This is a genomic window from Cohnella panacarvi Gsoil 349 (assembly GCF_000515335.1).
In the GTDB taxonomy this organism is placed as follows: domain Bacteria; phylum Bacillota; class Bacilli; order Paenibacillales; family Paenibacillaceae; genus Cohnella; species Cohnella panacarvi.
Genome location: NZ_KI911563.1, coordinates 3491158 through 3546133, shown reverse-complemented (window position 1 = coordinate 3546133; position 54976 = coordinate 3491158). Strand labels below are relative to the sequence as shown.

Annotated in this window: 64 protein-coding genes and 1 other annotated feature (1 of these 65 cut by a window edge); of the genes, 3 read left to right on the top strand and 61 right to left on the bottom strand. The window is 54.0% G+C overall.

Annotated elements, in window-relative coordinates; genetic code table 11:
- The 24 genes from map to rpsJ form a co-directional block, all read right to left on the bottom strand.
- Window positions 1-24, bottom strand: the 5' portion of a protein-coding gene (gene map, locus COHPA_RS0117045; protein ID WP_027087374.1) for a type I methionyl aminopeptidase. Its footprint begins 723 nt before the window's first position; only the first 24 of its 747 coding nucleotides appear in the window; it begins with the start codon at window positions 22-24; the stop codon falls past the left edge of the window.
- A 6-nt stretch (window positions 25-30) separates the two neighbouring features.
- Window positions 31-675, bottom strand: a complete 645-nt coding sequence (locus COHPA_RS0117040) for an adenylate kinase (protein WP_027087373.1) — start codon at window positions 673-675, stop codon at window positions 31-33.
- A 26-nt stretch (window positions 676-701) separates the two neighbouring features.
- Entirely contained in the window at window positions 702-1994 is a 1293-nt protein-coding gene (gene secY / locus COHPA_RS0117035; protein ID WP_027087372.1) for a preprotein translocase subunit SecY, read from the bottom strand.
- Entirely contained in the window at window positions 1994-2437 is a 444-nt protein-coding gene (gene rplO / locus COHPA_RS23690) for a 50S ribosomal protein L15 (RefSeq protein WP_035119594.1), read from the bottom strand. Before rplO ends, secY begins: the two co-directional genes overlap by 1 nt.
- Window positions 2438-2476: 39 nt before the next feature.
- Window positions 2477-2656: a 50S ribosomal protein L30 gene (gene rpmD, locus COHPA_RS0117020; RefSeq protein WP_027087369.1), complete on the bottom strand. Its 180-nt coding sequence runs from the start codon at window positions 2654-2656 to the stop codon at window positions 2477-2479.
- A gap of 13 nt (window positions 2657-2669) precedes the next feature.
- Window positions 2670-3167: a 30S ribosomal protein S5 gene (rpsE, locus tag COHPA_RS0117015; protein ID WP_027087368.1), complete on the bottom strand. Its 498-nt coding sequence runs from the start codon at window positions 3165-3167 to the stop codon at window positions 2670-2672.
- 28 nt (window positions 3168-3195) lie between these two features.
- Window positions 3196-3561 (bottom strand): 50S ribosomal protein L18, encoded by a 366-nt coding sequence (rplR, locus tag COHPA_RS0117010; RefSeq protein WP_027087367.1) that lies wholly within the window; start codon window positions 3559-3561, stop codon window positions 3196-3198.
- 70 nt (window positions 3562-3631) lie between these two features.
- Window positions 3632-4174, bottom strand: coding sequence for a 50S ribosomal protein L6 (gene rplF / locus COHPA_RS0117005; protein WP_027087366.1), 543 nt, complete (start codon window positions 4172-4174; stop codon window positions 3632-3634).
- A 30-nt stretch (window positions 4175-4204) separates the two neighbouring features.
- Window positions 4205-4603 carry a 30S ribosomal protein S8 gene (gene rpsH, locus COHPA_RS0117000; protein WP_027087365.1) on the bottom strand — a complete coding sequence of 133 codons (399 nt, stop codon included), beginning with the start codon at window positions 4601-4603 and terminating at the stop codon, window positions 4205-4207.
- Window positions 4604-4633: 30 nt separating this feature from the next.
- On the bottom strand, window positions 4634-4819 hold the full coding sequence (locus COHPA_RS0116995; RefSeq protein ID WP_027087364.1) for a type Z 30S ribosomal protein S14: 186 nt from the start codon (window positions 4817-4819) through the stop codon (window positions 4634-4636).
- Window positions 4820-4869: 50 nt separating this feature from the next.
- Window positions 4870-5412, bottom strand: a complete 543-nt coding sequence (gene rplE, locus COHPA_RS0116990) for a 50S ribosomal protein L5 (protein WP_027087363.1) — start codon at window positions 5410-5412, stop codon at window positions 4870-4872.
- Between the two features lie 35 nt (window positions 5413-5447).
- Window positions 5448-5801 (bottom strand): 50S ribosomal protein L24, encoded by a 354-nt coding sequence (gene rplX, locus COHPA_RS0116985; protein ID WP_027087362.1) that lies wholly within the window; start codon window positions 5799-5801, stop codon window positions 5448-5450.
- Between the two features lie 43 nt (window positions 5802-5844).
- Complete coding sequence (gene rplN, locus COHPA_RS0116980) at window positions 5845-6213, bottom strand: 50S ribosomal protein L14 (protein ID WP_027087361.1); 369 nt, start codon at window positions 6211-6213, stop codon at window positions 5845-5847.
- 34 nt (window positions 6214-6247) lie between these two features.
- Window positions 6248-6514 (bottom strand): 30S ribosomal protein S17, encoded by a 267-nt coding sequence (gene rpsQ, locus COHPA_RS0116975; protein WP_027087360.1) that lies wholly within the window; start codon window positions 6512-6514, stop codon window positions 6248-6250.
- A 24-nt stretch (window positions 6515-6538) separates the two neighbouring features.
- Window positions 6539-6736 carry a 50S ribosomal protein L29 gene (gene rpmC / locus COHPA_RS0116970; RefSeq protein ID WP_027087359.1) on the bottom strand — a complete coding sequence of 66 codons (198 nt, stop codon included), beginning with the start codon at window positions 6734-6736 and terminating at the stop codon, window positions 6539-6541.
- Entirely contained in the window at window positions 6723-7160 is a 438-nt protein-coding gene (gene rplP / locus COHPA_RS0116965) for a 50S ribosomal protein L16 (protein ID WP_027087358.1), read from the bottom strand. The genes rpmC and rplP overlap by 14 nt, the downstream gene beginning before the upstream one ends.
- A gap of 2 nt (window positions 7161-7162) precedes the next feature.
- Window positions 7163-7825, bottom strand: a complete 663-nt coding sequence (gene rpsC, locus COHPA_RS0116960; protein WP_027087357.1) for a 30S ribosomal protein S3 — start codon at window positions 7823-7825, stop codon at window positions 7163-7165.
- A gap of 13 nt (window positions 7826-7838) precedes the next feature.
- Window positions 7839-8177 (bottom strand): 50S ribosomal protein L22, encoded by a 339-nt coding sequence (gene rplV, locus COHPA_RS0116955; RefSeq protein ID WP_027087356.1) that lies wholly within the window; start codon window positions 8175-8177, stop codon window positions 7839-7841.
- Window positions 8178-8215: 38 nt separating this feature from the next.
- Window positions 8216-8497 (bottom strand): 30S ribosomal protein S19, encoded by a 282-nt coding sequence (gene rpsS, locus COHPA_RS0116950; RefSeq protein WP_027087355.1) that lies wholly within the window; start codon window positions 8495-8497, stop codon window positions 8216-8218.
- Between the two features lie 46 nt (window positions 8498-8543).
- Window positions 8544-9374, bottom strand: a complete 831-nt coding sequence (gene rplB, locus COHPA_RS0116945; RefSeq protein ID WP_027087354.1) for a 50S ribosomal protein L2 — start codon at window positions 9372-9374, stop codon at window positions 8544-8546.
- Between the two features lie 29 nt (window positions 9375-9403).
- Entirely contained in the window at window positions 9404-9697 is a 294-nt protein-coding gene (gene rplW, locus COHPA_RS0116940; RefSeq protein ID WP_027087353.1) for a 50S ribosomal protein L23, read from the bottom strand.
- On the bottom strand, window positions 9697-10320 hold the full coding sequence (gene rplD, locus COHPA_RS0116935) for a 50S ribosomal protein L4 (protein ID WP_027087352.1): 624 nt from the start codon (window positions 10318-10320) through the stop codon (window positions 9697-9699). The genes rplW and rplD overlap by 1 nt, the downstream gene beginning before the upstream one ends.
- 30 nt (window positions 10321-10350) lie before the next feature.
- On the bottom strand, window positions 10351-10971 hold the full coding sequence (gene rplC, locus COHPA_RS0116930) for a 50S ribosomal protein L3 (RefSeq protein ID WP_027087351.1): 621 nt from the start codon (window positions 10969-10971) through the stop codon (window positions 10351-10353).
- A gap of 51 nt (window positions 10972-11022) precedes the next feature.
- A complete protein-coding gene (rpsJ, locus tag COHPA_RS0116925; protein ID WP_027087350.1) occupies window positions 11023-11331 on the bottom strand; it encodes a 30S ribosomal protein S10 in 309 nt (102 codons plus the stop codon).
- 332 nt (window positions 11332-11663) lie between these two features.
- Here rpsJ and COHPA_RS0116920 point away from each other — a divergent pair, with 332 nt between their 5' ends.
- Window positions 11664-12362 (top strand): DUF421 domain-containing protein, encoded by a 699-nt coding sequence (locus COHPA_RS0116920; protein ID WP_027087349.1) that lies wholly within the window; start codon window positions 11664-11666, stop codon window positions 12360-12362.
- Between the two features lie 88 nt (window positions 12363-12450).
- Window positions 12451-13050 (top strand): YitT family protein, encoded by a 600-nt coding sequence (locus COHPA_RS0116915; protein WP_027087348.1) that lies wholly within the window; start codon window positions 12451-12453, stop codon window positions 13048-13050.
- A gap of 52 nt (window positions 13051-13102) precedes the next feature.
- On the opposite strand, the gene tuf is transcribed toward COHPA_RS0116915, so the two are convergent.
- The 26 genes from tuf to COHPA_RS0116785 all read right to left on the bottom strand — a co-directional run bounded on the left by tuf (window position 13103) and on the right by COHPA_RS0116785 (window position 41097).
- Window positions 13103-14296 carry an elongation factor Tu gene (tuf, locus tag COHPA_RS0116910; protein WP_027087347.1) on the bottom strand — a complete coding sequence of 398 codons (1194 nt, stop codon included), beginning with the start codon at window positions 14294-14296 and terminating at the stop codon, window positions 13103-13105.
- A gap of 96 nt (window positions 14297-14392) precedes the next feature.
- Window positions 14393-16471, bottom strand: a complete 2079-nt coding sequence (fusA, locus tag COHPA_RS0116905; protein WP_027087346.1) for an elongation factor G — start codon at window positions 16469-16471, stop codon at window positions 14393-14395.
- A 39-nt stretch (window positions 16472-16510) separates the two neighbouring features.
- Window positions 16511-16981, bottom strand: coding sequence for a 30S ribosomal protein S7 (gene rpsG, locus COHPA_RS0116900; protein ID WP_027087345.1), 471 nt, complete (start codon window positions 16979-16981; stop codon window positions 16511-16513).
- A gap of 73 nt (window positions 16982-17054) precedes the next feature.
- Entirely contained in the window at window positions 17055-17477 is a 423-nt protein-coding gene (gene rpsL / locus COHPA_RS0116895; protein ID WP_027087344.1) for a 30S ribosomal protein S12, read from the bottom strand.
- A 334-nt stretch (window positions 17478-17811) separates the two neighbouring features.
- Window positions 17812-18516, bottom strand: a complete 705-nt coding sequence (locus tag COHPA_RS0116890; protein WP_027087343.1) for a hypothetical protein — start codon at window positions 18514-18516, stop codon at window positions 17812-17814.
- A complete protein-coding gene (locus tag COHPA_RS23685) occupies window positions 18513-19358 on the bottom strand; it encodes an ABC transporter ATP-binding protein (protein ID WP_027087342.1) in 846 nt (281 codons plus the stop codon). Before COHPA_RS23685 ends, COHPA_RS0116890 begins: the two co-directional genes overlap by 4 nt.
- A 77-nt stretch (window positions 19359-19435) precedes the next feature.
- A complete protein-coding gene (gene rpoC / locus COHPA_RS0116880) occupies window positions 19436-23059 on the bottom strand; it encodes a DNA-directed RNA polymerase subunit beta' (RefSeq protein ID WP_027087341.1) in 3624 nt (1207 codons plus the stop codon).
- A 91-nt stretch (window positions 23060-23150) separates the two neighbouring features.
- On the bottom strand, window positions 23151-26696 hold the full coding sequence (gene rpoB, locus COHPA_RS0116875) for a DNA-directed RNA polymerase subunit beta (RefSeq protein WP_027087340.1): 3546 nt from the start codon (window positions 26694-26696) through the stop codon (window positions 23151-23153).
- Window positions 26697-26941: 245 nt separating this feature from the next.
- Window positions 26942-27547, bottom strand: a complete 606-nt coding sequence (locus tag COHPA_RS0116870; RefSeq protein WP_027087339.1) for a class I SAM-dependent methyltransferase — start codon at window positions 27545-27547, stop codon at window positions 26942-26944.
- Window positions 27548-27636: 89 nt separating this feature from the next.
- Window positions 27637-28002 carry a 50S ribosomal protein L7/L12 gene (gene rplL, locus COHPA_RS0116865; protein WP_027087338.1) on the bottom strand — a complete coding sequence of 122 codons (366 nt, stop codon included), beginning with the start codon at window positions 28000-28002 and terminating at the stop codon, window positions 27637-27639.
- A gap of 59 nt (window positions 28003-28061) precedes the next feature.
- On the bottom strand, window positions 28062-28562 hold the full coding sequence (gene rplJ, locus COHPA_RS0116860; protein ID WP_027087337.1) for a 50S ribosomal protein L10: 501 nt from the start codon (window positions 28560-28562) through the stop codon (window positions 28062-28064).
- A gap of 55 nt (window positions 28563-28617) precedes the next feature.
- Window positions 28618-28801: a sequence feature (ribosomal protein L10 leader region), on the bottom strand.
- Window positions 28802-28878: 77 nt separating this feature from the next.
- Window positions 28879-29571 (bottom strand): 50S ribosomal protein L1, encoded by a 693-nt coding sequence (rplA, locus tag COHPA_RS0116855; RefSeq protein WP_027087336.1) that lies wholly within the window; start codon window positions 29569-29571, stop codon window positions 28879-28881.
- Window positions 29572-29736: 165 nt separating this feature from the next.
- Entirely contained in the window at window positions 29737-30162 is a 426-nt protein-coding gene (rplK, locus tag COHPA_RS0116850) for a 50S ribosomal protein L11 (protein WP_027087335.1), read from the bottom strand.
- A gap of 91 nt (window positions 30163-30253) precedes the next feature.
- On the bottom strand, window positions 30254-30787 hold the full coding sequence (gene nusG / locus COHPA_RS0116845; RefSeq protein WP_027087334.1) for a transcription termination/antitermination protein NusG: 534 nt from the start codon (window positions 30785-30787) through the stop codon (window positions 30254-30256).
- A 26-nt stretch (window positions 30788-30813) separates the two neighbouring features.
- Window positions 30814-31005 carry a preprotein translocase subunit SecE gene (secE, locus tag COHPA_RS0116840; RefSeq protein ID WP_035121174.1) on the bottom strand — a complete coding sequence of 64 codons (192 nt, stop codon included), beginning with the start codon at window positions 31003-31005 and terminating at the stop codon, window positions 30814-30816.
- Between the two features lie 30 nt (window positions 31006-31035).
- On the bottom strand, window positions 31036-31185 hold the full coding sequence (gene rpmG / locus COHPA_RS0116835; protein ID WP_027087332.1) for a 50S ribosomal protein L33: 150 nt from the start codon (window positions 31183-31185) through the stop codon (window positions 31036-31038).
- A gap of 467 nt (window positions 31186-31652) precedes the next feature.
- Window positions 31653-32303: an RNA polymerase sporulation sigma factor SigH gene (sigH, locus tag COHPA_RS0116830; protein WP_027087331.1), complete on the bottom strand. Its 651-nt coding sequence runs from the start codon at window positions 32301-32303 to the stop codon at window positions 31653-31655.
- A gap of 131 nt (window positions 32304-32434) precedes the next feature.
- Window positions 32435-32989, bottom strand: coding sequence for an NYN domain-containing protein (locus COHPA_RS0116825; RefSeq protein WP_027087330.1), 555 nt, complete (start codon window positions 32987-32989; stop codon window positions 32435-32437).
- Window positions 32976-33899 carry a 23S rRNA (guanosine(2251)-2'-O)-methyltransferase RlmB gene (gene rlmB, locus COHPA_RS23680; RefSeq protein WP_027087329.1) on the bottom strand — a complete coding sequence of 308 codons (924 nt, stop codon included), beginning with the start codon at window positions 33897-33899 and terminating at the stop codon, window positions 32976-32978. Before rlmB ends, COHPA_RS0116825 begins: the two co-directional genes overlap by 14 nt.
- 265 nt (window positions 33900-34164) lie before the next feature.
- Window positions 34165-34596, bottom strand: a complete 432-nt coding sequence (locus COHPA_RS0116815) for a Mini-ribonuclease 3 (protein WP_027087328.1) — start codon at window positions 34594-34596, stop codon at window positions 34165-34167.
- Entirely contained in the window at window positions 34593-36005 is a 1413-nt protein-coding gene (gene cysS, locus COHPA_RS0116810) for a cysteine--tRNA ligase (RefSeq protein WP_027087327.1), read from the bottom strand. The genes COHPA_RS0116815 and cysS overlap by 4 nt, the downstream gene beginning before the upstream one ends.
- A gap of 18 nt (window positions 36006-36023) precedes the next feature.
- Window positions 36024-36749 carry a serine O-acetyltransferase EpsC gene (gene epsC, locus COHPA_RS0116805; RefSeq protein WP_027087326.1) on the bottom strand — a complete coding sequence of 242 codons (726 nt, stop codon included), beginning with the start codon at window positions 36747-36749 and terminating at the stop codon, window positions 36024-36026.
- Window positions 36750-37164: 415 nt separating this feature from the next.
- Window positions 37165-38634, bottom strand: a complete 1470-nt coding sequence (gene gltX, locus COHPA_RS0116800) for a glutamate--tRNA ligase (RefSeq protein ID WP_027087325.1) — start codon at window positions 38632-38634, stop codon at window positions 37165-37167.
- A 111-nt stretch (window positions 38635-38745) separates the two neighbouring features.
- Entirely contained in the window at window positions 38746-39225 is a 480-nt protein-coding gene (gene ispF / locus COHPA_RS0116795; RefSeq protein WP_027087324.1) for a 2-C-methyl-D-erythritol 2,4-cyclodiphosphate synthase, read from the bottom strand.
- Between the two features lie 5 nt (window positions 39226-39230).
- Entirely contained in the window at window positions 39231-39920 is a 690-nt protein-coding gene (ispD, locus tag COHPA_RS0116790) for a 2-C-methyl-D-erythritol 4-phosphate cytidylyltransferase (RefSeq protein WP_027087323.1), read from the bottom strand.
- Between the two features lie 85 nt (window positions 39921-40005).
- The gene (locus COHPA_RS0116785) at window positions 40006-41097 is read right to left on the bottom strand and encodes a PIN/TRAM domain-containing protein (RefSeq protein ID WP_027087322.1); all 1092 of its coding nucleotides are present in this window, start codon (window positions 41095-41097) and stop codon (window positions 40006-40008) included.
- Between the two features lie 192 nt (window positions 41098-41289).
- Here COHPA_RS0116785 and COHPA_RS0116780 point away from each other — a divergent pair, with 192 nt between their 5' ends.
- Entirely contained in the window at window positions 41290-41685 is a 396-nt protein-coding gene (locus COHPA_RS0116780; protein WP_027087321.1) for a nucleoside triphosphate pyrophosphohydrolase family protein, read from the top strand.
- A gap of 248 nt (window positions 41686-41933) precedes the next feature.
- On the opposite strand, the gene pssA is transcribed toward COHPA_RS0116780, so the two are convergent.
- The 11 genes from pssA to COHPA_RS0116720 form a co-directional block, all read right to left on the bottom strand.
- Complete coding sequence (pssA, locus tag COHPA_RS0116770) at window positions 41934-42674, bottom strand: CDP-diacylglycerol--serine O-phosphatidyltransferase (protein WP_027087320.1); 741 nt, start codon at window positions 42672-42674, stop codon at window positions 41934-41936.
- 111 nt (window positions 42675-42785) lie between these two features.
- Window positions 42786-43892, bottom strand: a complete 1107-nt coding sequence (gene disA / locus COHPA_RS0116765; protein WP_027087319.1) for a DNA integrity scanning diadenylate cyclase DisA — start codon at window positions 43890-43892, stop codon at window positions 42786-42788.
- Between the two features lie 17 nt (window positions 43893-43909).
- Complete coding sequence (gene radA, locus COHPA_RS0116760; protein WP_027087318.1) at window positions 43910-45277, bottom strand: DNA repair protein RadA; 1368 nt, start codon at window positions 45275-45277, stop codon at window positions 43910-43912.
- A gap of 64 nt (window positions 45278-45341) precedes the next feature.
- Complete coding sequence (locus COHPA_RS0116755; protein WP_027087317.1) at window positions 45342-45524, bottom strand: hypothetical protein; 183 nt, start codon at window positions 45522-45524, stop codon at window positions 45342-45344.
- Window positions 45525-45709: 185 nt separating this feature from the next.
- Window positions 45710-48154, bottom strand: a complete 2445-nt coding sequence (gene clpC / locus COHPA_RS0116750) for an ATP-dependent protease ATP-binding subunit ClpC (protein WP_027087316.1) — start codon at window positions 48152-48154, stop codon at window positions 45710-45712.
- A gap of 37 nt (window positions 48155-48191) precedes the next feature.
- Window positions 48192-49259 carry a protein arginine kinase gene (locus COHPA_RS0116745; RefSeq protein WP_027087315.1) on the bottom strand — a complete coding sequence of 356 codons (1068 nt, stop codon included), beginning with the start codon at window positions 49257-49259 and terminating at the stop codon, window positions 48192-48194.
- Window positions 49260-49276: 17 nt separating this feature from the next.
- Window positions 49277-49792, bottom strand: coding sequence for a protein-arginine kinase activator protein McsA (mcsA, locus tag COHPA_RS0116740; RefSeq protein WP_027087314.1), 516 nt, complete (start codon window positions 49790-49792; stop codon window positions 49277-49279).
- Between the two features lie 41 nt (window positions 49793-49833).
- A complete protein-coding gene (locus tag COHPA_RS0116735) occupies window positions 49834-50295 on the bottom strand; it encodes a CtsR family transcriptional regulator (protein WP_027087313.1) in 462 nt (153 codons plus the stop codon).
- A gap of 111 nt (window positions 50296-50406) precedes the next feature.
- On the bottom strand, window positions 50407-51564 hold the full coding sequence (locus tag COHPA_RS0116730; protein ID WP_027087312.1) for a Ger(x)C family spore germination protein: 1158 nt from the start codon (window positions 51562-51564) through the stop codon (window positions 50407-50409).
- Window positions 51564-53009: a spore germination protein gene (locus COHPA_RS0116725; RefSeq protein ID WP_027087311.1), complete on the bottom strand. Its 1446-nt coding sequence runs from the start codon at window positions 53007-53009 to the stop codon at window positions 51564-51566. Before COHPA_RS0116725 ends, COHPA_RS0116730 begins: the two co-directional genes overlap by 1 nt.
- A complete protein-coding gene (locus COHPA_RS0116720) occupies window positions 53002-54105 on the bottom strand; it encodes a GerAB/ArcD/ProY family transporter (protein ID WP_027087310.1) in 1104 nt (367 codons plus the stop codon). Before COHPA_RS0116720 ends, COHPA_RS0116725 begins: the two co-directional genes overlap by 8 nt.
- Window positions 54106-54976: the final 871 nt, after the last annotated feature.

Sequence of the window (54976 nt, the reverse complement as noted above, 5' to 3'; positions counted from 1 at the left end):
TTTCTCAGACTTGCATACGATCATGGCCGATTACCCTCTGAGAAGGGAACCGATGTCGGCCGTAACCGCGTCGATGTCCTTCTCCCCGTCTACTTCGCGGAGCAATCCTTTGTCGCCGTAATACTTCAGAAGAGGAGCCGTCTTGCTCGTATACTCGTCAAGACGCGTGCCCACTTTCTCCTCCGTATCGTCGGAACGCTGGTACAGCTCTCCTCCGCATTTATCGCAGATGCCTTCCTGCTTAGGCGGATTAAATGCAATATGATACGTCGTGCCGCAAGATTTGCAAATCCGTCTGCCCGTCAGGCGAGCGAGCAAGAAGCTCCGATCGACCTTCAGGTTAATGACGTGATCGATTTTGCGACCCATATCGTTCAGCATACCATCTAAGGCTTCGGCTTGCGCAATCGTCCGCGGGAACCCGTCCAGAAGAAATCCTCCGGCGCAGTCGGGCTCGGCGAGACGATCGCGTACAATGCCGTTCGTCACTTCATCGGGAACAAGAAGGCCTTGGTCAACGTACTCTTTCGCCTTCAATCCAAGCGGCGTACCCTGCTTCATGGCTAAACGAAACGCATCACCGGTGGAGATATGCGGAACGCCGAATTGTTCGACGATCCGCTCTGCCTGCGTTCCTTTACCGGCGCCAGGAGGCCCCATAAACAAAATGTTCATCGCTTGTTCCTCCTGTCGTCTCGCTGTTACTTATTGATAAACCCTTTGTAGTGACGTTTGATAAGCTGGCTTTCGATCTGCTTCATCGTTTCGAGCGCAACGCCGATTACGATCAATAGCGACGTGCCGCCGAGTTGGACGGTACGAGGCAAATCCGCAAGCGCGCCGAAGAATACCGGCAGTACCGAGATCAATGCCAAGAAGATCGCGCCCGCTAGCGTGATGCGAGTGATAACGCGCATCAAGTAGCCTTGCGTCGGCTTGCCTGGACGAATGCCCGGAATGTAGCCGCCGTTCTTCTTCATGTTGTCCGCAAGCTGCTGCGGGTTGAACTGCACGAACGTGTAGAAGAACGTGAAACCGATAATCAGCAATACGTACAGCAACATGCCGAGCGGCTTGTCGTAGTACAGGTGATTGATGATCCATTGCGCCCAATTGCGATCGGCCCAGAATTGAGCGATCGTGATCGGGAACATCAGAAGCGATACCGCGAAGATGACCGGGATTACGCCAGCGCCATTGACCTTAAGCGGAATGTGCGTGGATTGGCCGCCGTACATTTTCTGTCCGACTACCCTCTTAGCGTATTGAACCGGAATCTTGCGTACGCCTTGTTGAATGAAGATAACCCCTGCAATAATCAGAATGATTACTATCAGGATAATGGCAACCTTCACGACATTAAGGAAAACTTGGTCCGAATTCGCGAATTGATCCGCGTAGATATCGCGAACGTGCTTAGGGATTGCAGCAACGATTGCGGCGAAGATCAGAATCGAGATTCCGTTGCCTACGCCTTTTTCGTTGATTTGCTCGCCTAGCCACATCAGGAAAGCCGTACCCGCGGTCAATACGATCGCAATCATGAGGTAGGTCGAGATCGACGAGTCGATAACCATACCGTACATGCGGTGGAATCCGATGGCCGTTGCAAAGGCTTGGATAAGCCCCAGAATGACCGTCCCATAACGTGTAACCTGCGCCAACTTGCGCTTGCCGTTTTCGCCTTCTTTTTGCCATTCAGAGAACTTCGGAATGACATCCATAGAAAGCAGCTGAACGATGATCGAAGCTGTAATATACGGCGTGATCCCTAGCGCAAAGATGGAGAAGTTGAACAGAGCACCGCCGGAGAACGTATTTAGCAGGCCGAACAAATCGCTGCCCGATTCTCCAGCCTGCATGAGAGCGTCCTTGTCAATGTTCGGGACCGGAATAAAGGCACCGATGCGATAGACCAACAGGATGAAAAGGGTGAACAGGATCTTCTTGCGAAGGTCCATGACTTTCCAAATGTTAGTGACGGTCGCAAACATTAGATCACCTCGGTTTTACCGCCGGCGGCCTGAATTTTCTCAATCGCGGATTGAGAAAACTTGTGAGCTTTTACTGTCAGCCCTACGTTCAGTTCGCCATTGCCCAGAATCTTGATGCCGTCTTTCGCGTTTTTCAGAATGCCCTCGGAAAGCAGCAATTCTGGGGTAACTTCCGTACCAGCCGCAAAACGGTTCAGTTGGTTCAGGTTAACAATTGCGAAGTCATATGCAAAACGATCATTGTTGAAGCCGCGTTTCGGAACTCGACGGTAAAGTGGGTTTTGACCACCCTCGAATCCAGGACGAACGCCACCGCCGGAGCGAGCGTTTTGCCCTTTATGACCGCGACCGGACGTTTTGCCGAGACCGCTACCGGCACCGCGTCCAACGCGCTTGCGCGTCGAAGTTGCGCCAGCATTAGGAGCAAGCTCATGCAATTTCATCGTACGTCGCACCTCCTTGAGAGTTATGCTAATTCAATCTTAAACTTCTTTAACTTCGACCAAGTGGCTAACCGTGTTAATAAGACCGCGGGTTGCCACGTTATCTTCTCTGACTACAGTCTGATGCAGCTTAGCGAGTCCGAGCGTCTTAACCGTTTGGCGTTGATTCTCGGGACGGCCGATCAAACTGCGCACGAGGGTGATTTGAAGCTGTGCCATCTGTTTCCCCTCCTTAACGGAATAGCTCTGCTACGGTTTTGCCGCGCAGTTTAGCTACTTCTTCAGCGCGCTTCAGGCGGGAGAGCCCTTCCAACGTCGCATTGATCATGTTAATGGAGTTGGAAGAACCAAGCGATTTCGTCAAAATATCGCCGACCCCAGCGAGCTCCAGTACGGCGCGGACAGGACCGCCCGCGATAACTCCCGTACCTTCGGAAGCAGGTTTCAGCAACACTTTGCCGGCGCCGAATTGTCCCTCAACCGTGTGCGGAATGGTCGTGCCGACCAATGGAACGTGAATCAATTTTTTCTTCGCGTCGTCGACGCCTTTACGGATCGCGTCTTGGACTTCGGAAGCTTTGCCGATACCGGCGCCAACCCAGCCTTTGCCGTCGCCGACAACGACGAGAGCGCTGAAGCTCATCCGACGTCCGCCTTTTACGGTTTTAGAGACGCGGTTGATTTGAACCATTTTTTCCGTTAGTTCCAACGTATTCGGATCTACACGCAAGTCGTTTCCCTCCTTGTTTCAAAGTGAATTAAAACTTAAGTCCGGCTTCGCGAGCCGCGTCAGCCAGTGCTTGGATACGTCCATGGTACAAGTAGCCGCCGCGATCGAACACGACGTTCTCGTAACCTTTAGCAAGCGCGCGCTTAGCGACAAGCTCGCCTACTTTAGCAGCGGATTCGACGTTACCGCCGTTTCCTTGACCTGCAAACTCTTTATCGACCGTGGATGCGCTAGCGATCGTTACGCCTTTAACGTCGTCGATCAGCTGTGCATAGATGTGCTTGGAAGAACGGAATACGGACAAGCGAGGACGCTCGTTCGTACCTGTGATCTTCTTGCGTACGCGAAGGTGACGCTTCAAGCGTGCTTTATTCTTATCGCCTTTAGTAATCATTCGAAAGGCTCCCTTCAAGTTGTTGTTGCATGTGGGCAGCTTCTAAGCCACCCGCAACTTAACGCTCAACTTATTTCTTCTTACCGGCTTTACCTTCTTTACGAAGGATACGCTCGTTTTCGTACTTGATCCCTTTGCCTTTGTATGGCTCAGGTTCGCGTACGGCACGGATCTTCGCTGCAACTGCGCCGACGAGTTCTTTGTCGATGCCTTTAACGACGATTTTGTTCTGAGCAGGAACTTCGAACTCGATGCCCTTCTCGGGGACGAATTCTACGGGGTGGGAATAGCCAACGCTAAGTACCAGCTTGTCGCCAGTCTTGTTAGCGCGGTAACCTACGCCTACCAGCTCAAGGTTCTTGAAGTAACCTTCGGTTACGCCGTTTACCATGTTGGCAACGACGCTGCGCGTCGTACCGTGCAGGGAACGGTGAATCTTATTGTCGGAAGGACGTTCTACGGAGATAACGTTCTCCGCGAAGGAAACCTTCATATCTTTGTGCAATTCGCGGGATAAAGTTCCTTTCGGACCTTTAACCGTGATTACGTTGTTCTCCAGGTTCACGTTCACGCCGTTAGGCACCTGGATCGGTTTGCGTCCAATACGGGACATGGGTACACCTCCAATCTTGTGACGGTTAAATTACCAAACGTAGCAAAGCACTTCGCCGCCGGCTTTCCCTTGACGGGCTTCCTTGTCGGTTACGATGCCTTTGGATGTGGAAATGATCGCGATGCCGAGGCCACCCAGCACGCGCGGTACTTCACTCGATTTCGTGTATACGCGCAGACCGGGTTTGCTAATACGCTTGAGGCCCGTAATAACGCGCTCGTTGTTCGGACCGTATTTCAAGAAAATACGGATCAAACCTTGTTTGTTATCTTCTACATATTCAGCGTCGCGGATAAAGCCTTCACGCTTAAGGATTTCAGCAATTTGCTTCTTAACCGTGGATGCAGGCAGTTCCACCGACTCGTGACGCACCAGATTCGCGTTGCGAATGCGCGTCAGCATATCTGCAATTGGATCAGACATAACCATGGGGTAAACCTCCTTCCCGAACTAGGCTGATTACCAGCTCGCTTTTTTGACGCCAGGAATCTGGCCTTTGTATGCCAACTCACGGAAACAGATCCGGCAGATTTTGAACTTTTGCAAAACGGAATGCGGGCGACCGCAACGTTCGCAACGCGTGTAAGCTTGGACCTTAAACTTCGGCGCACGCTGTTGCTTGATTTTCATCGACGTTTTTGCCACTTGCTTTACACCTCCAATGGGTACCTTTTGCTAATTTGGCCGGGTGGGCGTCACTTCGCAAACGGCATACCCAATTGGGTCAGCAGCTCACGCGCTTCTTCGTCCGATTGCGCCGTCGTTACGATGACAATGTCCATCCCGCGAACTTTATCAATCTGATCGTACTCGATCTCAGGGAAGATCAATTGTTCTTTCAAGCCAAGCGTGTAGTTGCCGCGTCCGTCGAACGATTTGGTCGATACGCCGCGGAAGTCGCGTACGCGTGGCAAGGAAATGTTGAACAATTTGTCCAGGAAGTAGTACATGCGGTCGCCGCGCAGCGTTACTTTCGCGCCGATTGCCACGTTCTCGCGAAGGCGGAAACCTGCGATCGATTTCTTGGAGCGCGTGATTACCGGTTTTTGACCGGCGATCTTCTGCATGTCTTCAACGGCATTGTCCATGATTTTGGAGTTAGAAACAGCTTCGCCGACACCCATGTTGATGACGACCTTCTCGATCTTAGGAACTTGCATGACCGATTTGTAGCTGAACTTCTGCATCAGAGCAGGAGTGATTTCGTTAAGAAAACGTTCCTTCATTCTTGCTGCCATGAGTCACAATGACCTCCTTTCCATCTTACTTTCGATTAATCGATCTCTTGGCCGGATTTCTTAGCGATCCGGATTTTCTTGCCGTTCTCGAGCGTTTTGTAACCGATACGAGTCGGTTTGCCGCTCTTAGGATCGATATGCATCACGTTGGACACGTGAATCGGCGCTTCGCGCTCGATGATACCGCCTTGTTGGTTTTGCGGGTTAGGACGCGTATGGCGCTTAACCATATTGACGCCTTCCACAAGCACGCGATTCTCGCGCGGATACGCTGCGATAATGCGGCCTTTCTTGCCTTTATCTTTACCCGTGATGACGATAACGTTATCGTCTTTCTTCACGTGCAGTTTATTGTTGTGCGATTCGAGCACTTTTTTCAAACGGGGCATGGGTCCACCTCCTAGCCTGATTCTTCGGTTCCGAAACCGTTAGTTATAGAACTTCCGGTGCCAGGGAAATGATTTTCATAAAATCGCGCTCGCGAAGCTCGCGTGCGACTGGTCCAAAGATACGAGTACCGCGCGGGCTCTTATCTTCTTTAACGATTACTGCAGCGTTCTCGTCGAACGCGATATAGGATCCGTCTTTACGGCGCACCGAGCGTTTCGTACGAACGATAACGCATTTGACTACGTCGCCTTTTTTGACAACGCCGCCTGGTGTTGCTTGTTTTACGGAAGCTACGATCAGATCACCGATGTGTCCTACGCGGCGGCCTGTACCGCCAAGCACGCGGATGCACATCAATTCTTTAGCGCCGGAGTTGTCAGCAACTGCAAGACGCGTAAACGGTTGAATCATCGCAAAGTCCTCCTTTCAGTCACTGATCGGTCGATTATACCAATACGGCTTTCTCGACGATTTCGACCAAGCGCCAGTTCTTGTCTTTCGACAATGGGCGGGTCTCCATGATCTTTACTGTGTCGCCGATTTGAGCTTGATTGTTCTCATCGTGCGCCTTGAATTTCTTCGTGTATTTAATCCGCTTGTGGTACAGGCTGTGCTTCTTGTACGTTTCGACAGCTACCACAATCGTTTTGTCCATCTTGTCGCTTACGACTTTACCGATCTGGACTTTACGGTTGTTGCTACGTTCGCTCATGGTAATCCTCCTTTTCCCGGGTTATTAGCCGATGCCGAGTTCGCGCTCGCGCAAAATCGTTTTGGCCCGAGCAATTTCTTTCCGCAGGTCGCCAAGACGATGCGGGTTGTCCAGTTGGCCTGTAGCCAGTTGGAAGCGGAGGTTGAACAGCTCTTCCTTGAAACCGGCGATCTTCTGCTCGAGTTCCGCCGAAGTCAGGTTACGAAACTCACTGGCCTTCATTTGCTTCACCACCCAGTTCTGCACGTTTCACGAACTTCGTCTTGATAGGCAGCTTGTGCGCTGCAAGACGCATAGCTTCACGTGCGATCTCCTCGGATACGCCTGCAAGCTCAAACAATACTTTGCCCGGCTTAACAACGGCAACCCATTTCTCAACGTTACCTTTACCGCTACCCATCCGCACTTCGAGAGGCTTCTGGGTAATTGGCTTAGCAGGGAAAATTTTGATCCATACTTTACCGCCGCGCTTGATATAACGAGTCATGGCGATACGGGCAGCTTCGATCTGACGGTTCGTTACCCAGGAAGGCTCCATGGCTTGCAAACCGAATTCGCCGAAATGCACTTCAGCGCCGCCTTTAGCGCGGCCTTTCATTTTACCGCGGTGTTCTTTGCGGTGTTTTACGCGTTTAGGTACCAACATGATTAGTTGCCTCCTTCCTGTGCAGCTCTTTTCTTCGTCGGAAGGACTTCGCCACGATAGATCCATACTTTTACGCCGATGCGGCCGTAAGTCGTATGAGCTTCCGCAGTACCGTAATCGATGTCAGCGCGCAGCGTGTGCAATGGCACGGTGCCTTCGCTGTAGCCTTCTGTACGCGCGATTTCAGCGCCGCCCAGACGACCGCTAACGGAAGTTTTGATACCTTTCGCGCCGGCGCGTTGCGTGCGTTGCATCGCTTGTTTCATTGCGCGGCGGAACGATACGCGGCGTTCAAGTTGTTGAGCGATGGACTCAGCAACGAGAATCGCGTCCATTTCCGGATTTTTGATCTCGGAGATGTTGATGTGTACTTTCTTGCCGCCAGACAACTTCGTCAGCTGTCCGCGAAGCACTTCTACTTCAGAGCCGCCTTTACCGATTACGATGCCCGGCTTAGCCGTATGAATCGTTACGTTAACGCGGTTCGCGGCGCGTTCGATTTCGATCTTGGAAACCGCCGCTTCTTTAAGTTTATTTTTGAGGAATTCGCGGATTTTAACGTCTTCCATCAGAAGATCGCCGAAATCTTTGTCAGCGTACCATTTGGATTCCCAATCGCGGATAACGCCGATGCGAAGACCGACCGGATTTACTTTTTGACCCACACGTTGTCCCTCCTTATTTTTCGGATACGACCAGCGTAATGTGGCTGGAACGCTTAAAGATGCTGAATGCGCGACCTTGGGAACGCGGCTGGAATCGTTTCATCGTAGCACCTTCGTTAACGAAGACTTCGGAAACGACCAGTTTGTTCACGTCGAGCTGGTAGTTATGTTCAGCGTTGGCGATAGCGGAGTTCAACAGCTTCTCCACGACTGGAGATGCCGAACGCGGCGTGTGGCGCAGGATTGCAATAGCCTCGCCGACCTTCTTGCCGCGAATCAGGTCTACGACCAGACGAACTTTACGTGCCGGAATGCGAATGTTATTCACAACAGCTTTCGCTTGTTGAGACATCGAAGTACCTCCTCCCTTACGTTAACTAACTGTAAGGCTTATCGTTTGCCTGTCTTCTTGTCGTCGTCGGTGTGGCCTTTGAACGTGCGCGTTGGCGCGAATTCTCCGAGCTTGTGTCCGACCATGTCCTCAGTTACGTATACTGGCACGTGCTTACGTCCGTCATACACGGCGAAAGTGTGGCCAACGAATTGAGGGAAGATCGTCGAACGACGAGACCAAGTTTTGATTACGGCTTTCTTATTCGAATCGGATTGCTCTTCCACTTTTTTCAGCAGATAGCCATCCACGAAAGGTCCTTTTTTCAAACTGCGACCCATGGAATGCTCCTCCCTTCACAACGAGTGCGTTCACGCCGCTAAGCAATTACTTGCTGCGGCGACGAACGATGTATTGGCTCGATGCTTTTTTCTTCTTGCGAGTTTTGTAACCAAGCGTAGGCTTGCCCCATGGAGATAGCGGGGATTTGCGGCCGATTGGAGCGCGGCCTTCGCCACCGCCGTGCGGGTGATCGACCGGGTTCATGACGACGCCGCGAACGACTGGGCGTTTGCCGAGCCAGCGGTTACGTCCCGCTTTACCGATATTGATCAACTCATGGTCTTGGTTACCTACGGTACCGATCGTTGCGCGGCATTGTTTGAGTATGCGGCGAATTTCGCCGGATGCCAAACGAATGGTCACGTAAGTCGATTCTTTACCGAGCAATTGAGCTTCCGTACCAGCAGCGCGTACCAATTGGCCGCCTTTGCCTGGTTTCAGCTCGATGTTGTGGATCATCGTACCGACCGGAATGTTCTCCAGAGGAAGAGCGTTACCGATCTTGATGTCGGCGTCCGGTCCGGAGAAGATCGTATCTCCGACTTTCAGGCCTTTAGGTGCGATAATGTATGCCTTCTCGCCGTCAACATAGTTGATCAGAGCGATATAAGACGTACGGTTCGGATCGTACTCGATCGACGCTACGCGGCCGGGAATGCCGTCCTTCGTGCGCTTGAAGTCGATGATCCGGTATTTGCGCTTATGACCGCCGCCATGATGGCGAACCGTCAGTTTGCCTTGGTGGTTACGGCCGGCGCGCTTGCTCAGAGGTGCGAGCAAAGATTTCTCCGGCGTGGATGTCGTGATTTCTTCGAACGTCGACACCGTCATTTGACGACGGCTTGGCGTTGTCGGATTAAACTTTTTAACTGGCACTTGGTTTCCCTCCTTACTTTAGAGACTGATTAAACCGAAGCCTCGAAGAACTCGAGTGGTTTGCTATCTGCGGACAGCGTCACGAACGCTTTCTTCCATTCGGAAGTATATCCGCTGTGTCTGCCGTAGCGCTTAGGCTTAGCAGGAACGCGCAGCGTGTTAACGTTAACGACCTTAACTTTGAAGATCGCTTCGATCGCTTGCTTGATTTCCGTCTTGTTCGCTTTGAGGTCGACTTCGAACACGTATTTCTGTTGTTCGATGAACTCGCTCGTGCGCTCGGTAATTACCGGACGCTTGATCACATCGCGGGGGTTCTTCATTACGCGAACACCTCCTCAACTTTAGCGACCGCATCCTTCGTGATGATCAGTTGATCATGTTTCAGGACGTCAAGCACGTTGATTCCCTCTGCAGCGACGAATTTGACGCCAGGGATGTTGCGTGCGGACAGGGCCACATTGTTATCAAAGTCAGCGGTAACGACCAGCGCTTTGCGCGCGACTTTGAGGTTGTTCAGGATCTTCGCGAAGTCCTTCGTCTTAGGAGCGGACAAGCTCAGTTGATCCAGAACGATGATTTGGTTCTCAATGACTTTGCTGGACAAAGCCGATTTAATCGCCAAACGGCGAACTTTACGAGGCAGTTTGAAACCGTAGCTGCGTGGCGTAGGTCCGAAGACGATACCGCCGCCTTTCCATTGCGGCGAACGAATGGAGCCTTGACGAGCACGGCCGGTTCCTTTTTGTTTCCAAGGCTTGCGTCCGCCGCCTCTAACTTCGGAACGTCCTTTGACGTCGTGAGTTCCCGCGCGAAGCGAAGCTTGTTGAAGCAACACCGCACTGTGCATAACGTGGGTGTTAGGCTGCAATCCGAAAATAGCTTCCGCCAATTCCAGTTCGCCAACCGTTTTGCCCTCTACGTTGTATACAGATACTTTAGGCATGAGTGGTCCTCCTTTCTAAATCGTTGTGAATTATTTCTTCACCGAAGAGCGGATTTTGAGATAGCTGTTGCGCGCGCCCGGTACGGAGCCTTTGATCAGAAGCACGTTGCGCTCTACATCGACTTTAACGACTTCGAGGTTCTGAACCGTGATCGTTTCGCTGCCCATACGGCCGTGCATTTTCTTGCCTTTAGGTACGCGGTTAGCGTCACGAATCGTCGCGAGTGAACCGTTACCGCGGTGGTACTTGGAACCGTGCGTCATCTTGCCGCGTTGGAAGCCCCAACGCTTGATCGCGCCGGCAGTACCTTTACCTTTGGAAATACCCGTTACGTCAACAAAAGCGCCTTCTGCGAATACGTCAACTTTAACTTCCGCACCGACTTCAAGGTCGGACGAACCGCTGATTTCGCGAATGAAGCGCTTGGGCGCCGTGCCTGCTTTTTTAGCATGGCCGATGGCTGGTTTAGTCGCTAGCTTCTCGCGTTTGTCCGCGAAGCCGAGCTGGATTGCTTCGTATCCGTCGTTACCCGCGTCTTTCTTCTGGAGAACAACGTTCGGAGTCGCTTCAATAACCGTTACAGGCACGACGCTACCGTCTGCCGCGAAGATTTGAGTCATTCCGAGTTTACGTCCCAAGATTCCTGGCATGTTGACACCTCTTTTCCTTCATGGATCTAGTTATGGTTGTTGATCTCTTTATTAAAGCTTGATTTCGATATCGACGCCGGATGGCAGATCGAGACGCATCAGAGCGTCGACCGTTTGCGGCGTAGGATTGACGATATCAATCAAACGCTTGTGCGTACGCATTTCGAACTGCTCACGCGAATCCTTGTACTTGTGCACCGCGCGCAGAATCGTAATGATTTGCTTCTCGGTTGGCAACGGAATCGGCCCGGAGACACCTGCACCAGTACGTTTTGCCGTTTCTACGATTTTCTCCGCGGATTGATCGAGGATACGATGATCGTAGGCTTTCAAACGGATACGGATTTTTTGCTTAGCCATATAATTCCCTCCTTATTCGCCCAATTTTGGAATCGGACATACTCCGTGAGAATAACCCGTCACATCCCGTTTCCCACTCTATGGCAAAGGGGCCGGGTGTGTCGGCAACCTCTCACATCGACGCACAGTCACAGACCAACATTCACTATTATAGCGATTCGCCTAAGTGATTGCAACAAAAATTTATGCATGTTTTCATTGCTTGTTTACTCCGCCAATCTTTGATGCTCAACGCATATATGACCTCTCTAAGAGCTTTGGCAAACACTTCTTTTAATGAAGAAACGCAAACGAGGTTAACCTTACGATATACCGCGGAGGGAGAGAACATCATGTCGGAATTGTTGCAGGTTACTTTGCGGACTACTATGGCCGTGATCGTTTTATTCTTGTTGACGCGCCTGCTCGGCAAGCGGCAAGTCTCGCAGCTATCTACGTTCGAATACATTACGGGATTATCGATCGGCAACTTGGCCGCGTATTTGTCCTTGGACACCGATAACCATTGGACGCTCGGTCTAGCCGCCATCATCGTGTGGGTCGCCTTCTCGCTTGCCATCGAATGGATCCAGCTCAAGAGCAAACGCGGGCGCGATTTCTTCGACGGTAAAGCTACCGTACTCATTAAGAACGGCAAAATTCTCGAGAAAAATTTGCGTAAGGAGCGCACGACGTCGGACGAGCTGCTCGAGATGCTGAGGAGGAACAACGTATTCAATATCGATACGGTGGAGTTCGCGATTCTCGATACGAGCGGGGAACTTAACGTGCTATTGAAGAAGGAGCATCAGCCTCTGACGCCCAAGGACATCGGCTTAGCCGTCAAGCCGGAGTCCGCCCCGATGACAGTCATCATGGACGGTCAAGTGTTGGCCGATTCGCTCAAGAAGGTCGGATTGAACGAGAATTGGTTGAACGCCAAGCTTAAACAATTAGGCACTTCGCCCGAACACATCTTCCTTGCGCAAGTCGACTCCCAGAACAAGCTTTATCTGGATCCCTACGATCGGCCGAATCGCGGGATTCATTGAACGCGGATAAAAATATCGACCCGTCGCACATCAGCGCTTCGCGTCCGCCATATAGATAAGACAGGCTGACCGAAAGGGTTGATCGGCATTGCTCTCGTTCCCGAAGCTATTCGCTATTGTCATTGGTTGCTTGCTAATCGCCGCTGGAATCGACTTCTTCCTCATGCCGATCAAAGTACTGGACGGCGGAATAATCGGAATTGCGTTGATCGCCAACTACTTGTTTGAAGTCAGAGTCGGACTTTTCCTTTTCTTGTGCAGCATTCCCGTATTCGTCTATGCATGGTTCAAGGATAGGACGATCGTGTTCTACAGTCTCTACGGGATGCTCTTCCTCTCCTACTTCATCGATATCCTTGAACCTTATATGTATCACTTCAGATACGAATTCCGAATGAACCCATTCACGAGTTCCGTCATCGGAGGATTACTGATCGGCGTCGGATTCGGCACCTTGCTTCGTTACGATACGAGCACCGGCGGATTGGATCTTCTGGCGAAACTGATTACGGACGAAAAGCGAATGAACGTCGGAATCATTCTGTGGATATTGGATGCGATCATCGTTAGCATCGGCGGTCTTTTGTTCAGCGCAGATACGTTCTTCCTATCCGTCGCTACCGTAAGCGCCGGCGGGATCACCACGAGCTTGTTTACAGCCGTTCCTTCCGCGAAAAAAATACAATAGTACAATAAGAAAAGCCCTCTGTCGCCAGAGGGCTTTTCTTATTGTACTGCGATTACTTTTGGATGGAAGCAACTGCGCCAGCGCCTACCGTACGGCCGCCTTCGCGGATAGCGAAGCGAGTGCCGTCTTCGATAGCGATTGGGGAGATCAGTTGAACCGTAACCGTGATGTTATCGCCTGGCATAACCATCTCCGTACCTTCTGGCAGGTTGATGATGCCCGTAACGTCAGTCGTACGGAAGTAGAACTGCGGACGGTAGCCCGTGAAGAAAGGCTTATGACGGCCGCCCTCAGCGGAAGTCAGAACGTAGATTTGAGCCGTGAACTCCGTGTGCGGCTTAACGGAACCCGTCTTAGCCAAAACTTGTCCGCGCTCGATATCTTTACGGTCTACGCCGCGAAGCAATGCGCCGATGTTGTCGCCAGCTTGCGCTTGGTCGAGCAATTTGCGGAACATTTCAACGCCTGTAACAACCGTTTTGCGAGTTTCTTCGTGCAGACCAACGATTTCAACCTCGTCGCCTACTTTAACGATACCGCGCTCAACGCGACCCGTAGCAACCGTACCGCGGCCCGTGATCGTGAACACGTCCTCGACTGGCATCAAGAAAGGCTTGTCAGTCGCGCGCTCAGGCGTTGGGATGTAGCTGTCGATTGCGTCGAACAGCTCGATGATTTTGTCAGCCCAAGGGCCGTCTGGGTTAGCAAGAGCTTCACGAGCAGCGCCGCGGATGATTGGAGTGTCATCGCCCGGGAACTCGTACTCGCTCAGAAGGTCGCGAACTTCCATCTCAACAAGCTCAAGCAACTCTTCGTCTTCAACCATGTCGCATTTGTTCAAGAATACGACGATGTAAGGTACGCCTACTTGGCGGGAGAGCAGGATGTGCTCGCGCGTTTGCGGCATTGGGCCGTCAGCAGCGGAAACGACGAGGATTGCGCCGTCCATCTGAGCAGCACCGGTGATCATGTTCTTAACGTAGTCGGCGTGTCCAGGGCAGTCAACGTGAGCATAGTGACGGTTAGGCGTCTCGTACTCAACGTGAGCCGTGGAGATCGTGATGCCGCGCTCGCGCTCTTCTGGAGCTTTGTCGATTTGGTCGAACGCTACAGCAGCGCCGCTGCCGTATTTTTTGTTCAACACCGTCGTGATTGCAGCAGTAGTCGTCGTTTTACCGTGGTCAACGTGACCGATCGTACCGATGTTAACGTGTGGTTTTGTACGTTCAAACTTAGCTTTTGCCATTGGTCAGTTCCTCCTTAATAAGGAAAAGAATTATATTATTTGGCGGGGAGGAGCGCTTATGCGGCGTCCCTCTTACCCGTCCACTTCCAACAATGCTTATTCTTTGCCTTTGTGCTTCGAGATGATCTCTTCGGAGATGTTCTTAGGCACCTCTTCGTAGTGGGACAGTTCCATCGAGAACACGCCGCGGCCTTGCGTACCGGAACGTAGCGTCGTGGAATATCCGAACATCTCGGAAAGCGGCACTTTCGCACGAATGATCTGCGCGCCGAAACGCATGTCGGAACCTTCGATGCGTCCACGGCGGGAGCTCAGCATGCCCATTACGTCGCCGAAATATTCTTCCGGCACCGTAACTTCGACTTTCATGATCGGCTCGAGCAAAATCGGCTTACATTTATCCTTAGCAGCTTTAAGCGCCATGGAACCTGCGATTTTGAACGCCATCTCGTTAGAGTCGACGTCATGGTAAGATCCGTCGAATACGGTAGCTTTGACGTCTACGAGCGGGAAGCCCGCCAAGACGCCGTTCTTCATCGATTCTTCGATACCTGCGCCGATAGGAGCAATGTACTCTTTCGGAATCGCTCCGCCGACGACTTTGCTTTCGAAGATGAAGCCTGTACCGGCTTCTTGCGGTTCGAACTCAACCCAACAATGGCCATATTGACCACGGCCGCCGGACTGACGAACGAACTTGCCTTCGACCTTAGCAGCAAGCGTGAACGTTTCGCGGTAAGCAACTTGCGGTTTACCGACGTTCGTCTCGACTTTGAATTCGCGAAGCATACGGTCGACCATGATTTCCAAGTGGAGCTCGCCCATCCCGGAGATGATCGTTTGTCCCGTTTCTTCGTCCGTGTGGGCACGGAAAGTCGGATCTTCCTCCGTGAGCTTCTGAAGAGCGATACCCATCTTGTCTTGGTCGGCCTTCGTCTTAGGCTCGACAGCAAGCTGGATAACAGGCTCGGCGAAGTTCATGGATTCGAGGATGACCGGATTCTTCTCGTCGCACAGCGTATCGCCGGTCGTCGTATCTTTGAGGCCTACGGCTGCGGCGATATCGCCTGCGTAAACTTCGCTGATTTCTTGACGGCTGTTCGCGTGCATCTGAAGAATACGTCCGATCCGCTCGCGTTTGCCTTTCGTTGCATTCACGACGTAGGATCCGGAAGTCAATACACCGGAGTATACGCGGAAGAACGTCAGCTTGCCGACGAACGGGTCCGTCATGATTTTGAATGCCAACGCCGCGAACGGTTGGTTGTCATCCGATTTGCGAACCGTTTCCGTACCGTCTTCCAGGTGACCTTTGATGTCAGGAACATCCGTAGGCGCCGGGAGGTAAGCTACGACCGCGTCCAACATCGGCTGAACGCCTTTGTTGCGGTAAGAAGAGCCGCATACGACTGGGAAGATCTTCACTTCGCAGACGCCTTTACGGAGAGCTGCCTTCAGCTCCGGAATGCTGATTTCTTCGCCTTCCAGATACTTCATCATGAGCTCTTCGTCGAGTTCAGCGACTTTCTCGACCAGATCCGCGCGAAGCGCTTCCGCCTGATCTTTCAGATCGGCAGGAATTTCTTCCGTTACCGGATCTTTGCCGAGATCGTCTTGGTATTTATAAGCGACCATCTCAACGAGGTCGATCATACCTAAGAAGTGGTTCTCTGCGCCGATCGGCAGTTGGATGGCGACAGCATTGGCGCCAAGACGTTCCTTCATGTCTTTAACGACGTTCAGGTAGTCTGCGCCGATGATGTCCATTTTGTTAACGTAAGCGATACGTGGGACGCCGTAACGGTCAGCTTGGCGCCATACCGTCTCGGATTGCGGCTCAACGCCTTCTTTGGCACTGAACACGCCTACTGCTCCGTCCAATACGCGCAGAGAGCGCTCGACCTCTACCGTAAAGTCAACGTGACCCGGAGTGTCGATAATATTGATGCGATGGTTCTTCCACTGAGCAGTCGTAGCGGCAGACGTAATCGTGATGCCGCGCTCTTGTTCTTGTTCCATCCAGTCCATCGTCGCAGCGCCTTCGTGCACTTCGCCGATTTTGTGGGTACGACCCGTATAGAACAAGATCCGTTCTGTCGTCGTGGTTTTACCCGCATCAATATGCGCCATAATGCCGATGTTGCGCGTATTCTGCAAGGAGAACTCTCTTGGCATGCGGTGTTACTCCCTTCATATGACTTGCTTAAGCAAATCCTACCAGCGGTAGTGAGCGAACGCTCTGTTCGCTTCCGCCATCTTGTGCGTATCCTCGCGCTTCTTCACTGCAGCTCCCGTGTTGTTGGAAGCATCCAGGATTTCAGCCGCCAAACGTTCTTCCATCGTCTTCTCGCCGCGGTTGCGGGAGTAGTTGACGAGCCAACGCAGTCCGAGGGACGTACGGCGCTCAGGCTTAACCTCGATCGGCACTTGGTAGTTCGCACCACCGACGCGACGAGCTTTAACCTCAAGCACTGGCATGATGTTCTTGATAGCGGCTTCGAAGACCTCCATTGGATCTTTACCCGAACGCTCTTTAATCAAGTTGAATGCATCATACAGAAGTTGCGAAGCAACGCCTCTCTTACCGTCGATCATAATGCGGTTGATAAGGCGCGTAACGAGCTTGCTGTTATATATCGGATCCGGGAGCACGTCCCGTTTCGTTACTGGTCCTTTACGTGGCATCGAAAAATTCCTCCTTTCTCCTTGCTTGTGTTCATTATGCGCGGATCAAGCGATTAAATCGCCTGCCGGCATATTAGGATTTCTTGGCTTTAGGTCTCTTCGTGCCGTATTTGGAACGAGCCTGCATACGGTTGTTAACGCCTGCAGTGTCCAATGCGCCGCGAACGATGTGATAACGAACCCCTGGAAGGTCTTTTACCCGACCACCGCGAATCAGAACGACGCTGTGCTCTTGCAAGTTATGACCGATACCTGGGATGTACGCTGTCACCTCGACACGGTTCGTTAGACGTACGCGCGCGTATTTACGAAGTGCAGAGTTCGGTTTCTTAGGCGTCATCGTGCCTACGCGAGTGCAAACACCGCGTTTTTGTGGCGCGCTCAAATCCGTTTCCTCACGCTTCAGGGCGTTGAAGCCTTTTTGCAGTGCAGGGGATTTCGATTTGACGACCTTCGGTTGACGACCTTTACGTACGAGCTGGTTAATTGTTGGCATGTTGCCACCCCCTTCCGATGATACATGCATGATAAAAAGTAATGAAGACGACACGACCGCTTCGCCGTTTGCGTAGTCCACAGACCCAGGCGGTTCATTTTGAGAGACGAGAAAGGGCTCGACCGGACTTCCTCCTTCAAGATTTGCACCTATCGAGACGAATCCGAGCCAAACCCAACAACCTTATCCTCAACGATCGCAGCCATTGCTGCGCCGGCTTCAATGCCTATGCGCTTAGTCCATGCCGATCGGCGGCCACAGAAAGGCACACGTCCGGCACACACTAGAACATATTATCACTTCACTTTGCCTATGTCAAGGAATGATCTTACGCTCAGAACAATCTCTTTTTCATCCATCGGAGGAACATGATTTGCAGCGCCATTACGTAGACGAATACGGCCGCGAAAGTCATTAGCGCTTCTTGCGCGTCGATGTCGGCATCCTCATTGAGCATCGCCATAACGCGATAAGACGGAGGGATCAGCCAGGTTACGAAAGCGAATTGATCCGGTAATCGTTCCGTTATTCCCGAGCCTGCGAGCGATATCGATAGGACGAGGAAAAGGCCAAGAATCGAATAGTTAAGCTTAAGAATCAGCTTGGACGTAAAGATCGCCGAGATCGCAATACCGAGATATGAAAGCAATACATGGCTGACGAGACCGACGATGAACTGCTCTGCCGTAGGCTGCGCCGAAAATTTGCCGAATACGACGGGATAGACTGCCGTGCATAGTGCCAAGATCGTTCCGATAAGCGCAATAACAGCCATTTTCGCCATATAGTATTTGGTCGTGCTGCCCAAGTGAAGTACGGTTATCGTTTGTTGGGTGCGGTCTTCAACATCTATGTAGGCGAAACAAAGCCACGCCATGACCAGGAATAGCACGGTCGACGTAAGGCCATAGCTGGAGAGCACCGGATTCGGAACGACGCCATAGATGAAAATAATAACGGTCATATACACGATGAGCGGAGCGACATATCTGTAGGAACGAACATAATAACGGAATAAATACGACAAGGCGGCCATCATGATACGTTACCCGTCCTCTCGTCCCCGACGTACGCAATCGAACCGCCTGCTTCGAGAATGGCGCGGATGACGCTATCGGAATGCTTACGCTCCACCCACGCGACGCACGAACTTCCTTGCCGCTGAAACCGGCTCACCGCGTTCGACTGTAAAGCAGACGGATCGTGAAGTTCGAATTCCAGTCTCTTGAGCGGCTCTTGCGCCGATCGATCATCCGCCACGCTTAGTCGGCCGTCCCGAAGCCGCAGCGTCCGATCGGCAACCCGTTCGACGAACGACGGCTCGTGAGTCGTCATCACGATCGCTTGACCTTGCCGCTTGATCGCATTGAGCGCGGCCACGAGTTCTTCTTGGGCGTTATGATCGAGTCCGGAGAACGGCTCATCGAGCAATAATAACTCCGGAGCGGCTAGCATCCCCTGTATAAGATTCACTTTCTGAAGCATTCCTTTGGAATATCGCTTCATCGTTCTGCGATCGGCGGGATCAAGTCCGAATCGAGTCACCAACTCTTCTATTCTCGCCGAGAGCTTGTCGCCCGGGATACCTTGCATCTTCCCCATACTACGTAAATAATCGACGGCATTAAAGTTTAATTTAGGGAATCGTTCCGGCACGTAACCGATCGACAAGCGGCCTTCGCTCGATTCGACGATCCGCTGACCTTTATCAAATTTTCCTAGACCGCTTAATATCTTAAGAAGCGTGCTTTTGCCGGAACCGTTAGCTCCTACGATCGCCACCGCTCGGCCAGGCTTGATCTCGAGCATAAGATCGTTCAGCACGTATTGTCCCGCTATCTCTTTGGATACGTCGCGCAAGCGCAATAAGTACGAATCCATAGACTACGCCCCCATCATTATCGCCTGTCTAGCAAAAAAAAGCGGATACCTCGAGGGTACCCGCTTTCCGGAATGGATTACTCTACGCCAACCGGCTCAAGCTCCGTTGCCGCTTCGTCCGTCGGCTCGTCGAACGGCGAGACGACGCGGATGTTGCGGTAGCGGGCCATTCCTGTACCTGCAGGAATGAGCTTACCGATAATGACGTTCTCCTTAAGACCGAGCAAGCGGTCGACTTTGCCTTTGATGGCAGCGTCCGTAAGCACGCGAGTCGTCTCTTGGAAGGATGCGGCCGAGAGGAACGAATCCGTCTCGAGCGATGCTTTCGTAATCCCGAGCAGGACCGGACGGGCTACCGCCGGTTCCTTATCGGCCAGAATGGCGTCGCGGTTAGCCGCTTCGTACTCGTGGATGTCCACGAATGCGCCCGGAAGAAGGATCGTGTCTCCAGGGTCAACGATTTTGATTTTACGCAGCATCTGCTTGATCATAACCTCGACGTGCTTATCGTTGATTTCTACCCCTTGGTTCCGATATACACGCTGAACTTCTTGCAAAATATAGTTCTGAACGCCGCGGATGCCTTTGATTCTCAGCATTTCCTTCGGATCGATCGAACCGTCGGTGAGCTCGTCGCCGGCTTCTACTTGCTGGCCTTGGACGACGCGAATGCGCGAACCGTAGCTGACAGGGTAAACTTTGGATTCGGCAGTACCTTGAATTTCGATCTCGCGACGATCTTTCGTTTCGCGAATTTCTTTGACAACGCCGTCCATCTCGGAGATGATCGCTTGGCCTTTCGGATTACGAGCTTCGAACAGCTCTTGGATACGCGGCAAACCTTGCGTGATATCGTCCCCCGCAACGCCCCCGGTATGGAACGTACGCATCGTGAGCTGCGTTCCCGGCTCGCCGATCGATTGCGCGGCAATGATGCCGACCGCTTCGCCGATCTCGACTTTCTTGCCCGTTGCCAAGTTCCGGCCGTAGCAGAGCTTGCATACGCCATGGCGGGCGCGGCAGCTGAGTACGGAACGGATAGGCACTTTCTTGATGTCGGCGCCAATGATCGCTTCCGCTTTCGGCGTATCGATAAGCTCGTTGCGTGCAACGATAATTTCCTTGGTTTCCGGATGTCGGATCGTTTCGAAAGCGTAGCGGCCTTCGATACGGTCGAACAGATCCTCGATGACCTCTTTGCCGTCTTCGATTCGAGATACGACGATTCCTTTGTCCGTGCCGCAATCGTCCTCGCGAACGATAACGTCTTGGGCGACGTCGACGAGACGACGGGTCAAGTAACCCGAGTCGGCGGTACGAAGCGCCGTATCGGCAAGACCTTTACGCGCGCCGTGCGTCGAGATGAAGTACTCGAGTACCGTCAGGCCTTCGCGGAAGTTCGATTTGATCGGCAACTCGATGATCCGGCCGGACGGGTTCGCCATCAGGCCGCGCATGCCGCCGAGCTGCGTAATCTGCGATTTGTTACCGCGCGCTTTGGAGTCGACCATGAGCATGATCGAGTTGTAGCGGTCCATGGACTTCATCAGAATATCCGTGATTTCGTCCTTCGCTTTGCTCCAAATTTCGATAACTCGGTCGCGGCGCTCTTCATCCGTGATCAAGCCGCGGCGGTATTGGGTCGTGACGACTTTAACGCGCTCTTCGGATTGACCGAGGATCTCTTGCTTTTCTTGCGGCACGACTACGTCCGCGACGGCAACCGTGATGCCTGCCCGCGTCGAGTACGTGAAGCCGAGCTGCTTGATGTTATCGAGAATCATCGAAGTCTTCGTCGTATGGTAAATACGGAAGCACTCGCCGATGATTTGTCCGAGATATTCTTTGCCTACGGCGCCGGCGGTCGGAACTTCTTCGATGATCTTATCGATGTCCGCGCCTTTGTCGTAGATGAAATACTTCTCCGGCGTGCCGTTCACGAGATTCGTCTTCGTCGCCTCGTTGATGTACGGGAACGTATCCGGGAAAATTTCGTTGAAAATGATTTTGCCGATCGTCGTAACGAGCAACGCATCTTGTTGCTTCTCCGTGAAAGACTTCTTCTTGAGTTCTTTAACCGGAATAACGACGCGGGAATGCAAGCTGATGCCGGCATTGCGGTGGTAAGCAGAAACCGCTTCGTTCACGTTCGCGACTCTAAGGCCCGTACCGTATGCTTCCTTGTTATCCATCGTCAGATAGTAACAGCCAAGAACCATATCCTGAGAAGGCGTAACGACCGGTTTGCCGTCTTTAGGGTTCAAGATGTTGCCCGCGGCAAGCATGAGCAGGCGTGCTTCCGCCTGCGCTTCGGCCGACAACGGCACGTGAACGGCCATCTGGTCGCCGTCGAAGTCGGCGTTATATGCCGTACAGACGAGCGGGTGAAGCTTGATGGCGCGACCTTCGACGAGAATCGGTTCGAACGCTTGGATACCGAGTCTGTGAAGCGTAGGGGCGCGGTTCAGCAGAACCGGATGTTCTTTGATGACTTCCTCGAGAACGTCCCACACTTCCGGGCTGACGCGTTCGACTTTGCGCTTCGCGCTCTTAATGTTGTGGGCAAGTCCTTTAAGCACGAGCTCTTTCATGACGAAAGGCTTGAACAGCTCCAGCGCCATCTCTTTAGGCAAGCCGCATTGATACATCCTGAGGCTTGGGCCTACGACGATAACGGAACGTCCGGAGTAGTCGACGCGCTTACCGAGCAAGTTTTGACGGAAACGGCCTTGCTTGCCTTTCAGCATGTGGCTGAGAGATTTAAGCGGTCGGTTGCCCGGCCCCGTAACCGGACGGCCGCGGCGGCCGTTGTCGATCAGGGCGTCCACCGCTTCTTGCAGCATGCGTTTCTCGTTCTGAACGATAATGTCAGGAGCGCCAAGGTCCAGAAGACGCTTGAGGCGGTTATTGCGGTTGATGACGCGGCGGTACAGATCGTTCAAGTCGGAAGTCGCAAAGCGGCCGCCGTCGAGCTGAACCATCGGACGAAGCTCCGGAGGAATAACCGGAAGCACGTCGAGAATCATCCAATCCGGCAAGTTTCCGGAGTTGCGGAACGATTCGACGACTTCAAGGCGCTTAATCGCGCGGTTGCGGCGTTGGCCTTGAGCCGTGCGCAGCTCTTCCTTCAGCTGTTCGAGTTCGCGATCGAGATCGATATCTTGCAGAAGCTTCTTAACGGCTTCGGCGCCCATGCCCGCGGAGAACGCATAGCCGTACTTCTCGCGGTAGCTGCGGTATTCCTTCTCGGAGAGCAGCTGCTTCTTCTCCAGCGGCGTATCTCCCGGATCCGTTACGACGTACGAAGCGAAGTAAATGATCTCTTCGAGGGAGCGCGGAGACATATCGAGCGCAAGACCCATCCGGCTAGGAATTCCTTTGAAGTACCAAATGTGCGATACGGGCGCAGCCAATTCGATATGGCCCATCCGTTCGCGGCGAACTTTGGCGCGCGTAACTTCGACGCCGCAGCGATCGCACACGACGCCTTTATAGCGAACGCGCTTATATTTACCGCAATGACATTCCCAGTCCTTCGTCGGACCGAAAATCTTCTCGCAGAACAAGCCTTCCTTCTCCGGCTTCAACGTACGGTAGTTGATCGTTTCCGGCTTCTTGACTTCGCCTCTCGACCAAGACCGGATTTTGTCCGGGGAAGCGAGACCGATCTTCATGAACTCAAAGTTGTTGACGTCTAGCAAGGAGCAAGCCCTCCTTAATTTACCCGGCAATGCCGCGCGACCGTTCGAAGCTTATCGCGGCGGCTTGCAGGGACACCGATTAAAGGTTGAGTTATTCTACACCGACTTCAGAGCCTTCTAGATTGAGGTTCAGCTTATCTCCAGCGGCATCGTCTTCATCGTCGATTTCTTTCATTTCGATCTCTGTTTCGTCGCCGGACAAGATCTTAACGTCCATACCCAAGCTCTGAAGCTCTTTGATCAGAACCTTGAACGATTCCGGTACTCCCGGTTCCGGCACGTTCTCGCCTTTGACGATCGATTCGTACGTCTTCACGCGGCCGACCACGTCGTCGGATTTGACCGTAAGAATCTCTTGCAGCGTATACGCCGCGCCGTAGGCCTCGAGCGCCCACACTTCCATCTCCCCGAAGCGCTGGCCGCCGAATTGAGCTTTACCGCCCAAAGGCTGCTGCGTAACGAGCGAGTATGGTCCCGTGGAGCGGGCATGGATCTTATCGTCGACCATGTGCGCCAGCTTGATCATATACATAACGCCGACGGTAACTTCGCGCTCGAACTCTTCGCCCGAGCGTCCGTCGCGCAGACGCCACTTGCCGTTGCGCTGCATGCCGGCTTCTTCCATCGTGTCGAATACGTCGTACTCGGTAGCGCCGTCGAATACCGGCGTTGACGCATGGATGCCGAGCAACCGGCAAGCCATGCCAAGGTGAACTTCGAGCACCTGGCCGATGTTCATCCGGGAAGGAACCCCCAGCGGGTTCAGTACGACCTGTACAGGCGTACCGTCCGGCAGGAACGGCATGTCTTCTTCCGGCAGAATGCGGGCGATAACCCCTTTATTACCGTGGCGGCCGGCCATCTTATCGCCTTCGGAAATCTTACGTTTCTGAGCGATATAAGCGCGTACCAATTGGTTAACGCCAGGAGGCAGCTCGTCGCCGTTCTCCCGAGTGAACACCTTCACGTCTACGACGATGCCGTCCGTACCGTGAGGTACGCGGAGCGACGTGTCGCGAACTTCGCGCGCCTTCTCGCCGAAAATCGCGTGCAGGAGGCGTTCTTCCGCCGTCAACTCGGTAACGCCCTTAGGCGTAACTTTACCGACGAGGATATCCCCCGCGCTGATCTCCGCGCCGACGCGGATAATGCCGCGCTCATCGAGGTTGCGAAGCGCGTCTTCGCCGACGTTCGGGATGTCGCGCGTGATCTCTTCCGGTCCAAGCTTCGTGTCGCGAGCTTCGGACTCGTATTCTTCGATATGAATCGAAGTGTACACGTCTTCGCGCACTAGCTTCTCGGAGAGGAGGATCGCATCCTCGTAGTTGTAGCCTTCCCACGTCATGAACGCAACGACGACGTTGCGGCCGAGCGCCAGTTCCCCGGTCTCGGTCGAAGGACCGTCGGCGAGAATGTCGCCCTTCTTGATCACTTCGCCGCGTTTGACGAGCGGACGTTGGTTAATGCAAGTTCCTTGGTTGGAACGCATGAATTTCTGAAGCTTGTACTTGATAATATCGCCTTTGACTTCCTTGCCGTCGATCGTCTCGACGCGGCGAAGCTGGATTTCATTGGCAGACACGCGTTCGATGATTCCGTCGTATTTGGACACAATACATACCCCGGAATCTTTCGCGGACTTGTACTCCATGCCGGTGCCGACGAAAGGCGCTTCAGGCACGAGCAAAGGCACGGCCTGACGTTGCATGTTGGAACCCATCAGCGCGCGGTTCGAGTCATCGTTCTCGAGGAACGGAATCATCGCCGTCGCGACGGATACGACCTGCTTCGGAGATACGTCCATGTAGTCAACGCGATCGGAGGACATCGTCTGGATGTTGTCCGTCTGTCTGTTGATCCGCACGATGACCTGGTCGTCCGTGAAGGTGCCGTCCGGGTTCAGCTTCGCGTTCGCCTGGGCGATGATATAGTTGTCTTCCTCGTCCGCGGTCATGTAGACGATCTCGTCGGTTACCGCGTTCGTGTTCGGATCTACTTTACGGTAAGGGGCTTCAATGAAGCCGTACTCGTTAATGCGCGCGAAAGTAGACAGCGAGTTGATCAGACCGATGTTCGGACCTTCCGGCGTCTCGATCGGGCACATCCGTCCATAGTGCGAGTGGTGAACGTCGCGGACTTCGAAGCCTGCGCGTTCGCGGGTCAAACCGCCCGGACCGAGCGCGGATAGACGGCGCTTATGCGTAAGTTCCGCAAGCGGATTCGTCTGATCCATGAACTGGGACAGTTGCGAGGAGCCGAAGAACTCCTTGATTGCCGCGATGACGGGACGAATGTTGATCAACGCTTGCGGCGTGATCGCGTTCTGATCCTGGATAGACATCCGTTCGCGAACGACCCGTTCCATACGGGATAAACCGATACGGAACTGGTTCTGCAGCAACTCGCCCACGGAGCGCAGACGACGATTGCCCAAGTGGTCGATATCGTCCGTGCTGCCGATGCCGTGCAGTAAGTTCATGAAATAGTTGATCGAAGAGATAATATCCGCCGGCGTAATGTTCTTCACCGATTTGTCGATGATGCCGTTCGAGATAACCTTCACGACTTTGCCGTCTTCGATCGGAGAGAACACGCTGACGCATTGCAACGGAATATCGTCCGATTCCATGACGCCGCCTACCACGTGGTACGTTCTGAAGCCGACGTTGTTCTCCAGCATAGGGAGAATTTGATCCAGCAGACGGCGATCGATCATCTGGCCGGCTTCTGCGATAATTTCGCCGGTGGACGGGTCCACGAGCGTTTCGGCAAGCCGTTGATTGAACAACCGGTTCTTGATATGAAGCTTTTTGTTGATTTTATAGCGACCTACGTTAGCAAGGTCATAACGCTTCGGATCGAAGAAACGTGCGATCAGCAAGCTGCGCGCGTTCTCCAGCGTCGGCGGTTCGCCCGGGCGAAGACGCTCGTAAATCTCGATGAGCGCTTTCTCGGTAGAATCCGTGTTGTCCTTCTCTAGCGTGTTGCGAATATATTCGTCTTGACCGAGGAGGTCGAGAATTTCCGCGTCCGTACCGAAACCGAGGGAACGCAGAAGCACCGTCACCGGAATTTTCCGCGTGCGGTCGATACGAACGTAAATAATATCTTTAGCATCCGTCTCGAGCTCGAGCCATGCGCCGCGGTTCGGGATTACGGTAGCCGTGTACGTCTTCTTGCCGTTTTTGTCTACTTTCGTGCTGTAGTAGACGCTCGGGGAGCGTACCAGCTGGCTGACGATAACCCGTTCCGCACCATTGATAATGAACGTGCCGGTTTCCGTCATAAGCGGGAAATCGCCCATGAACACTTCCTGTTCTTTGACCTCGCCGGTCTCCTTGTTGAGCAGCCGTACTTTAACGCGCAATGGAGCCGCATAAGTAACATCGCGTTCCTTCGCTTCATCGACGGAATATTTCGGTTCGCCTAAGCTGTAATCGATGAATTCCAGCACGAGATTGCCCGTGAAGTCCGAAATCGGCGAAATGTCCTGGAAAATCTCGCGCAGTCCTTCGTCCAAAAACTTCTGGTACGATTGCTGCTGGATTTCGATCAGGTTCGGGACGTCCAACACTTCATTAATGCGGGCGTAGCTGCGCCGCGTGCGGCGGCCATACTGAACAAGATGTCCTGCCAACTTAACCTCACCCCTTAAGTCTGCTTCAACACAAAAATAAAGAAAAGCCCTTATGCGCCGGTTGGCGGCACAATGGCAACCCATCCTGTCCTTACCCCAAAACAAACCCATTATACGCCAAACGGCTGGTATTTATTCCTGGGAAAGGATCGGAGTTTCGAGCACGTTATTTCGGAAGACAATTAGCCCATCCTAATACTGACATTTTTTAATAATACCACAGCGGAAATGTCAAGTCAAATGTTTTATACCTTGGTACTTCTATACACTCGGAAGCCTTTGTCTTTGCCGATTTCGACGACGTTCTCCTCGCCGAATACTTCTTCCAGCTTCGCGCGGGCGCTTGGAGCTCCCTGCTTGTTCTGAATGACGATCCATAGAGAACCGCCAGAGTTCAGATGGCGGGCGGCATCCGCCAATAACATGTGTACGACCGCTTTACCCGCTCGAATCGGAGGATTCGATAGAATGACGTCGAACGTCCGACCCTTTACCGCATCGAACAAATCGCTAGGTTGGAACGTCACGTTAACGATGCCGTTCTCCTTCGCGTTGAGCTCGGCCAGCTCGACCGCCCTCTCGTTGATATCGATCATCGTCACATGTCCTTGCGGCGCAAGGCGTGCTGCCGTCAGTCCCATCGGCCCGTAACCGCAACCGACGTCGAGCACTTGGTCATCCGGCTTGATCTCCATCAAGTCGATAAGCACTCGGCTACCGTAGTCCACCCCGTCCCGCGAAAACACGCCCGCGTCCGATGTCAGCCGTAAATGAAAGCCTCGAAGCGTAGCCGTGAACGCCTGTCGGTTGCTAGCCGACTGCGGCTTGCTCGAATAGTAGTGATCGTTCATATCGATTCTCACCCTTAATCATCATACGCCAATATAGACATGAACAAACCCCTCGAAGAAAATCTCCAAGGGGTTCGCCCAATTGCTTCTTACTTAACTTCGACTTTAGCGCCAGCTTCTTCGAGCTTAGCTTTGATCGCGTCAGCATCAGCTTTGGAAACTTTTTCTTTGACAGCTTTAGGAGCATTGTCAACGACGTCTTTAGCTTCTTTCAAGCCAAGACCCGTGATTTCGCGAACGACTTTGATAACGTTGATTTTGGAAGCGCCTGCGTCCGTAAGAACAACGTCGAACTCCGTTTGCTCTTCAACTTCAGCAGCAGCAGCGCCGCCGGCAACCAACGCAACCGGAGCTGCAGCCGTTACGCCGAATTCTTCTTCGATTGCTTTAACGAGATCGTTCAGTTCAAGAACGGTCATAGCCTTGATGGCTTCCAAGATTTGCTCTTTACTCATGGGATTACCCTCCGTTTATTTGAGATCATAGGATCTTCTTAAGTTTGTTCGTGCTTGGGTTACGCGCTTGCTTCGTTCTTCTCCGCGACCGCTTTGACAGCGAGCGCAACGTTGCGCATCGGCGCTTGCAGGACGCTAAGCAACATGGAGAGCAAACCTTCGCGGGAAGGCAGATCTGCCAGCGCTTTGATTTGAGCCGCATCGACGTAACGACCTTCGACAACGCCGCCTTTAACTTTCAGCGCATCGTTCTTCTTCGCGAAATCGCTGATGATTTTCGCGGGAGCGACCACGTCTTTCGAGAAAGCGACAGCCGTCGGGCCGGTCAGGATGGCATCCAGCTCGGCAAGCTCAATGTTCGCCGCTGCGCGGCTTACGAGAGAGTTCTTAAGGACTTGGAATTCAACGCCTGCTTCGCGAAGCTGTTTACGAAGCAAAGTAACTTGCTCCACGTTCAGACCGCGGTAGTCGGCGACGACCGTCGTCGTGCTTTCGCGCAATTTCGCCGCGATCACATCAACTTCTTGCTGTTTCGCCGCGATAATTTTTGCGTTTGCCATTGTGTACACCTCCTAAAGTCTTAATATACCGCAATATAATACTCGTCCCCGTCTTTCGGAGGCATAAATAATGCCCCCGCAGACTAAGCGGAGGCATGATCGTTTTCACCAGGCAACAAGACGCAAGCATCCCGCGCAACGGAAAATTATATCCACACACCTCGGTAGGAAATTAAGCGCACGTTATCGCGTGGACGACATGCTGCACCTACGGTCTACGGTATCCATATTCGATTTCAACTCCATCAGCTTACCACGAGGGATATTCCGATGTCAAAGTTAGTTTTTACCGCCATACCGGCCGAAACCGATTCGATTAGCGATACGCAGCTACGTCTACGCGTGCGCCTGGGCCCATCGTCGAGGAGATCGAGATGTTTTTCAGGTATACGCCTTTCGAAGAAGCAGGTTTCGCGCGGTTCAACGCGTCGATCAGCGCTTTAAGGTTGTCATTGAGCTTTTCAGCATCGAAGGAAACCTTGCCGATCGGAGCGTGGATTTGTCCAGCTTTGTCTAGACGGTATTCGATCTTACCGGCTTTAATCTCAGCGATAGCCTTAGCAACGTCGTTCGTTACCGTGCCCGCTTTAGGGTTCGGCATCAAGCCTTTGCCCCCGAGAATACGGCCCAGTTTACCGACTTCGCCCATCATGTCCGGCGTTGCTACGCAGACGTCGAACTCGAACCAACCTTGTTGGATCTTCTGGATGAGGTCAGCATCCCCTACGTAATCCGCGCCGGCGGCTTCAGCTTCTTTGAGCTTATCGCCTTTCGCGAATACGAGGACGCGTTGCGTTTTACCCGTGCCGTGAGGCAGGACGACAACGCCGCGCACGTTCTGGTCTTGCTTTCTCGGATCGACGCCGAGACGGACGGCCGCTTCGACGGTTTCGTCGAACTTCGCTTTCGCGGCTTTCTTCACAAGCTCGATCGCTTCGGCGGACGTGTAAGTAGCGTCGCGGTCGATCAGCTTAGCGGATTCATTGTACTTCTTGCCGTGTTTAGCCATGTGTGCTCCTCCTTGTGTGGTTTTAACGGAAGTCTCCTCCCACAGTCCTTGCGAACGAATCCGCAAAAACCGACGGACCCGATTGCAACCGATCCGCTAGCTCTAGGCCATCGGGGCAGTTGTCAAGCTATCCGTCTATCCGATAAGGAATATCCTAGTCGGCGATTAGTCTTCGATCGTAACGCCCATCGAACGGGCAGTACCTTCGACCATACGCATAGCCGCTTCAACGGAAGCCGCGTTAAGATCTTGCATTTTTTGCTCGGCGATTTCGCGTACTTTCGCGCGTTTAACCGTAGCGACTTTCTTCTTGTTCGGCTCGCCGGATCCTTTAGGGATACCTGCAGCGACACGCAGCAATACAGCAGCTGGCGGAGTCTTAGTCACGAAGTCGAATGAACGGTCCTCATATACCGAGATTACAACCGGAATAATCAATCCAGCTTGGTCAGCGGTACGTGCATTGAATTCCTTACAGAAAGCCATGATGTTTACGCCAGCTTGACCGAGTGCAGGACCGATCGGCGGCGCAGGGTTAGCTTTACCCGCTGGTACTTGCAGCTTCACCAATTTGATGACCTTTTTTGCCATGATGCACACCTCCTTGCCCAGTAATGCGGTTTAACGAGATCTCATTAAAGATCCAATCTCTCCCGCTCTTTCAAGAAACCCCAACCATGATTTATATCTTTTCCACCTGAGTGAAATCCAACTCAAGCGGGGTTTCCCTGCCGAACATGTTAACGTGAACCTTCAGCTTGCTTTTCTCGGGAAGAATCTCTTCGACCGACCCGACGAAATCAGCGAAAGGCCCGACCTTAACGCGGACGTTCTCCTTAAGCTCGAAGTCGATAACCGGCTTCGGCTCCTCCATGCCCATGTGATGCAGAATCTGATCCACTTCTTCGGGCAATAGAGCAGTCGGCTTCGATCCCGATCCCGTTGAGCCAACAAAGCCGGTAACTCCCGGCGTGTTGCGCACGACGTACCAAGAATCGTCCGTCTGAATCATTTCAACAAGAACATAGCCGGGATACACTTTGCGCATCACGGTTTTCTTCTTGCCGTCCTTATTGACAATCTCTTCTTCCATCGGCACTAGGACGCGGAAGATCTTGTCCTGCATGCCCATAGATTCCACGCGTTTCTCCAGGTTCGCCTTAACCTTGTTCTCGTAACCGGAGTACGTGTGCACTACATACCATCTTTTCTCCATGGAAAAGCCACCTTTAGGTTCCTGCGTCAAACGACTAGTTCAACGAGGGATGAGATGCCGATGTCCAGTCCCCAGAAGTATACCGTTATCAGCAGCACGGTCACGATAACGACGATCGTGTAGCTGACAAGTTCTTTCCGGCTGGGCCAACGGACTTTCTTAAGCTCGCCCCAACTGTCGCCGAAAAACGAAAAAAAGGACCCAAAGCTCTGTTTCATTTTGGCCAGCACGTCAAAACCTCCTAGGACTTAGCGCGTCTCGCGATGAGGAGTATGTTCGTTGCAGTATCTGCAGAACTTCTTCAACTCGATGCGATCGGAGTGTGTCCGCTTGTTCTTGCTCGACGTATAGTTACGTTGCTTGCAGTTCGTGCAAGCCAGAGTGATGATCACCCGCATCCCTTCCACCTCCCGGGATAACAACTTCATAAAAAACAACCATCAGCGGAAACTCCAGCTTGGTGAACCAAGGCTGTAGTCGGAATCGCTCTCGCGACGGCGTTCCGTCACGACAACATTTCCTGGTGTTTCGCCGATGATTCAGACCTGCGCATAAGAAGCCACCTTTAAGGTTACTAAAACAATTTATCACAGGGCTAAATCGATGTCAACGAAAACCGTCGTGAGAAACGCTGGCAATCACTTAATAGAAGTCGCTCTTCTATGCTCGTCGCGCAAAGACCGCGAGAGGAGTTGACGATCGGCCTCAGAGCCTAGCACCATTCTTCCAACTTTTCGCCGCGTTTAATCGTCTATGAATTGAAAGATTCGTAGCCGTCTATGACTAGAAAGGATTCGGGCAAATAAAAAAGCAGCTCTCGGTACGCTGCTCGGTCGTTCGATAAGTATGGATAAGGGCAGGAATCTCAGCTTCCGACGTCGCGAACTTCCAAATACCGCTCCAGCTTTCGCTTGACCCGCTGGAGAGCGTTATCGATGGATTTGACGTGACGGTCGAGATCGACGGCGATTTCCTGATAGGATCTCCCGTCAAGGTAAAGCATGAGCACTTTGCGTTCCAGATCGCTTAGAATTTCCGACATCTTGTCTTCGAGGCCGAAAAACTCTTCCTGGTTGATGATCATCTCTTCCGGGTCGCACACCCTCGAACCGCATATAACGTCCAGCAACGTTCGATCCGAATCTTCGTCGTATATCGGCTTGTCCAAAGATACGTAGGAATTAAGCGGTATATGCTTCTGCCGCGTCGCGGTCTTGATTGCGGTAATAATCTGGCGGGTGATGCACAACTCGGCGAACGCTTTGAAGGATGCCAGCTTATCGCCTTTAAAGTCGCGAATGGCCTTGTACAGCCCGATCATGCCTTCTTGCACGATGTCTTCCCGCTCCGCGCCGATCAAAAAGTAAGATCGCGCCTTCGCCCTAACGAAGTTGCGGTACTTGTTGATCAAGAACTCCAGCGCTTCGCTGTCTCCTAGACGGACGTCTTCTACGATGTCCTCGTCGGTCTTGAAGTCGTATTCACGTGTTGCCAGCCTCTCCAAGTCGACGCTCACGTATATCCCTCCGGTCTGCTCAGCGTGCTGGGACCTGCAAATCTTACAAACTATTAACAATATACTTGATAAACCCTATAGCGTCAATGGATTTGAACCTATCCGCCCTCGGAATGACAGTGGCAAAATTGTTAATTTTCTCCACCTTTTGACCCATTCGCGTCAAGGCCTCGCCTCATATTCTCCAGTTTTCGCCATATATCGTCGCTCAGAGCGCTGCCAAGCTCGTTGCGCTTAGGCTTAGGGTCACGTTTTATCGTCGTTTGGATATCGTTGCTGCTTTGCTCTACGGCGATCTTAAGCTCTCGGGCCGTTACCCTTAGCGCCCCTTTTCCGAAGGCGACGTGCTGTTCGGTCAAATCGGACGTCGCCACGTACACGTTGCGCCGCGCGGAAATCCAATCCCCCACGAGGCGCTCGATGCATTCGTCCGCCGTCTCCCTCTCCCGCGTGAACATGACCCGAACATTGCGATGCCTGTAATCCGAACCTAAACCGCCGGCCACGTGATAGGCATCGAACACGACGATAACGCGAACGCCGGAATAGCTTTGGTAATCCGCTAGCAACTCCAGCAATCGATCTCGGGCATTCTCCAGCTTCTCGTTCTTGAGCGCGGCAAGCTCCGGCCAGGCTCCGATGATGTTATAGCCGTCGACCAGCAGGACGTCTTCACGCTTCCGCATGACGCTGGCGAACGACCTCGTATAGGATAACGCCTGCCGCGACGGATGCGTTCAGCGAATTCACGTGGCCGAACATCGGAAGCGATAAAATGAAATCGCACTTCTCCCTTACTAGTCGGGACAACCCTTTGCCCTCGCTGCCGATCACGACCGCGAGCGGACCCGTCAGCTTCGTCCGATGAAAGCTTTGCGGGGCTCCGGCATCGGCGCCGGCGATCCAAAGCCCGGCTTCCTTCAGCTTTTCCATCGTCTGAACGAGATTGGCCACGCGAGCGACCGGCACGTACTCGACCGCTCCTGCGGAAGTTTTCGCCACGACGGCGGTAAGGCCGGCGCTTCTGCGCTTAGGCACGATCACGCCATGGACGCCGGTGCAATCGGCGGTGCGCAAGATGGAGCCGAGATTGTGCGGGTCTTCGATCTCGTCGAGCAGTACGATGAAAGGCGCTTCGCCCCGCTGCACGGCGAGGGCCAGCAAATCCTCGACTTCCGCATAAGCGATCGCGGCCGCCTGGGCAACGACGCCCTGATGCTGCATCTCCGGCGCGAGCTGATCGAGCTTGCGCTTGTCGACGAGCTGCACGACGATGCCGCGGGCTTTCGCTTCCTCTATGATAGGCTGAACGAGATGACGCTGAGCCTCTTTGTATAAGAAAATTTTGTTGAGCGCGCGGCCCGCCTTCATCGCTTCCAGCACCGGATGCTTGCCGGCGATGAGTTCCTCTTCGTTGCCGTTGCGGGTTTCCGTATCCTCGGCGAATTCGTCTACCACGGAACTCGATGCGGCGGAAACCGAACTCTTGCGATCGCCTCCGTTCGAACGGTTCCATCCCCCGCTTTGGCGCTTGTCCGGTCCTTTGGAGGATGCCCGTCCACCGCCGAACTTGCCGCCTTCCTTACGATTATTCATCTGTATCGTCCTTTCATCTAGAAACCGTAATCCTGTCGGAGCAGACTACGAGAATAGCAACCATTTGCAGCTAAATTCGGCCAAACTCCCACCCATCAAGCAAATAACAACCATTTGCAGCTATTTCGGCTCGGGAGCCACAGTCGGTGGCAAACTACGAAAAATAACTGTCGATCCGTTGGTATTCAACCGTAAACAGACGATTTTCAAACAAATAACTATAGATTCGTTGTTATTCCTTCACAGACAGGCTCACAATCCGCCATCAAGCTTCCTCGAACGCAAGCCCGATCAACTGCTCAAGCCGCTCCTTCTCGCCGCGGTAGTATAAGTAGCCGATCAAGCATTCGAGCGCGGTCGCCTGCCGGTAATCGGCGGGATCGGCGTTCCTCGGCGGCTGGCCCGACTTCGTATTGCGGCCGCGCCGCACGATATCCGCCTCCTCTTCCGACAGAAGCGGATGCCAGCGCTGCAGCAGCTTCGCTTGCGCGGCCGCGGACACGTAACGGGTCGCCGCGCGGTGCAGCTCGTGCGGCTTGCGAGCTCGCCCGGCCACGAGACGTTGACGAATATACACTTCGAACACCGCGTCGCCGACATAGGCGAGCACGACGGGATTAAGCAAATTCACCGGCGTATCCGGCGGCACTACAGGCGCAATGACGGCAGGCAGATCGCGGTTCGTCTCCTTCGTCATTTGCGGCGCCAACGCATGCCTTGCGGCGTGTCTTCCAATACGATACCACGCTCCGCCAATAAATCGCGGATTTCGTCCGCGCGCTTCCAGTCGCGGTTGCTTCTCGCTTCCGCGCGCTCGGCGATCAACGCGTCGACCTCTTCATCGAGCAAGTCCGCTTCTTCCCGCGCAGGGAGCAAGCCGAGCACGTCGTCCATCGCTTCGAACCGCTCCAGAATCGAGAGCAGATCCGCCTCGCTCACCGATTCCCGCTGAAGGTAGTTATTCGCCTCCGTCACGAGACCGAACCAGGCCGTGATGGCGTCCGGCGTGCCGAAATCGTCGTCCATGCTGGCGTTGAACTGCGCCTGCAGCTCGGCTAGCCGCGATTGAAGCACCTCGTCCTTCGCGAGCGACAGCGAGCCTTTGGCGACCGTCGACAGGCGATGCACGACGTTGTCCCGGCTGTTCGCCAGCCGTTCCACGCTTCTGTCCGCCTGCTTCAGGATCTCCTCGCTGAAATTGAGCGGGCTGCGATAGTGCGTCGCGAGCATCAGATAGCGAATCGGCTCTTTCTTCGCCAATTTAAGAAGGTTGCGGACGTTAATCCCGTTGCCCAGCGACTTCGACATCTTCTGGTTGTCGATGTTGACGAAGCCGTTATGCATCCAATAACGGGACAGCGGCTCCTCCGTCAGCGACTCCGACTGCGCGATCTCGCATTCGTGGTGCGGGAATTGCAGATCGTGGCCGCCCCCGTGGATGTCGAGCGTATCGCCCGCGTATTTGCGCACCATGGCGGAGCACTCGATATGCCACCCCGGACGCCCGTTGCCCCAAGGGCTCGGCCAGTAAATTTCGCCCGGCTTCGCGGCTTTCCACAGCACGAAGTCCTGCGGACTTTCCTTGCGCTCGTCGACGTCGATGCGGATGCCGTACTGCAGTTCGTCCAAGTTCTTGTGCGACAGCTTGCCGTACTCCGGGAACGTCGCCGTGCGGAAATAGACGTCTCCCCCGTTCTCGTACGCCGCGCCTTTCTTCACCAGGCCGTCGATGAAGTCGATGATTTCCGGAATCGTCTCCGTCACGCGAGGTTGAATCGTTGCCGGACGAGCGCCGAGGCCGTCGCGGTCCTCCTTGAACGCTTCGATGAACTTCTCCGCCAGCTCGGGCACGGTGATGCCGAGCTCGTTCGCTTTGCGTATCATCTTATCGTCGACGTCCGTGAAGTTCACGATATAGTTAACCTCGAGGCCGAGCGATTCCAAGTATCTGCGGGCCACGTCGAAGAAAATAACCGGGCGGGCGTTGCCGATATGAATGTAGTCGTACACCGTCGGTCCGCATACGTACATGTTTACTTTGCCCTCTTCGCGCGGAACGAAAAGCTCTTCCGTCCTCGTCATGCTATTATAGATCTTCAGGTTCACAAGTTCATGCTCCTTTAGTTAAATATCGTACAGGTAAGCTGCGCCCACGGCTTCCGCCGCTTGCTCGTCTTTCTTCTTCTGCTCTTCCTCGGTCGGGCAGCTCTCGCCCTTCAGGCGTTCCACTTCGCGTTTAAGCTCGTTGATTTCCTTCTGCATGAAACGGAACGTCTCGATGACCGGATCGGGCAAATTCGTATGGTTGAGCCGATCCCCGACCCGCTGCCCGTTGCGCTTCACGACCCGGCCGGGGATTCCCACGACCGTGCTGTTCGGGGGCACTTCGCGCAGGACGACCGAGTTCGCTCCGATGCTGGAGTTGTCTCCGACCGTGAACGAGCCGAGCACCTTCACGCCCGAGGCGATGACGACCCGATTGCCGATCGTCGGATGCCGTTTCCCTTTTTCCTTGCCGGTTCCCCCAAGCGTTACGCCCTGATAGATGACGACCTCGTCCCCGATCTCGCACGTTTCGCCGATGACGACGCCCATCCCGTGGTCGATGAACAGCTTGCGTCCGATCTTAGCGCCCGGATGGATTTCGATACCGGTGAAAAACCGGCTGATTTGCGAGATGAACCTAGCGACCGTAAACCACCTATGCCTGTAAAAAAAATGCGCGATGCGATGAGACCATATGGCGTGCAGACCCGAATAAGAGAAAACGACCTCGAACCGGCTTCGTGCCGCCGGATCGTTCTCGAGAATGACGTCGATATCGGACTTCACGTTGCTCCAGAACCCCATGACTATTCCCCCATTTATTGCCTCTCTTAATCTCCTTCGGAATAATAAAAACGCCCCTGCAGCTTTCGCTGCAGAGACGTGTATCATACGCGGTCCCACTCTGCTTGCGCCGTCGCAATGCCCCGGATCGGGTTAACGTCGGCGAACTCCTTCGGCTGGTAACGGGAACAACCCGGCACCGCTTACCTGGCTATGCGTTCGGACGATTCGAGGCGTTCGCTTCGCGATGCCGTCCGTCGGCTTTCCAATCAGCGGCGCAGCTCCCAGGCGCAATTCGGTCTCGTCGGAATGGGACGGCTCTCAGCCTAGGCCGTCTTCTCTGGACATTCGCGGGGCGAAACGTACTTTCCTGTTCGTCGCACATGTTCGATATAAAGCAAGTATATCCCAACGCCGTAAAGGTGACAAGTAACGCTTATTGCCGTGCTGCCAAGCTATCGCTCAGCCGCTTCAGCACGCGCTCGCGACCGAGCAGCCAGATCGTTCCGTTCAAATCCGGCCCGTGCATTTGTCCCGTAAGCGCGATGCGGATCGGCATGAACAAGCCTTTGCCTTTGACGCCCGTCTCGGACTGCACGGCTTTAATCAGCGCCTTCATATTCTCGACCGTGAATCCGGCTTCGCCCGCGGATTCCACTTGGTTGCGGAACGCGGCAAGAACCGCCTGCACCGTTGCCTCCGACATCACTTGCTTCGATTCTTCGTCAAGCTCAGGCACGTCCGCGAAGAACAGATCAGTCAAAGGCACGATGTCCGATGCGCTGTTCATTTTCTCCTGATGGAGAATCACCAGAACGTTCACCCAAGCTTCCTGGGCTTCATCCAATGTCGCCGGCAAACGGCTCGCTTGCTGCAGCTGCGGCACGCACAGCCTGACGATTCGATCCAGCTCAGCCTTCTTGAAATAATGGTTGTTCATCCACGATAGCTTCCGCTGGTCGAAGATTGAGCCGGATTTATTGACGCGTTCGAAGGAGAATCGCTCGATCAGCTCCTGCTTCGAGAAAATCTCTTCCTCAGTACCCGGCGACCAACCGAGCAAGGCGAGGAAGTTTAGAATCGCTTCTTCTAAATATCCGAGGTCGCGGTATTGGGAGATAAACTGCAGTATCGATTCATCCCGCTTGGAAAGTTTCTTGCCTTCCTCGTTCAGGATCAGATTGAAGTGAGCGAACTCCGGCACGTCCCAGCCGAACGCACGATAAATCTGCATTTGCCGCGGCGTGTTGGATATATGCTCTTCGCCCCGCGTCACATGGGTAATTTCCATCAGATGATCATCAATGACGACGGCCAGATTGTAGGTCGGCATTCCGTTCGATTTGACGATAACGAAGTCGTTGCCGTCCGACTCGAACGAGATGCCCCCGCGGACCATATCATTAAACGCAAGCGTCTCGCCGGAAGAAGTGCGAAGTCGAACCGTGCGTCCGCGCCCTTCGGCTTCATACGCCGCTCGCTGCTCCGGAGTCAAATGGCGGCAGTGCCCCGAATACTTAGCCGTCTCTCCGGCGGCGATCTGCGCATCGCGCTCCTTCGCCAGATCCTCTTCCGAGCAGTAGCAATAATAAGCCCGATCTTCCTTTAGCAATTGTCCGATGTGTTCACGGTAGATGTCCATACGATCGGTACAACGATACGGACCGTACTTGCCACCGATGTCTTCTCCTTCGTCCCATTCGACGCCGAGCCAACGTAGACCGTTGTAGAACTCCTCAGCGGCGCCCGACACGTTGCGGTCCAGATCGGTGTCCTCGATGCGAAGGATAAATTGCCCGCCGTGTTTCCGAGCGAACAAGTAGGTGAACAATGCCGTGCGCGCGCCTCCGATATGCAGATGTCCCGTCGGGCTCGGCGCGTAGCGAACGCGAACTTTAGTAGACATAATAATTCCTCCTTGTATATCGATCTTTTCACCCTGCCATCCACTTCAACTCGCCCGCAAAATAACAACCGTTATTTCAATTCGCTTCGATTTACCGTGACGGATGAGATATCAGGAAGTTTTAACGAGGCAAACGACCGCTTGAGCGGCGATCCCTTCGCCGCGGCCTGTAAAGCCGAGCTTCTCCGATGTCGTCGCTTTCACGTTGACTTCGGTTTCCTCTCCGCCGAGCGCCTTGGCGATGACCGATACCATTCGGCCGATATAAGGCGCCATCTTCGGGGCTTGGGCGATGATCGTCGCGTCGACGTTGCCGAGCTTATAGCCCCGCTCCGTTGCGAGCGCCCATACGCGCTCCAGCAGCTTCACGCTATCTGCGTCTTTATAGGCTGGGTCCGTATCCGGAAAATGTTTGCCGATGTCGCCCAGCGCAAGCGCCCCCAGCACCGCGTCGCTGATCGCGTGCAGCAGCACGTCCGCGTCGGAATGGCCGAGAAGCCCTTTGTCGTACGGAATCGTAACGCCGCCGATTATGCACGGCCTGCCCTCCACCAGTTGATGCACGTCGAAGCCTTGTCCCACTCGTATCATATCCGTCAGTTCTCCTTCCGACGACGGGAGAGCAGCAGCTCCGCGACAGGCAAATCTTCCGGCGTCGTTATTTTTAGGTTGCTGTAGTCTCCGCTCACGATGGCTACCTTCTTGCCAAGCCGCTCGAGCAACATCGCGTCGTCGGTAGCCGATGCCCGATCGGCAAGCGCCTGCCTGTGCGCGTCCATCAGTTCGTCGCGCCGGAAAGCCTGCGGGGTCTGCACGCCCCACAACGACTTGCGTTCGGGCGTCGCCGCGATAAATCCGTCGCCGTCTACAACCTTGATCGTATCTTTAACGGGAACCGCCAAGGCGGATGCGCCGTGAACTTCCGCCGACCGGCAGCAAGCCTCGATCTGCTCGGGCGTTACGAGCGGTCTAGCCGCGTCATGAACGAGCACGCCTTCCGTCCGCAGCGCCGACAGTCCGTTGTACACGCTGTCTTGCCGCTCGGTCCCCCCGGCTACGATCTCCGTTACCTTCGAGAGGCGTTCGGCGGCCACGATATCGGCGATTCTCTGCTCTTCGCCCGGCGCGGCCACGATCACGACGGACGTAACCGCCGGGCATGACTCGAACGCCGCGAGGGCATGAGCCAGCACCGGGCGTCCGTCCAGCGACAAATATATTTTGTTGTCCGCCGAACCCATGCGGGTTCCCCGTCCGGCGGCGACGATGACGGCTCCCCAATCCATCCGCGCATTCCCCTCTAGCCGAGCAAAAATAACAAAGACGGGACCGTAACGCGCGTCCCGCCCGTATTCTTAATATCATACCTTGTCAGAGCGCTTTTTCCAATAGCTTCGGCTTCGCGAAGATCATGCGCCCCGCCGACGTCTGCAATACGCTCGTCACGAGCACTTCCATCGTCGTCCCGATGAATTCCCGTCCGCCCTCGACGACGATCATCGTGCCGTCGTCCAAGTAAGCGACGCCTTGCCCGTGCTCCTTGCCGTCCTTGATCACTTGCACGACGATCTCCTCGCCGGGCAGCACGACAGGTTTGACCGCGTTGGCGAGATCGTTGATGTTAAGCACCGACACTCCTTGCAGCTCGCATACCTTGTTCAGGTTGAAATCGTTCGTGACGACTTTGCCTTTCATCGCTTTCGCCAGCTTGACGAGCTTGCTGTCCACTTCGCCCGGTTCCTCCGACGCGTCCTCGTAGATCAGCACCCGAACGTCGAGTTCTTTTTGGATTTTGTTCAGAATATCGAGACCTCTGCGGCCGCGATTACGCTTGAGCAAGTCGGAAGAATCCGCGATATGCTGCAGCTCCTCGAGCACGAACTCGGGAATGACGAGCGTCCCTTCGATGAATCCGGTCTTGCATATATCGGCGATTCGGCCGTCGATAATAACGCTCGTATCGAGAATTTTGTGTTCCTCGTAGCGAGGGCTTTCCTCTTTGACCGGCTCCGGCGCTTTCCGCGTGCTGATCCAGTCTCCGATCTCCTCGCGCTTATGGATGCCTAGCCGTATGCCCGCATAGCCTAGCGTCAATGCAACGCCGGCCGCCAGCACGCCTCCGATTTGCGGAATATCGGTAATGAACGGATACAGGAAAGACGATAGCGCAAGCCCGAACGTAAGCCCTACCGAACCCGACAGCAGATCCGCCATCGGAAATACCGAAAGCCTATCGATGCCTTTCTGAATCGCGCGGGCCAGCGGAGCAGCGATCGAGGTGGCAAGCATCAAGCCTACGAACGCGCCGACAGCCGTCGCGAACACGCTCCCCGAGCCTGAATTCATGCCGATCAGCGGGTCCATCCACTGCGCGCCGCCCGTCGTCCGCCACGCCGACATTTGTTGACCGAGCAAAGCCCCGATCAGCACGCCGACGATCTGGATGACTCTTCTCATCATCATTAATAAATCACTCCCTAACTTCTAAAAAATCGAAATTCCGTTACTAGTATGTTCCATTTTTCGTAAAACTAATCGTCCCCGCCCCTTGTATTCCAGGTTGGCCCAATTCGCTAACTTCTTTTGAATTTCGTAGCTCCTTGCTCTATAATGAAAGGTGGAAAAGTAAACTAAAGGTAACCGAGGTGGGAACGGATGAGCGCACCTACGCTCCAGCAATTTCAGAGTCAGGTGTCGGAACTGTTGCTCCGTCATCGCAGCTTGCTCGATGTCGTAACCAAGTACAGCCAATCCAATGCATCCGTGAATCGGGCCGTAGCCAAATCCATAACCGAGTGCGGCTGCATCGAATTAACTGCTAGACACCAAGGCTTTTCCGCCGACATGGAGCTGGATCAAGCGAACCGGCAATCCAAGTCTCACATGGAGGGCCATCTCTGCGAGCATTGCCGCGACGCGATCCGGGGCGAGATGGGCAAGAACTTGTTCTATATGACCGCACTATGCAACGCGCTGGATATTAATCTGCAAGAAGTCGTCAATAAGGAAGCCGAGAAGTGCTCCACGCTGGGATGGTTTAATTTAACTTAACGCATGCAGCCATAACGAATAACGCCTCCGCTCCTTCGATGTCCGAAGGGTCGGAGGCGTTGTTGTTTATTCGTTAGATGAAGCCCAGTCCAGAATGCTTTTGACTTCTCCGGCGATGTCGGCCATCGTGAACGTCGCGCGAGTAATCTGCGGTGATGCTATCGGTTCGTCAGCTTCATAGAGATCGGAAAGTAAAAAAGCACCGGAGTCCCTAGTCGGGTTGTCCGATGCTTTCGGCATCTTGGGCGCTATGCGCTATGTTTGCGCGTTTCTTCCTCTTCGTGCGTAAGCCTGCTCTTGCTTCTGAGTTTTCTTGGGAGCAGTCGATCAACGTTTTTTTTTAGGCCCCAGAGCGCGTACAAGAGAAGCAACGCGAGAATCATCTTCGGAATCGCTTCTTGGAACGTATAGGCAAGCGCGGCCGCGCCCGCTACGACGATCGGGATCGACCACATCGCCGCTTTCGGCAAGCCGAGCTTCTTGAAGTTCGGATATTTCATATTGCTAATCATTAAGAACGATAAAGCAAGCGTGCTAATCAGCAGCATCGAGAAATGCAGCTCCGAGTTAAACAAGGCAAGCGTAGCGAGCACGCCGCCCGCGGCCGGAATCGGCAAGCCGATGAAGTAACCGGGGATGCCTGCGATCACGTTGAAGCGCGCAAGCCTCAGGGCTCCGCATATCGGGAAGATTGCCGTAACGATCCATGCCATCGCTGGATTAACGTCTTGGAAAGCTGCCTGATACATAATGAATGCGGGTGCGACGCCAAAGGAGATGACATCGGATAACGAATCCAATTCTTTGCCGAATTCGCTTTGCGCGTTAAGCGCGCGTGCGACGCGACCATCCAGTCCATCCAGAAGCATGGCGATGATTACGAGCAATGCCGCCGTATTCGGCTCGTCGTTGAACGCCATTATTATCGCGATCACGCCTAGGAATAGATTCCCAATCGTGAACATATTCGGTATGGATTTAGTGATCATGTTTGCCACCTCGACTTTACTATGCCCTATCGGTTCGAAGGTTAAGCGTCTCGCAAGGACGCGAAAGTAGTTAATATTGCCTGATGAAGACCAACCTCAATTGTATTCCCGTTATATCTGTCTGTCAATAAACACCTGCTCTTGAATACGCTTCAAGCCGTCCTTAATGGTACGCGCCCTGACTTCGCCGATCCCGTCGACTTCGTCCAGCTCCTCGATCGTAGCCATCACGATATGCGGCAGCGCGTTGAAACGATCGACGAGATTATGGATGATCACGCTAGGCAATCTTGGAATCTTGCTAAGCATGCGGTACCCTCGCGGCATGAGCCCTTCTTCGGTAACCGTGCTCAAGGACGGATATCCGAGTAGACGGATGAGCAGAGCCGAATCGAGCAACTCCTCCGAGGACAGCTTGCGAACGGCAGCCTGAATCTCCTTGATTTTCTCGTCGCTGTCTTCCTTCGCGTAATCTTTGAGCAACAGCCAGGCTTCTTCCTCTGCAGTGCCGACAAGCTCGTCTTTCTGCATGCTGATCAGACGGCCCTCGTTGCCGAGCTCCAGCACGTATCGGTTGATTTCATTCTTAATGCGTAGTACCATCTCCGCGCGTTGGAACACGTGCGCGACCTCGTGCATCGTAACCAATTCTTCGTATTCTAAAGCCGACAAGTTCGTAAGCGCTTGCGTCAGAACCGCCCGGTACTTCTCCAGCGTCTGAATGGCCTGGTTCGCCTTCGTCAGGATGACGCTCATATCCTTCAACGCATAGCGGAGCTGTCCCTGGTATAACGTAATCACGTTCCGTCGCTGCGAGATCGATACGACGAGCTTACCCGTCTGCTTCGCGACTCGCTCTGCTGTACGGTGGCGAATGCCCGTCTCCGTTGACGTGATGGAGGGGCTCGGAATAAGCTGCGTATTCGCGTACAAAATTCGTTTGGCATCCTCGCTGAGAATAATCGCGCCGTCCATCTTGGCCAGCTCGTATAAATAATTGGGACTGAATTCGCAGTTGATGGAGAAGCCTCCGTCAACCAGCTCCATCAGTTCGGGACTATTACCCACGACAATAAGCGCGCCTGTCTTGGCACGCAGTACGTTCTCCAAACCGGCCCTGAAAGGGGTGCCCGGAGCGACCATCTGAAGCAGCTGGTTCATCGTTTCCTGCTGCAGTTGTTCTTTATCTTTAGGTTCTTTATCTTTCGTTTCTTTCATGATGTGAACGATTCCCCCTATTCCAACGCTGCTTTAAGCGCTTCGGCGACCGACTTGACTCCCCGCAGCTCGATGCCTGCCGGCGGCTGCCACCCCTTCATGCTGGCTTCAGGCAGGATAACCCGCTTGAAACCAAGCTTATGCGCTTCCTTCACTCGCTGCTCCGCCCTTGAAACCGCACGCACCTCGCCTGTCAACCCGACTTCCCCGAATACGACGTCATAAGGACGCGTCGGAGCATCTTTGAAGCTCGAAGCCAAGCTGACCGCCGCGGCCAAATCGGTCGCGGGCTCATCCAGCTTGACGCCGCCGGCTACGTTCAGATAAGCGTCTTGATTCTGAAGGAACATGCCCATCCGCTTCTCTAATACCGCGATGACGAGCGACATCCGGTGATGATCCAAGCCGGACGACATTCGCCGCGGAGACGGAAAATGCGTCGGGGCGACGAGCGCCTGCAGCTCCACGAGCACCGGCCTCGTCCCTTCCATGCTGGCGACGACGGTCGAGCCGGATACGCCGAGCGGCCTCTCGGACAAGAACAGCTCGGACGGATTCGTCACTTCCCGCAGCCCGTCCTCCGTCATATCGAAGATTCCGATCTCGTTCGTGGAACCGAAACGGTTTTTCACCGCTCGCAATATCCGATAAGAATGATGCCGCTCGCCTTCGAAATAAAGCACGCAGTCGACCATATGCTCGAGAAGGCGCGGACCGGCGATCGCCCCTTCTTTGGTCACGTGGCCGACGAGCACGGTCGCGACGCCCTTCACCTTGGCGATTCGCATGCAGTGGGCCGTACACTCCCGCACCTGCGCGACGCTGCCGGGCGCGGAGGCGATCTCCGGTCGATACACGGTCTGGATGGAGTCGATGACGAGGAAATCGGGCTCGATCTCCATAATCGACTCTTCGATCGTTTCAAGATTCGTCTCGCAAAGCACATATAACCTATCGTTAAGCGCGCCTAGCCGATCCGCGCGCAGCTTCGTCTGTTTGACCGATTCCTCTCCCGAGACGTACAGCACTTTCAAACCTTGGGCGGACAGGGCATGCGAGGTTTGCAGCAGCAGCGTCGATTTCCCGATGCCCGGATCGCCGCCGACGAGAAGCAACGAGCCCGGTACGAGTCCTCCCCCAAGCACGCGGTTCAGCTCGGACAAGCCGGTCGGAACGCGCGGTTCGCGACCACTTTCTATATGTATGATCGGGCGTGCTTTTTCTTTCGTGCGAAGAAGCTCGCCCCGTCCGACAGGTGCCTTGACGACGGTTTCCGTCTCTTCGATCATCGTGTTCCAGGCGCCGCAGCCCGGACACTTGCCTAACCATTTGGGCGATTCCGTCCCGCACTCGGTGCAGGCGAACTTCACTTTGACTTTGGCCATGGACTGGTGTTACCCCTTCCCTCTATAAGTTAGAGTTTACCATGTCCAGGCCGAGAGAGAAACCTTAGCGGAACCATTTCCATGCCAGCCACAGCAGAAACAGCAGTACGATAAACCCGCCGGACATCCATACGAGCACCATGAATAGCTTCAGGAATACGATGAGCAATATTACGGCAATTATTCCTCCGGCCAGATCGCGAATGATTCGATTCCACCCGCCGCGGCCGCCTTTTCCTCCAAACATGCCTATCCCTCCTGCTTGGGGCCCGCAACATAAAAAACTCCCCGGGCGATTCGCCGAATGAACGGCGGCACGGGGAGCTGTTCGAACCGCGCAGCGCTTATGCTAGCTTATGGCTAGGCGCGCCCGAAGGTTCTATATAATCATTTGATTATGCGATTATTTAACGACTTAATCTTTCATGCGGTTTAGCTTGGCGAGACGACTTCGTCTTGCTGCTTGACGACTAACCCGCCTTCTTCCTCGTCGATGACGAGCGTATCGCCTTTGTGGATTTTGCCCATGAGCAGATCTTCGGACAACCGGTCCTCGATATGCTTCTGGATCGCGCGGCGAAGCGGTCTGGCGCCGTATTGCGGGTCGAAGCCTTCTTTGGCAAGGAAGTTCTTGGCGGCCTCGGTAAGATCGAAGCGAACGTCTTGCTCGATGAGGCGCTTGCGGAGGTCGTCGGCCATCAGCGACACGATCTGAGCGATATGCTCCTCGCCCAGCGGATGGAAGACGATCGATTCGTCGATCCGGTTCAAGAACTCCGGACGGAACGACTTCTTCAGCTCGGCGAGCACTTTGTCCTTCATATTCTGATAGTCTCTGCCTGCATCCTGGGCGGCGGTAAAACCAAGCGTCGAATTTCTCTTGATCTGCTCCGCGCCGACGTTGGACGTCATGATGATCAACGTGTTGCGGAAGTCTACGGAGCGGCCTTTGGAATCGGTCAGTCGGCCGTCCTCGAGCACTTGCAGCAGCACGTTGAACACTTCAGGGTGAGCTTTCTCGATTTCGTCGAGCAGGACGACCGAGTATGGCTTGCGGCGGACTTTCTCCGTCAATTGGCCGCCTTCTTCGTAACCGACGTATCCCGGAGGCGCACCGACGAGACGGGACGTGGAGTGCTTCTCCATATACTCCGACATGTCGATGCGGATGACGGCGTTCTCGTCGCCGAACATCGCTTCCGCGATAGCCCGGGCAAGCTCGGTTTTACCGACGCCCGTGGGGCCAAGGAAGATGAACGAGCCCATCGGACGCTTCGGATCTTTGAGTCCGGCGCGAGCGCGGCGGATGGCGCGGGACACGGACCTGACCGCTTCTTCTTGGCCGATGACGCGATCGTGCAGGATGCTCTCCATATTCAGCAGGCGCTCGGTTTCTTCCTCTGCCAGCTTGCTGACCGGAATGCCGGTCCAGCTAGCGACGACTTGAGCGATATCCTCCGGTGTAACCTCGGAATCGGTGCGTCCTTGCTTCTCTTTCCATTGGTTCTTCGTCATGTCGAGCTCTTCGCGGATTTTCTGTTCGGTATCGCGCAGGGCTGCCGCTTTCTCGAACTCCTGGCTTTGGACTGCGGCGTCTTTCTCCTTGCGAATATCCTCGAGACGGGACTCCAATTGCTTCAGGTTAGGCGGTACCGTATAAGAGTTCAGTCTAACCTTGGAGCCTGCCTCGTCGATTAGGTCGATCGCTTTGTCCGGCAGGAATCTGTCGGTGATATAACGGTCGGACAGCTTCACCGCCGCTACGATCGCATCGTCGGTAATTTTCACGCGGTGATGCGCTTCGTAACGGTCGCGCAAGCCGGTAAGAATCTGAATCGCCTCTTCGGGCGTCGGCTGGTCGACCGTGATCGGCTGGAACCGGCGCTCGAGCGCGGCGTCTTTCTCGATGTACTTGCGGTATTCGTCCAGCGTCGTCGCGCCGATGCATTGAAGCTCGCCGCGGGCAAGAGCCGGCTTAAGGATGTTGGAGGCGTCGATCGCGCCTTCCGCGCCGCCCGCGCCGATGAGCGTATGAAGCTCGTCGATGAACAGGATGACGTTGCCGGCTTGGCGAATTTCGTCCATGATCTTCTTGAGCCGATCCTCGAACTCCCCGCGGTACTTCGTACCGGCAACGACGGAGCCCATATCGAGCGTCATGACGCGCTTATCGCGAAGCGTCTCCGGAATTTCGTTGTTGATGATGCGTTGCGCCAAGCCTTCGGCGATGGCGGTCTTACCGACGCCCGGTTCGCCGATCAGAACCGGGTTGTTCTTCGTGCGGCGGGACAGCACTTGAATGACCCGCTCGATTTCCTTCTGACGGCCGATCACCGGATCGATATGGCCGTCGCGCGCGCTTGCGGTCAAGTCGCGGGCAAGACCGTCGAGCGTCGGCGTGCTGACGTTCGAAGACGGACCGTGATTGGATTGTACGCTTTCGTTGCTGCCGAGCAATTGAAGCACTTGCTGGCGAGCCTTGTTCAAGCTAATGCCCAAGTTGTTCAACACGCGAGCGGCAACGCCTTCTCCTTCGCGGATCAAGCCGAGAAGGATATGCTCCGTGCCGACGTACGTGTGGCCTAATTTGCGCGCCTCGTCCATCGAAAGCTCGATAACCTTCTTGGCGCGCGGCGTATATGCGATGTTGGTAGGTTGTTCTTGACCGCGGCCGATGAGCGATTCCACTTCGTCCTGGATTTTCTCCAGTCCCAGACCCAATGCGATCAACGCCTTAGCGGCGATGCTCTCTCCTTCGCGGATCAGCCCGAGCAGAATGTGCTCCGTGCCGATATTGTTGTGTCCCAGCCGCACAGCTTCTTCCTGAGCGAGTGCCAATACTTTCTGTGCGCGTTCAGTGAATCTTCCGAACATCATGAGACAACACCTCCCTATTAAAGTTAGAATAAAGCATTTATGAATGAGTTGCCAGTCTGGAGCGGATAAATTGGGCTCTCGACCGATCCCGGTCGTCCGGGTTCATCGCTTCCCCGTACGTGATCTGAAGGAAGCCCGGCTGCGTCGCCACGAGCAATTCGTTCAGCGTGCGGTCGTTCAGCTCTGGCATCAAGCCGAGATGAACGCCAAGCCTTAAGTCGGACAGCCGCTGAGCCGCTTCCTTCGAATCCATGATGATCGCCTGCGACAGCACGCCGTACGACCGGCGGATGCGGTCCTCGACCCGTGGGCGATTGTCCGCGAACAGCTTGCCTCTGGCGGCTCTCTCGTGTTCGATCATCTGCTTGGCGACCTGGTACAAATTCTCGATAATCTCCTGCTCGGATTGACCAAGCGTAATCTGATTGGACACCTGGAACAGGTTGCCCGTCGCTTCGCTGCCTTCTCCGTACAGCCCTCTCACGGCCAAGCCGACTTGGGTGACGGCGGTCAGAATGCGATTGATCTGCCCCGTCATGACTAGCGCGGGCAGGTGCATCATGACGGATACGCGAATGCCCGTGCCTACGTTGGTCGGACAGCTCGTTAAGTAGCCGTGCTTTTCATCGAAGGCGTAATCCACCTGCTCCTCGAAAATATCGTCGATTTTCGTGGCCCGATCCCATGTCTCCCTTATTTGGAATCCCGGGCTAAGACATTGGATGCGAAGATGGTCCTCCTCGTTAATCATGATGCTGATGTCTTCTTTACTGCTTAATATTAATGCGCCCCCCCGCGATTCATTCGCCAAATTCGGGCTGATCAAATGCTTCTCGACCATGACGAGCTTCTCGAGCTCGGTCAGCTCGGTCAGCCGAATCTGCTCCAGCTTGCCGAGTCCGTTCAGCCTGCCGCTCTCCGCGACTCCGAGCAACTGGTCCGCTACTGCCGAAGAATGCGCCGGCGTCGCCATCATCGGAAAAGGCATTCCCCGCAAGTTGCGGGCGATTCGCACGCGGCTGCTGATCACGACATCGGAGTCCGTTGCCCCTGCCGCATCCATCCACTCGCTGAGCGCGTGCTTCACATATTTTCGAATGGCCATCGCGTCTTACCTGCCTTTCAACCGCTCATATCTTTCTCAAGCTCGCGAATGCGATCGCGCAACTGGGCTGCCGACTCGAAATCCTCTCGCTCGATGCGGCCTTGCATTTCCTTCTTCAGACGATCGATCTCCCGTTTCGTCCTCAGGCGCCCGCCCGCGCGCTTCGGCACTTTGCCGACGTGGACGGTGTTGCCGTGCACTCTCTTCAACAGAGGGTCCAGCCGTTCCGCGAACTGCTTATAGCAATGGCTGCAGCCGAATCGTCCGATCTTGCTGAATTGCGCGTAGGTCATTCCGCATATCTCGCATTTGATCGCGGCTTGTTGCTTCGCCATCGCGCCCGCACCCGAGGTTTCGAAGTCGAGCAAGCCTGAAATCAAGTTGTGGATCGAGAACCCGCTCTGCGTACCCGGAATCAGCTCGCCTTTCTCCCGCGCGCACGATTCGCAAATATGGAGCTCCGTCTTTTCTCCGTTCACGATTTTCGTAAAATGCAGCGTAGCCGGACGCTTGCCGCACTCTTGGCATTGCATGGCATCGCCTCCTTAGTAAATACCGTTAGCGAACAACGCCGCTACTTGGCTAGCAGCGTGATCAGCATCGCCTTGAGAAGCTTGGCGCGAATTTGATCCCTTAGCGGCAAGCCGATCGTCAGGTTCTCGCGGCTTATCGCCGCCCGAATGAGCCGCGCCTCGCGTTCCGACAGAAATTCGGCCTCTTCGAGCTGGTAGATGAGACCTTCCGCAGCGGTTTGGTCGATCTCCGACCCGACCGTATGGCTCACATGCCGCTGGACGGCCTCGAGCGATGGAAGATCGACTCGCTGAATGCGAATGTATCCGCCGCCTCCGCGTTTGCTCTCTACGTAGTATCCCTTCTCCAGCGTAAACCGCGTGCCGATTACGTAGTTGATCTGGGAGGGGACGCATGAAAATTTGTCAGCTAACTCGCTCCTTTGGATTTCGACGGAACCTTCCGAGCTGTCCTGCAAAATTTGTTTTAAGTAATGTTCGATTAGATCAGAAATGTTACGCATCGCTCATCTCCTTCCGGAGTGTTCTGACTTTGACTTTCTTTGACTATATTCATATTATACGCATTTTCTGAACATTTGCAACAAGGGCGAATCCCGCGAGCGAGTTGAATTTTACTTTATTCGAAGCTGCATCTTCATATTGCCCGAGCGCCTGAGCTTCACCGATACGTCGATCGCCGCCAACGACTCGGATGTCAGCTTAAGCCCGCCGCTGCTCCGAAGTTTCTTCCACTCCCGGTTTTTTTTTCGGTATAACGAAGTCGTAAGATTAAGGATATCCGTGTCATGTTTTAACCCTTCGTTGTAGAGCTCCCTTATTTGATCCCGAATGACGTTCGCCGCTTCGCGCTCGAGCTCCGCCTCCGGCAACTGGACCATCAGAATGTTAATCGTGCCGGTCATCGCGACCTTGATGGCGTACTCCGCCTTGTCGCCGCGAACCCGAGGACGAATCGTCACTTTCGGCTTCTCCACCGTTATTCCAGCCAGAAGTTCCTTCCCGTCGTACAGGACGAGAGGCCCCCGATAAGAATTAGGATCCACCCAGGTCAACCCAAGCATACTTTCACTGGGAAACCATCCTTGAAATTTTTCTCCTTCCATGGCGTACGCGCCATTAATGGCCAACAGTTTCTCAGGCTTGTTTGATTTGGTCCATTTTCTTTTGGAGAAGGAGATCGAAGGGAGCATGACCGACCGGTTCGGCTCGTTCGTCTCTAAAGCATAAGTACGAACGCTCAGCGGAGTGAAGATCGATCTTTGCTTATAGGATTCCATAGGCTGATGCAGAATGGATATTTCCGGAGATAGATCGAATATGGACGTCGCGCTGAACACCTCGTCGATCGACTCCGAGGTGCCGAATATCCAAGGCGTAAAGCGCAGTTCGTAAAACCGGCTGAAAAATTGCTCGATTTGCTCCATCAGGAAACTATCTTTCAACACCTTCGCACTGATGACGATGGCATTGATATGGCCGTAAAATATTCGGAGTTGAGACGTCCGGTATAAGTCGTCGATCGCTTGAACGAGCGTCTTTCCTCTGCCCTTACCTACCCAGACCGGCGTCGCGCCCGGCTTGCTTCCTTCGGTCTTGGCTACGGTGGTGAAATCGAGCATTTGTCCGTAAACCATGAAATCTCCGCCCTCGAGGTCGAACCCGATCGCCGTGAGATAGTTAATCTCCTGGAGATCCTTAAGATCCCAACACCCCGTTAACAGGAAAGGCAGCAGGCAGATCGATAGGATGGACATTCCGAACCGGCGCATTAGGATCGCCTCTTCTGACGCGTATCGTCGACCGTATTCAGCATTTGCGGTCTAAAGTTCTTCTTCACCCAAGGCACTCTGCTGAATACGAGCGCCAAGTCCCTCCAAGTTACCGGCGTCAGCGGCGCAAGGTAAGGCAAGCCGAACGAACTGAGCGACGCGAGATATAACAGCAGCCCCATTGCCGCAATCATGAATCCGTACATTCCGAGGAAGGAAGCAAAGATCATGATGACGATTCGGGTAATGCTGACCGAGAGGACAAGCGTCTGATTGACCAGCGTGAAGCTTGCAACCCCCGTAATGGCCGCAACGACGATTAAGGTGGACGATGCCAGGCCCGCCCGAATCGCGGCTTCTCCCACTACGATCCCCCCGACGACCGAAACCGTCGAGCCTACCGCTTTGGGCAACCGCTCTCCTGCTTCCCGGAACACCTCGAACATGCCAACCATCAAGAAGGCTTCCAGCGGACCCGGAAACGGGAGTCCGATGCGGGACATCCCGATCGTAGCCAATAAAGGATAGGGAAGTTGCTCCACATTAAAGGACGTGATGGCGATGTAAAACCCGGGAAGAAACAAGGATATCAACAAACCAACGTAACGGAAAATAAGACTAAAGCTTGACGGTAAATAGGAGAAATATGCATCTTCCGCTGAACGCAGCATGTAGAATAAATTCGCGGGCGCGATGACGGCCGTCGGCGCTCCGTCGGCGATGACCACGAATCGGCCGCGAATGAGCGAGTCCACGGCAAAGTCGGGACGGGTCGTATAGCCGACTAACGGAAACAAGGAATTCGGACTGTCCGCGATCAACTCTTCCAGCGGGCTGCTGCCCATTAATGAATCAATGTCGATGCTGTTTAGCCGATTCTTGGCCTCCTCGATCGTGTCGGGATTCGCGATATCTTGAATATAGAGCAGGGCAACGGCAGTATGGCTTCGCTTGCCGATCATAAATCGTTCGCAGCGCAAGGAGTTCGTACGCAGCCGTTTGCGGATCAAAGATATGTTGGGGAGCAACTCCTCGACGAAAGCATCTCTCGACCCTTTAACGGCCGTCTCCGTGTTGGATTCTTGGGGCTGCCGTTGCGGGATGCTTGCGAGATCCAATCCGTAGAGGACGCCTTGAAGATCGAAATACATGACCAATCGCCCGGAGAACACTTCGAGAACGAGCTCGTCTTTGTGCAGTCGGCTGATGTTCATTTTAAGTTCCAGATTGTCTACGTCCTCCTTGTCGGCGAGTAGACCGTCCAACTTGGGAATAACCGTCTCGTTGATCTGTTGCGATTGGATCATGCCTTCGCAATACAGCAAATATACGCTTGTCGGGGATTCGCCATCTCCAAGCTCGTAACGCTTCATCTTGAATTCTTCGATCCCTTGGAACATTTCGCGGACGATATCCGGAGTCAGATCGTTGTTCTTTTCAATCATTCGGCTTCACCTTCGATCGCTCGGGGATAAAGACTAGCAGCATCAAAATAACGATCACGCCAATGGCAAAACAGAGCGATAACGGCAAATACATCTTCAGGAGACTCAGATATTCCATATCGCTGAAAGGCAACGACATCAACGCGACCAGGATGACGCATATGCATATTAGCGCGATGACGCTTCGTTTATCGTTAGAGCGCTTCCCATCCGTGATCATCTCCGTCATGAGGAAGACCGCTACGGAGATGCGAACGAACGCTCCGGATAACCACTGATAGATGGAAAGGAAATCAATGTGCTGAATATACCTGCCAAGCTTGACAAGACGCCACTCTTCGAATGCGGGATACCGCAAGCTTGCCGCTATGACAGGGCCGAATTCCCCGATCGCGCCTGTCACCGGTCCCAGGATCAACACGATCAAGAAAATTCCAAGCGCGGCCAATGACCAGTATCGAACTTCTTTTTTTAACTGATGCTGTATGAGTAATAGGATGACTAGTTCGGCCAGTCCCCCTCCTACATACAAAGCTCCGCCAAGCACCGGCATGAGGCCGTCTTCCAGCATGGGGGTTAACAACTTGTAGTTTTTGCGCGGAAGATTCGCGCTCATGACGAAATCCCCGAATAGGACGACGAAGGGCAGCAGAATCCCGGCTACGTACGCGATCGCGCGAATGCCGAGCCGCGACGCCGAGAAGCAAAGTAGCATTAAAGTCAGACTGAGCACGAACTCCGGCGTCCGAGGCAAGTACGTGCCGTGCGTCCAAGTCACCGTATCTTTCAACGTCATCCCCGAAATGAAGAACAGGTAGATCAGGAAGGCGATTCTCATGAGCCTGCTCGAGAGCGGGCCGAATCGATTGCGTAACCACGGCATAAGCGCTTGTTGCTTCAAGCGCTTCATAATGAAATGCATGGCGGCGATCCATATCAAATATGGAACCACGGATAACAATACGCTGATCCAGGCGCTTCGCTTCGCCACTTGTAGCAGCATGGGCAGTACCATCACGTGATTCATCAGCCCGATCCCTAGCATCGCGATGCAATAGATGGGGAATATTCCGAGACGCTCAGATCGGTAAGACATAGCAATAAGACCCCTCGACACGCATAATCGTTGTTCTTAAGATTACCCAGGACAGGGGATATTACTCAGATGAATCTTCCGCGCGCATGCAAAAAACCGATCCTACTCGGATCGGTCGGTCGTGCCCGCCTCAATCGCTAAGGTACCGTTGCCGAATCTTTTCCGGCGGCTCCCTTGGCGTGCGCTTTGGGCACCAAAGGCGGCGTGCGTCAGAGCGCGGCAGGATGGACGGCCCTTCTTACTTCCGTCGCTGCATTGGGGGCTCGCACACTCTGTCCTCCACTGGAGTCGCTGCATTGGGGACTCGCACACTCTGTCTTCCACTGGAGTCGCTGCATTGGGGGCTCGCACACTCTGTCCTCCACTGGAGTCGCTGCACACCTGCTATTCTGCAGTTCATCCTACCCGTAATCGCTCGTTTAATCCTTCATACTGCAAAAGTGCAGGTATTAGTCCTGCAAAACCTTCAATGGAGTCACGCGGCTAGATATCACCTGCGCATTTGCATTTATTGATTCCATACCCTACCGGTTCTATGAAATAGCTGTACTATCGCAGGTTCTATTGGTTGGCGGAGAGAGCGGGATTCGCTCCGTCGCTGAGCGGCCGTATTCACGGTCACACGATAGCGGCTATTACGCCAGGACCTACGAACATGCCCTGATATGTCAAAAAAGCAGCGACATGCAGTCGCTGCTTTTATAATCCTATGTAGGCTTGCGCCTTGAAAACTGGATGCGAAACAAAGCGTTTGGTGAAAGTTTGAAACATCTTGGCCATCCGTTGTCATTAGGATAAGCCCTCGACCGATTAGTACTCGTCAGCTCCACGCGTTGCCGCGCTTCCACCCCGAGCCTATCAACCTCGTGTT

Excerpts from the sequence above, each read along its gene's own strand:
- COHPA_RS0117040 (WP_027087373.1), bottom strand. The coding sequence starts at position 675 with ATGAACATTTTGTTTATGGGGCCTCCTGGCGCCGGTAAAGGAACGCAG.
- secY (WP_027087372.1), bottom strand. The coding sequence starts at position 1,994 with ATGTTTGCGACCGTCACTAACATTTGGAAAGTCATGGACCTTCGCAAG.
- rplO (WP_035119594.1), bottom strand. The coding sequence starts at position 2,437 with ATGAAATTGCATGAGCTTGCTCCTAATGCTGGCGCAACTTCGACGCGC.
- rpmD (WP_027087369.1), bottom strand. The coding sequence starts at position 2,656 with ATGGCACAGCTTCAAATCACCCTCGTGCGCAGTTTGATCGGCCGTCCC.
- rplR (WP_027087367.1), bottom strand. The coding sequence starts at position 3,561 with ATGATTACTAAAGGCGATAAGAATAAAGCACGCTTGAAGCGTCACCTT.
- rplF (WP_027087366.1), bottom strand. The coding sequence starts at position 4,174 with ATGTCCCGTATTGGACGCAAACCGATCCAGGTGCCTAACGGCGTGAAC.
- rpsH (WP_027087365.1), bottom strand. The coding sequence starts at position 4,603 with ATGGTTATGTCTGATCCAATTGCAGATATGCTGACGCGCATTCGCAAC.
- rplE (WP_027087363.1), bottom strand. The coding sequence starts at position 5,412 with ATGGCAGCAAGAATGAAGGAACGTTTTCTTAACGAAATCACTCCTGCT.
- rplX (WP_027087362.1), bottom strand. The coding sequence starts at position 5,801 with ATGCCCCGTTTGAAAAAAGTGCTCGAATCGCACAACAATAAACTGCAC.
- rplN (WP_027087361.1), bottom strand. The coding sequence starts at position 6,213 with ATGATTCAACCGTTTACGCGTCTTGCAGTTGCTGACAACTCCGGCGCT.
- rpsQ (WP_027087360.1), bottom strand. The coding sequence starts at position 6,514 with ATGAGCGAACGTAGCAACAACCGTAAAGTCCAGATCGGTAAAGTCGTA.
- rpmC (WP_027087359.1), bottom strand. The coding sequence starts at position 6,736 with ATGAAGGCCAGTGAGTTTCGTAACCTGACTTCGGCGGAACTCGAGCAG.
- rplP (WP_027087358.1), bottom strand. The coding sequence starts at position 7,160 with ATGTTGGTACCTAAACGCGTAAAACACCGCAAAGAACACCGCGGTAAA.
- rplV (WP_027087356.1), bottom strand. The coding sequence starts at position 8,177 with ATGTCTCAACAAGCGAAAGCTGTTGTGAATAACATTCGCATTCCGGCA.
- rpsS (WP_027087355.1), bottom strand. The coding sequence starts at position 8,497 with ATGGGTCGCAGTTTGAAAAAAGGACCTTTCGTGGATGGCTATCTGCTG.
- rplW (WP_027087353.1), bottom strand. The coding sequence starts at position 9,697 with ATGAAGAACCCCCGCGATGTGATCAAGCGTCCGGTAATTACCGAGCGC.
- rplD (WP_027087352.1), bottom strand. The coding sequence starts at position 10,320 with ATGCCTAAAGTATCTGTATACAACGTAGAGGGCAAAACGGTTGGCGAA.
- rplC (WP_027087351.1), bottom strand. The coding sequence starts at position 10,971 with ATGCCAGGAATCTTGGGACGTAAACTCGGAATGACTCAAATCTTCGCG.
- rpsJ (WP_027087350.1), bottom strand. The coding sequence starts at position 11,331 with ATGGCTAAGCAAAAAATCCGTATCCGTTTGAAAGCCTACGATCATCGT.
- COHPA_RS0116920 (WP_027087349.1), top strand. The coding sequence starts at position 11,664 with ATGTCGGAATTGTTGCAGGTTACTTTGCGGACTACTATGGCCGTGATC.
- tuf (WP_027087347.1), bottom strand. The coding sequence starts at position 14,296 with ATGGCAAAAGCTAAGTTTGAACGTACAAAACCACACGTTAACATCGGT.
- fusA (WP_027087346.1), bottom strand. The coding sequence starts at position 16,471 with ATGCCAAGAGAGTTCTCCTTGCAGAATACGCGCAACATCGGCATTATG.
- rpsG (WP_027087345.1), bottom strand. The coding sequence starts at position 16,981 with ATGCCACGTAAAGGACCAGTAACGAAACGGGACGTGCTCCCGGATCCG.
- rpsL (WP_027087344.1), bottom strand. The coding sequence starts at position 17,477 with ATGCCAACAATTAACCAGCTCGTACGTAAAGGTCGTCAACCGAAGGTC.
- COHPA_RS0116890 (WP_027087343.1), bottom strand. The coding sequence starts at position 18,516 with ATGATGGCCGCCTTGTCGTATTTATTCCGTTATTATGTTCGTTCCTAC.
- COHPA_RS23685 (WP_027087342.1), bottom strand. The coding sequence starts at position 19,358 with ATGGATTCGTACTTATTGCGCTTGCGCGACGTATCCAAAGAGATAGCG.
- COHPA_RS0116870 (WP_027087339.1), bottom strand. The coding sequence starts at position 27,547 with ATGAACGATCACTACTATTCGAGCAAGCCGCAGTCGGCTAGCAACCGA.
- rplL (WP_027087338.1), bottom strand. The coding sequence starts at position 28,002 with ATGAGTAAAGAGCAAATCTTGGAAGCCATCAAGGCTATGACCGTTCTT.
- rplJ (WP_027087337.1), bottom strand. The coding sequence starts at position 28,562 with ATGGCAAACGCAAAAATTATCGCGGCGAAACAGCAAGAAGTTGATGTG.
- rplA (WP_027087336.1), bottom strand. The coding sequence starts at position 29,571 with ATGGCTAAACACGGCAAGAAGTACAATGAATCCGCTAAGCTGATCGAC.
- rplK (WP_027087335.1), bottom strand. The coding sequence starts at position 30,162 with ATGGCAAAAAAGGTCATCAAATTGGTGAAGCTGCAAGTACCAGCGGGT.
- nusG (WP_027087334.1), bottom strand. The coding sequence starts at position 30,787 with ATGGAGAAAAGATGGTATGTAGTGCACACGTACTCCGGTTACGAGAAC.
- secE (WP_035121174.1), bottom strand. The coding sequence starts at position 31,005 with ATGAAACAGAGCTTTGGGTCCTTTTTTTCGTTTTTCGGCGACAGTTGG.
- rpmG (WP_027087332.1), bottom strand. The coding sequence starts at position 31,185 with ATGCGGGTGATCATCACTCTGGCTTGCACGAACTGCAAGCAACGTAAC.
- COHPA_RS0116825 (WP_027087330.1), bottom strand. The coding sequence starts at position 32,989 with ATGCGGAAGCGTGAAGACGTCCTGCTGGTCGACGGCTATAACATCATC.
- rlmB (WP_027087329.1), bottom strand. The coding sequence starts at position 33,899 with ATGAATAATCGTAAGGAAGGCGGCAAGTTCGGCGGTGGACGGGCATCC.
- COHPA_RS0116815 (WP_027087328.1), bottom strand. The coding sequence starts at position 34,596 with ATGACGAAGGAGACGAACCGCGATCTGCCTGCCGTCATTGCGCCTGTA.
- epsC (WP_027087326.1), bottom strand. The coding sequence starts at position 36,749 with ATGGGGTTCTGGAGCAACGTGAAGTCCGATATCGACGTCATTCTCGAG.
- gltX (WP_027087325.1), bottom strand. The coding sequence starts at position 38,634 with ATGTCTACTAAAGTTCGCGTTCGCTACGCGCCGAGCCCGACGGGACAT.
- ispF (WP_027087324.1), bottom strand. The coding sequence starts at position 39,225 with ATGATACGAGTGGGACAAGGCTTCGACGTGCATCAACTGGTGGAGGGC.
- ispD (WP_027087323.1), bottom strand. The coding sequence starts at position 39,920 with ATGGATTGGGGAGCCGTCATCGTCGCCGCCGGACGGGGAACCCGCATG.
- COHPA_RS0116785 (WP_027087322.1), bottom strand. The coding sequence starts at position 41,097 with ATGATGATGAGAAGAGTCATCCAGATCGTCGGCGTGCTGATCGGGGCT.
- COHPA_RS0116780 (WP_027087321.1), top strand. The coding sequence starts at position 41,290 with ATGAGCGCACCTACGCTCCAGCAATTTCAGAGTCAGGTGTCGGAACTG.
- pssA (WP_027087320.1), bottom strand. The coding sequence starts at position 42,674 with ATGATCACTAAATCCATACCGAATATGTTCACGATTGGGAATCTATTC.
- disA (WP_027087319.1), bottom strand. The coding sequence starts at position 43,892 with ATGAAAGAAACGAAAGATAAAGAACCTAAAGATAAAGAACAACTGCAG.
- radA (WP_027087318.1), bottom strand. The coding sequence starts at position 45,277 with ATGGCCAAAGTCAAAGTGAAGTTCGCCTGCACCGAGTGCGGGACGGAA.
- COHPA_RS0116755 (WP_027087317.1), bottom strand. The coding sequence starts at position 45,524 with ATGTTTGGAGGAAAAGGCGGCCGCGGCGGGTGGAATCGAATCATTCGC.
- clpC (WP_027087316.1), bottom strand. The coding sequence starts at position 48,154 with ATGATGTTCGGAAGATTCACTGAACGCGCACAGAAAGTATTGGCACTC.
- COHPA_RS0116745 (WP_027087315.1), bottom strand. The coding sequence starts at position 49,259 with ATGGCCATTCGAAAATATGTGAAGCACGCGCTCAGCGAGTGGATGGAT.
- mcsA (WP_027087314.1), bottom strand. The coding sequence starts at position 49,792 with ATGCAATGCCAAGAGTGCGGCAAGCGTCCGGCTACGCTGCATTTTACG.
- COHPA_RS0116735 (WP_027087313.1), bottom strand. The coding sequence starts at position 50,295 with ATGCGTAACATTTCTGATCTAATCGAACATTACTTAAAACAAATTTTG.
- COHPA_RS0116730 (WP_027087312.1), bottom strand. The coding sequence starts at position 51,564 with ATGCGCCGGTTCGGAATGTCCATCCTATCGATCTGCCTGCTGCCTTTC.
- COHPA_RS0116725 (WP_027087311.1), bottom strand. The coding sequence starts at position 53,009 with ATGATTGAAAAGAACAACGATCTGACTCCGGATATCGTCCGCGAAATG.
- COHPA_RS0116720 (WP_027087310.1), bottom strand. The coding sequence starts at position 54,105 with ATGTCTTACCGATCTGAGCGTCTCGGAATATTCCCCATCTATTGCATC.